The sequence below is a fragment of the Pseudomonas sp. FW300-N2A2 genome (genome assembly GCF_017351735.1).
Lineage (GTDB): Bacteria > Pseudomonadota > Gammaproteobacteria > Pseudomonadales > Pseudomonadaceae > Aquipseudomonas > Aquipseudomonas migulae.
This window is the reverse complement of record NZ_JACNDU010000023.1, coordinates 1-55681: the sequence shown is the minus strand read 5'-3', so window position 1 is coordinate 55681 and position 55681 is coordinate 1. Positions and strand designations below refer to the sequence as shown.

53 protein-coding genes and 2 pseudogenes are annotated in these 55681 nt (G+C 59.7%); 29 read left to right on the top strand and 26 right to left on the bottom strand.

Annotation, left to right across the window (positions count from 1 at the left end):
* Positions 1-126: 126 nt before the first annotated feature.
* A complete protein-coding gene (locus tag J4E42_RS22665) occupies positions 127-951 on the bottom strand; it encodes an alpha/beta fold hydrolase (protein WP_008038316.1) in 825 nt (274 codons plus the stop codon).
* Positions 952-1103: 152 nt separating this feature from the next.
* On the opposite strand from J4E42_RS22665, the gene J4E42_RS22660 reads away from it, so the two are divergent.
* Positions 1104-3881: an RHS repeat-associated core domain-containing protein gene (locus tag J4E42_RS22660; RefSeq protein WP_207286217.1), complete on the top strand. Its 2778-nt coding sequence runs from the start codon at positions 1104-1106 to the stop codon at positions 3879-3881.
* A gap of 73 nt (positions 3882-3954) precedes the next feature.
* On the opposite strand, the gene queD is transcribed toward J4E42_RS22660, so the two are convergent.
* Together queD and J4E42_RS22650 are read right to left on the bottom strand one after the other, a co-directional pair.
* The gene (gene queD, locus J4E42_RS22655; protein ID WP_008025299.1) at positions 3955-4311 is read right to left on the bottom strand and encodes a 6-carboxytetrahydropterin synthase QueD; all 357 of its coding nucleotides are present in this window, start codon (positions 4309-4311) and stop codon (positions 3955-3957) included.
* A gap of 74 nt (positions 4312-4385) precedes the next feature.
* Entirely contained in the window at positions 4386-5465 is a 1080-nt protein-coding gene (locus J4E42_RS22650; protein WP_207286216.1) for a patatin-like phospholipase family protein, read from the bottom strand.
* 274 nt (positions 5466-5739) lie between these two features.
* Here J4E42_RS22650 and J4E42_RS22645 point away from each other — a divergent pair, with 274 nt between their 5' ends.
* Genes J4E42_RS22645 through J4E42_RS22630 form a run of 4 tightly spaced genes read left to right on the top strand, consistent with a single transcriptional unit; the run spans position 5740 to position 8335 of the window.
* On the top strand, positions 5740-6048 hold the full coding sequence (locus tag J4E42_RS22645) for a PepSY domain-containing protein (RefSeq protein ID WP_008025303.1): 309 nt from the start codon (positions 5740-5742) through the stop codon (positions 6046-6048).
* Positions 6048-6353, top strand: coding sequence for a PepSY domain-containing protein (locus J4E42_RS22640; RefSeq protein WP_008025305.1), 306 nt, complete (start codon positions 6048-6050; stop codon positions 6351-6353). The genes J4E42_RS22645 and J4E42_RS22640 overlap by 1 nt, the downstream gene beginning before the upstream one ends.
* 3 nt (positions 6354-6356) lie before the next feature.
* Positions 6357-7025: a response regulator transcription factor gene (locus J4E42_RS22635; RefSeq protein WP_008025306.1), complete on the top strand. Its 669-nt coding sequence runs from the start codon at positions 6357-6359 to the stop codon at positions 7023-7025.
* Positions 7022-8335 (top strand): sensor histidine kinase, encoded by a 1314-nt coding sequence (locus tag J4E42_RS22630; protein WP_207286215.1) that lies wholly within the window; start codon positions 7022-7024, stop codon positions 8333-8335. The genes J4E42_RS22635 and J4E42_RS22630 overlap by 4 nt, the downstream gene beginning before the upstream one ends.
* 126 nt (positions 8336-8461) lie before the next feature.
* Here J4E42_RS22630 and J4E42_RS29790 read toward each other — a convergent pair whose 3' ends face one another.
* On the bottom strand, positions 8462-9217 hold the full coding sequence (locus tag J4E42_RS29790; protein WP_404943259.1) for a methyl-accepting chemotaxis protein: 756 nt from the start codon (positions 9215-9217) through the stop codon (positions 8462-8464).
* 102 nt (positions 9218-9319) lie between these two features.
* A pseudogene (locus J4E42_RS29785) lies at positions 9320-9466 on the bottom strand (HAMP domain-containing protein); the annotation flags it as partial.
* Positions 9467-10979: 1513 nt separating this feature from the next.
* Between J4E42_RS29785 and J4E42_RS22620 the strand changes: the two are divergent.
* The 3 genes and pseudogenes from J4E42_RS22620 to J4E42_RS29775 all read left to right on the top strand — a co-directional run bounded on the left by J4E42_RS22620 (position 10980) and on the right by J4E42_RS29775 (position 14166).
* Positions 10980-12296, top strand: a complete 1317-nt coding sequence (locus tag J4E42_RS22620; RefSeq protein ID WP_162130708.1) for a Na+/H+ antiporter family protein — start codon at positions 10980-10982, stop codon at positions 12294-12296.
* 187 nt (positions 12297-12483) lie between these two features.
* Positions 12484-13260: pseudogene (locus J4E42_RS29780) on the top strand (cache domain-containing protein); the annotation flags it as partial.
* Positions 13261-13344: 84 nt separating this feature from the next.
* Complete coding sequence (locus tag J4E42_RS29775) at positions 13345-14166, top strand: methyl-accepting chemotaxis protein (RefSeq protein ID WP_404943258.1); 822 nt, start codon at positions 13345-13347, stop codon at positions 14164-14166.
* 257 nt (positions 14167-14423) lie between these two features.
* On the opposite strand, the gene J4E42_RS22610 is transcribed toward J4E42_RS29775, so the two are convergent.
* Complete coding sequence (locus J4E42_RS22610; protein ID WP_207286213.1) at positions 14424-15359, bottom strand: LysR family transcriptional regulator; 936 nt, start codon at positions 15357-15359, stop codon at positions 14424-14426.
* A 213-nt stretch (positions 15360-15572) separates the two neighbouring features.
* Between J4E42_RS22610 and J4E42_RS22605 the strand changes: the two genes are divergently transcribed.
* The 3 genes from J4E42_RS22605 to J4E42_RS22595 all read left to right on the top strand — a co-directional run bounded on the left by J4E42_RS22605 (position 15573) and on the right by J4E42_RS22595 (position 16869).
* Positions 15573-16058: a DMT family transporter gene (locus J4E42_RS22605; protein ID WP_008035174.1), complete on the top strand. Its 486-nt coding sequence runs from the start codon at positions 15573-15575 to the stop codon at positions 16056-16058.
* 2 nt (positions 16059-16060) lie between these two features.
* Positions 16061-16513: a DMT family transporter gene (locus J4E42_RS22600; protein WP_192419822.1), complete on the top strand. Its 453-nt coding sequence runs from the start codon at positions 16061-16063 to the stop codon at positions 16511-16513.
* A gap of 191 nt (positions 16514-16704) precedes the next feature.
* Positions 16705-16869: a metallothionein gene (locus J4E42_RS22595; RefSeq protein ID WP_207286212.1), complete on the top strand. Its 165-nt coding sequence runs from the start codon at positions 16705-16707 to the stop codon at positions 16867-16869.
* 105 nt (positions 16870-16974) lie between these two features.
* On the opposite strand, the gene J4E42_RS22590 is transcribed toward J4E42_RS22595, so the two are convergent.
* Entirely contained in the window at positions 16975-17202 is a 228-nt protein-coding gene (locus J4E42_RS22590) for a DUF6555 family protein (RefSeq protein WP_008035177.1), read from the bottom strand.
* A 146-nt stretch (positions 17203-17348) separates the two neighbouring features.
* Between J4E42_RS22590 and J4E42_RS22585 the strand changes: the two genes are divergently transcribed.
* The 3 genes from J4E42_RS22585 (at position 17349) to J4E42_RS22575 (ending at position 19464) form a co-directional block, all read left to right on the top strand.
* Positions 17349-18119, top strand: coding sequence for a helix-turn-helix domain-containing protein (locus J4E42_RS22585; RefSeq protein ID WP_032832904.1), 771 nt, complete (start codon positions 17349-17351; stop codon positions 18117-18119).
* Positions 18120-18302: 183 nt separating this feature from the next.
* A complete protein-coding gene (locus J4E42_RS22580) occupies positions 18303-18476 on the top strand; it encodes a DUF1427 family protein (RefSeq protein WP_008035179.1) in 174 nt (57 codons plus the stop codon).
* Positions 18477-18507: 31 nt separating this feature from the next.
* A complete protein-coding gene (locus J4E42_RS22575; RefSeq protein WP_207286211.1) occupies positions 18508-19464 on the top strand; it encodes a zinc-binding alcohol dehydrogenase family protein in 957 nt (318 codons plus the stop codon).
* Between the two features lie 106 nt (positions 19465-19570).
* Here J4E42_RS22575 and J4E42_RS22570 read toward each other — a convergent pair whose 3' ends face one another.
* Complete coding sequence (locus tag J4E42_RS22570) at positions 19571-20245, bottom strand: hypothetical protein (protein ID WP_008045195.1); 675 nt, start codon at positions 20243-20245, stop codon at positions 19571-19573.
* A gap of 367 nt (positions 20246-20612) precedes the next feature.
* Here J4E42_RS22570 and J4E42_RS22565 point away from each other — a divergent pair, with 367 nt between their 5' ends.
* From J4E42_RS22565 to hemB, 3 genes are all read left to right on the top strand, one after another.
* Positions 20613-21311, top strand: coding sequence for a glutathione binding-like protein (locus J4E42_RS22565; RefSeq protein WP_207286210.1), 699 nt, complete (start codon positions 20613-20615; stop codon positions 21309-21311).
* Positions 21312-21344: 33 nt separating this feature from the next.
* Positions 21345-22187 (top strand): PhzF family phenazine biosynthesis protein, encoded by an 843-nt coding sequence (locus J4E42_RS22560; protein WP_207286209.1) that lies wholly within the window; start codon positions 21345-21347, stop codon positions 22185-22187.
* A gap of 233 nt (positions 22188-22420) precedes the next feature.
* Positions 22421-23395, top strand: coding sequence for a porphobilinogen synthase (hemB, locus tag J4E42_RS22555; protein ID WP_008035185.1), 975 nt, complete (start codon positions 22421-22423; stop codon positions 23393-23395).
* Positions 23396-23515: 120 nt separating this feature from the next.
* Here hemB and J4E42_RS22550 read toward each other — a convergent pair whose 3' ends face one another.
* A complete protein-coding gene (locus J4E42_RS22550) occupies positions 23516-25048 on the bottom strand; it encodes an FAD-dependent oxidoreductase (RefSeq protein ID WP_207286208.1) in 1533 nt (510 codons plus the stop codon).
* 279 nt (positions 25049-25327) lie between these two features.
* On the opposite strand from J4E42_RS22550, the gene J4E42_RS22545 reads away from it, so the two are divergent.
* On the top strand, positions 25328-26422 hold the full coding sequence (locus J4E42_RS22545; RefSeq protein ID WP_207286207.1) for a DUF1615 domain-containing protein: 1095 nt from the start codon (positions 25328-25330) through the stop codon (positions 26420-26422).
* Positions 26423-26500: 78 nt separating this feature from the next.
* Here J4E42_RS22545 and J4E42_RS22540 read toward each other — a convergent pair whose 3' ends face one another.
* A complete protein-coding gene (locus tag J4E42_RS22540; protein WP_145316151.1) occupies positions 26501-26941 on the bottom strand; it encodes a phage infection protein in 441 nt (146 codons plus the stop codon).
* A gap of 177 nt (positions 26942-27118) precedes the next feature.
* Complete coding sequence (locus J4E42_RS22535; protein WP_207286206.1) at positions 27119-27913, bottom strand: DUF4349 domain-containing protein; 795 nt, start codon at positions 27911-27913, stop codon at positions 27119-27121.
* Between the two features lie 146 nt (positions 27914-28059).
* Here J4E42_RS22535 and J4E42_RS22530 point away from each other — a divergent pair, with 146 nt between their 5' ends.
* Positions 28060-28683, top strand: coding sequence for a glutathione S-transferase (locus tag J4E42_RS22530; RefSeq protein WP_207286205.1), 624 nt, complete (start codon positions 28060-28062; stop codon positions 28681-28683).
* A gap of 113 nt (positions 28684-28796) precedes the next feature.
* Here the strand turns inward: J4E42_RS22530 and J4E42_RS22525 are convergent, their stop codons facing one another.
* A complete protein-coding gene (locus J4E42_RS22525; protein ID WP_207286204.1) occupies positions 28797-29237 on the bottom strand; it encodes a CBS domain-containing protein in 441 nt (146 codons plus the stop codon).
* Positions 29238-29561: 324 nt separating this feature from the next.
* On the opposite strand from J4E42_RS22525, the gene J4E42_RS22520 reads away from it, so the two are divergent.
* Positions 29562-31922, top strand: coding sequence for a DNA polymerase II (locus J4E42_RS22520; RefSeq protein WP_207286229.1), 2361 nt, complete (start codon positions 29562-29564; stop codon positions 31920-31922).
* Here J4E42_RS22520 and J4E42_RS22515 read toward each other — a convergent pair.
* From J4E42_RS22515 to J4E42_RS22505, 3 genes are all read right to left on the bottom strand, one after another.
* Positions 31887-32357: a DUF1810 domain-containing protein gene (locus J4E42_RS22515; protein ID WP_207286203.1), complete on the bottom strand. Its 471-nt coding sequence runs from the start codon at positions 32355-32357 to the stop codon at positions 31887-31889. The genes J4E42_RS22520 and J4E42_RS22515 overlap by 36 nt on opposite strands.
* Before the next feature lie 29 nt (positions 32358-32386).
* Complete coding sequence (locus tag J4E42_RS22510; RefSeq protein ID WP_207286202.1) at positions 32387-33208, bottom strand: aldo/keto reductase; 822 nt, start codon at positions 33206-33208, stop codon at positions 32387-32389.
* Between the two features lie 499 nt (positions 33209-33707).
* Positions 33708-34856, bottom strand: coding sequence for an aldose epimerase family protein (locus J4E42_RS22505; protein ID WP_207286201.1), 1149 nt, complete (start codon positions 34854-34856; stop codon positions 33708-33710).
* Positions 34857-35104: 248 nt separating this feature from the next.
* Here J4E42_RS22505 and J4E42_RS22500 point away from each other — a divergent pair, with 248 nt between their 5' ends.
* Positions 35105-35854, top strand: a complete 750-nt coding sequence (locus tag J4E42_RS22500; protein WP_008044104.1) for a hypothetical protein — start codon at positions 35105-35107, stop codon at positions 35852-35854.
* A 203-nt stretch (positions 35855-36057) separates the two neighbouring features.
* Positions 36058-36843: a sulfite exporter TauE/SafE family protein gene (locus tag J4E42_RS22495; protein WP_008033636.1), complete on the top strand. Its 786-nt coding sequence runs from the start codon at positions 36058-36060 to the stop codon at positions 36841-36843.
* A 25-nt stretch (positions 36844-36868) separates the two neighbouring features.
* On the opposite strand, the gene J4E42_RS22490 is transcribed toward J4E42_RS22495, so the two are convergent.
* The 3 genes from J4E42_RS22490 to J4E42_RS22480 all read right to left on the bottom strand — a co-directional run bounded on the left by J4E42_RS22490 (position 36869) and on the right by J4E42_RS22480 (position 41753).
* Entirely contained in the window at positions 36869-39706 is a 2838-nt protein-coding gene (locus tag J4E42_RS22490; protein WP_259331707.1) for an EAL domain-containing protein, read from the bottom strand.
* Between the two features lie 628 nt (positions 39707-40334).
* Positions 40335-40685 (bottom strand): hypothetical protein, encoded by a 351-nt coding sequence (locus tag J4E42_RS22485; RefSeq protein ID WP_008033645.1) that lies wholly within the window; start codon positions 40683-40685, stop codon positions 40335-40337.
* 180 nt (positions 40686-40865) lie between these two features.
* On the bottom strand, positions 40866-41753 hold the full coding sequence (locus J4E42_RS22480) for an AraC family transcriptional regulator (protein ID WP_207286199.1): 888 nt from the start codon (positions 41751-41753) through the stop codon (positions 40866-40868).
* A 152-nt stretch (positions 41754-41905) separates the two neighbouring features.
* Here J4E42_RS22480 and J4E42_RS22475 point away from each other — a divergent pair, with 152 nt between their 5' ends.
* Positions 41906-42625, top strand: coding sequence for a cysteine hydrolase (locus J4E42_RS22475; protein WP_207286198.1), 720 nt, complete (start codon positions 41906-41908; stop codon positions 42623-42625).
* A 57-nt stretch (positions 42626-42682) separates the two neighbouring features.
* Complete coding sequence (locus J4E42_RS29770; RefSeq protein ID WP_207286197.1) at positions 42683-42916, top strand: DUF2798 domain-containing protein; 234 nt, start codon at positions 42683-42685, stop codon at positions 42914-42916.
* 49 nt (positions 42917-42965) lie between these two features.
* On the opposite strand, the gene J4E42_RS22465 is transcribed toward J4E42_RS29770, so the two are convergent.
* Positions 42966-43334 carry a VOC family protein gene (locus J4E42_RS22465; RefSeq protein ID WP_207286196.1) on the bottom strand — a complete coding sequence of 123 codons (369 nt, stop codon included), beginning with the start codon at positions 43332-43334 and terminating at the stop codon, positions 42966-42968.
* Between the two features lie 177 nt (positions 43335-43511).
* On the opposite strand from J4E42_RS22465, the gene J4E42_RS22460 reads away from it, so the two are divergent.
* Complete coding sequence (locus J4E42_RS22460; protein ID WP_207286195.1) at positions 43512-44060, top strand: DUF4174 domain-containing protein; 549 nt, start codon at positions 43512-43514, stop codon at positions 44058-44060.
* 182 nt (positions 44061-44242) lie between these two features.
* On the opposite strand, the gene ampC is transcribed toward J4E42_RS22460, so the two are convergent.
* Complete coding sequence (gene ampC / locus J4E42_RS22455; RefSeq protein WP_259331706.1) at positions 44243-45409, bottom strand: class C beta-lactamase; 1167 nt, start codon at positions 45407-45409, stop codon at positions 44243-44245.
* Positions 45410-45568: 159 nt separating this feature from the next.
* On the opposite strand from ampC, the gene J4E42_RS22450 reads away from it, so the two are divergent.
* A complete protein-coding gene (locus tag J4E42_RS22450) occupies positions 45569-46456 on the top strand; it encodes a LysR family transcriptional regulator (protein WP_207286193.1) in 888 nt (295 codons plus the stop codon).
* A 103-nt stretch (positions 46457-46559) separates the two neighbouring features.
* On the opposite strand, the gene gudD is transcribed toward J4E42_RS22450, so the two are convergent.
* Entirely contained in the window at positions 46560-47903 is a 1344-nt protein-coding gene (gene gudD, locus J4E42_RS22445) for a glucarate dehydratase (RefSeq protein ID WP_207286192.1), read from the bottom strand.
* Positions 47904-47927: 24 nt separating this feature from the next.
* Positions 47928-49274, bottom strand: coding sequence for an MFS transporter (locus J4E42_RS22440; protein ID WP_207286191.1), 1347 nt, complete (start codon positions 49272-49274; stop codon positions 47928-47930).
* 281 nt (positions 49275-49555) lie between these two features.
* Between J4E42_RS22440 and J4E42_RS22435 the strand changes: the two genes are divergently transcribed.
* On the top strand, positions 49556-50272 hold the full coding sequence (locus J4E42_RS22435) for a FadR/GntR family transcriptional regulator (protein ID WP_008033665.1): 717 nt from the start codon (positions 49556-49558) through the stop codon (positions 50270-50272).
* A 100-nt stretch (positions 50273-50372) separates the two neighbouring features.
* On the opposite strand, the gene J4E42_RS22430 is transcribed toward J4E42_RS22435, so the two are convergent.
* Positions 50373-51281, bottom strand: coding sequence for a DMT family transporter (locus J4E42_RS22430; protein ID WP_207286190.1), 909 nt, complete (start codon positions 51279-51281; stop codon positions 50373-50375).
* Positions 51282-51377: 96 nt separating this feature from the next.
* Here J4E42_RS22430 and J4E42_RS22425 point away from each other — a divergent pair, with 96 nt between their 5' ends.
* A complete protein-coding gene (locus J4E42_RS22425) occupies positions 51378-52241 on the top strand; it encodes a LysR substrate-binding domain-containing protein (RefSeq protein WP_008033671.1) in 864 nt (287 codons plus the stop codon).
* Positions 52242-52449: 208 nt separating this feature from the next.
* On the opposite strand, the gene yegQ is transcribed toward J4E42_RS22425, so the two are convergent.
* Complete coding sequence (gene yegQ / locus J4E42_RS22420; RefSeq protein WP_207286189.1) at positions 52450-53775, bottom strand: tRNA 5-hydroxyuridine modification protein YegQ; 1326 nt, start codon at positions 53773-53775, stop codon at positions 52450-52452.
* A 174-nt stretch (positions 53776-53949) separates the two neighbouring features.
* Here yegQ and J4E42_RS22415 point away from each other — a divergent pair, with 174 nt between their 5' ends.
* Positions 53950-55011 (top strand): AI-2E family transporter, encoded by a 1062-nt coding sequence (locus J4E42_RS22415; protein WP_192229169.1) that lies wholly within the window; start codon positions 53950-53952, stop codon positions 55009-55011.
* Here the strand turns inward: J4E42_RS22415 and J4E42_RS22410 are convergent.
* Together J4E42_RS22410 and J4E42_RS22405 are read right to left on the bottom strand one after the other, a co-directional pair.
* Positions 55008-55190, bottom strand: coding sequence for a hypothetical protein (locus J4E42_RS22410; RefSeq protein ID WP_207286188.1), 183 nt, complete (start codon positions 55188-55190; stop codon positions 55008-55010). The genes J4E42_RS22415 and J4E42_RS22410 overlap by 4 nt on opposite strands.
* 112 nt (positions 55191-55302) lie before the next feature.
* Entirely contained in the window at positions 55303-55497 is a 195-nt protein-coding gene (locus J4E42_RS22405; RefSeq protein WP_008033677.1) for a hypothetical protein, read from the bottom strand.
* Positions 55498-55681 lie beyond the last annotated feature (184 nt).

The following is a 55681-nucleotide window of genomic DNA, read 5'->3' as shown; positions in this document are numbered from 1 at the left end:
GATCGGGACCACACCGCTTCCCTGTAGGAGCCGGCTTGCCGGCGATGGCGGTATAACAGGCAACATATGTGCCGACTGACACACCGCTATCGCCAGCAAGCCGGCTCCTACAAGAGTCCGTGTGTTTCAGGGGGCTTTTGGGAGAAAACGCAGCAGCGCGGCAACGATCGCCTCCGGCGCATCTTCCTGAACCAGATGCCCGGCATTGGGGATTGGGTGAAACTGCGCCCCCGCAATCATCTGCTGCAGCGCGCGGCCACGCTCGATGGGGATCCACTGATCATCCTCGCCCCACAGAATCTGCACCGGGCAACGAACCGTCGGGTACAACCCCTCGACCTCACGGGTATAGCGCTGATCCATCTGCGCGATCTGCCGGTAAAACGCCGCTTGCCCCGGATCGCCCAGCCACGGTTGCACGTAGGGCGCGAGTTCATCGTCGGGTATGTCGCGCTTGATCGCCCCGCGAACATAGGCCGACACAATCGCCCGCTGAATGTAATCGGGCACGCCGCTGAACACCGCTTCATGCTGACGCACCTGCTGCACGAACGGCGAGCCCCACGGCGTCAACGCCACCGGGTCGATCAGCGTCAGGCTGCGGTAGTCCTTGCCATTCAGCAGATGCGCGCGCAGCACCGTCGCGCCGCCGAAATCGTGGGCCACCACATCCGGGCAATCCAGCCCCCAATGCTCCAGCAGCTGCGTCAACAACTCGTTCTGCACGCCCAGCGACACATCGCCCTCGACCTTCTCGGACAGCCCATAACCCAGCAGGTCGAAATAATGCACCCGGTGCGACGTGATGAAGTGCGGCGCAATCCGGTGCCACACATACGAAGAGAACGGCGTGCCATGCACGAACACCAACGGCGGGCCGTCGCCACGCACGGCGTAACGGACGGAGTGCCCGTTGAAGCGATAGGTTTGAGCCAGCGGCCAGTCAGTCATGGGGACGTCCTCTTGGCGGGTGCGAGCGAAAAAGCATAGGCATAAAAAAACCGCTCGTCCCGGCAGTTTTTTTGATCTGTCGGATCAGCGGGATGAATACCTGTGATTTGTGACAGTAGACGGCTGTTGATGGCGGATGATATCCACAGCCCATGGACAACCTCAGCCTGCATCACGGAACGCCCACTCTGGCGGTCATTGACCCGCGCGGCCTGGCTGTGCGCAGCGTGGCGTACTGGCGTGGGGAGAGTGGTCAAACATCGCAGGCGCGGGTGACGCGGCAGGTGTTCGATGCGGCGGGAAGGGGGATTGAGCAACGGGATGCGCGGTTGTCCGCGTCTGCGCTGAATCATCGTTTCACCCTGACCGGCAAGGTGTTGGCGACTGACAGTGTCGATGCCGGGTGGCGGGTGTTGTTGCCCGGGCAAGCGGATGAGGTCTTGAGTGGATGGGACAGTCGGGGGGCTCGGCAGGATACGCAGTACGATTCGTCGCTGCGTCCTGTTGCCGTAAGAGAGCTGGAACGGGTTGTGGAGCGCTTTGAATACGGCAGCGCCGGGGCCGGTTTTGATGCTGCCAATCAATGCGGTCGAGTGATTCGCCACGACGATCCGGCGGGCACGCGGCACATGCCGGCGTACGATCTGCGGGGGTTCGCGTTAAGTGAAATCAGCCACTTTCTGGCCTCCCTCGATCCGCCGGATTGGCCGCTGGACTGCGCCGCACGCGATCGCTTGCTGGAAGCTGATCCCGGGCTTGCAAGCCATTGGGCCTATAACCCGTTGGGCGATTTGCTAAGCCTCACCGACGCCAAAAAACACCGTCGTCACTTCACCTACACCGTGGCCGGGCAGCTCAAGGACGGCTGGTTGCAACCGGCGAACACTGTCGCACCCGGACAATGCCTGGTGCACGACATCCACTACAACCCCGGCGGAAAAGTCGAACGGGAAACCGCTGGCAACGGTGTGGTCACCGAGGCGCAGTACGCACTGGATGATGGGCGCCTGTTGCGCTTGTGCGCCGGGTTGCCGAACACCGCGCCGCTGCAAGACCTGCGATACAACGTCGACCCGATGGGCAACATCCTCCAGATCGACAATCACGCAGTGCCGATTCGTTACCACAACAACCAGCGCATCGACGGCCAATGTACCTACGGCTACGACACCTTTGGTCAATTAACCCACGCCACCGGCTGGGAAGCCGAGCGCTCATCCAGTTATCCCGGCACTCCCTACCGCGCCTCGGCCAACCCCAACGCCGTGGTCAACTACCGCGAAGAATACGACTACGACGCGGGCGGCAACCTGACCGAACTGCGCCACCTCGGCGTCCAGCCGTTCACCCGGCGCTGGGACATCGACCCGGACAGCAATCGCAGCCTGCTCAAGGGCGAACAACCACCGGATTTCGCCCGCCATTTCGACGCCAACGGCAACCTGCAATATTTGCAGCCTGGCCAAACCATGACCTGGGATGCGCGTAACCAGTTGTCCAGCGTGTCACCGGTGGTGCGCGAAGACGAAGACGAAGACGACGACACCGAACGCTACCTCTACGGCGGCGGTGGCAAACGCCTGCGCAAAGTCCGCACTGCACTGGCCGCCGCCCGCACCGTGATCGCCGAAGTGCGCTACCTGCCGGGGCTGGAGATCCATCATCGTCCGGGCGGCAAGCAGCATGAAGTGCTCGACCTGGAGGCCGGACGCAATCGGGTGAGGTGGCTGCACGGCGCCGATGCGCCCGACCATTCGTTGCGTTACCACCTGACCGACCATCTCGGGTCCGGGACGCTGGAATTGGATGAACACGCCAGGGTGCAGAGCCGCGAAGTGTATTACCCGTTTGGCGGCACGGCTTGGGAGGATCATCGCGATCAGAGCGGTGCGTACAAAACCATTCGCTATTCGGGCAAGGAACGGGATGCGACCGGGTTGTATTACTACGGATATCGCTACTTTGCGCCGTGGCTGTGCCGATGGATCAACCCTGACCCGGCGGGGGCGGTGGATGGGTTGAATTTGTATTGTTTTGTGGGGAATTCGCCGGTGGGGCATGTGGATGTGGATGGGCGGATGATGGAGGACGATCTGGATGTTCCGGGTAACATCGATGATTTTCTCCAAGATACCGGTCCACTTCCGCCTCAAGCGATTGCAATAATCGAGGGTGATTTGCGCTCGCAAGATACGCAGTATTCGAACATTTCTTCATTTCATGGAGACACAGATCCTTCGGCAGTGTTGAATTTTAACTCACTCACTGAACAGGCATTTACATCCGAAGTTGGGCCTACTGTGCCTCCCCCATCGGCCAAACGTTATGCTTGTCCTGGTTGTGATAAAAGTTTTAATAAGAAGGGGCGCCTTTCCGAGCATTCGAGAATGCATACCGGAGAAAAGCCATACTTGTGTTCTTGGGGGGACTGTGGTGGAAAATTTTCCAGTAAAGGTATTCTGCGCGAACATATGCGGATACATACTAATGAAAGACGATATGCCTGCAAAAAAGTGGGGTGCACCGAAAAATTTACGCAATATTCCAGCCTTACGAAACATAAGAAAACGCATACTGGTGAAAGACCATTTGTCTGCAAAGTAGAGGGATGTGGGGAAGCGTTTACGCAGAGCAGTAATCTTACTCGTCATAAAAAAAAGCATAACAGGCCAAATGTCTGCACAGCAGATGGGTGTGGCGCAGCGTTTGCGCAGGAAAGCAAACTTGCGAAACACTTACTAACTCATACTCTGCAATATGTGTGCTCGAAAGAAGGGTGCGGTAAGGCGTTTGCGGATAGTAGCAAGCGTAATGAACATGCTTGGGTTCATAGGGTAAGGGATACTTGCCCGGTTGAGGGATGTTACAGTCGGTTGAGTTCTCCACAAGCGTTAAGAAAACATATGAAACTGAATCATCCTGGGTTGTAGGCTTGCTGACGATATTTTCACCAAGTTAACAACCTAAAAACCACCGATTTCGGTGGTTTTTTGATCTATCGACTTATTCGCCGCGATAGATGCAACCGCTGGTGCACGTCTCGTGAATACGGATCGCGCTGAGTTCTGGCAGCAATGGCTTGAGTTCAACCCAGATCCACTTCGCCAACACTTCACTGGTCGGATTCTCCAACCCCGGAATGTCATTCAAGTAGTTGTGATCCAGGCGCTCATACAACGGCTTGAAGATCGCCTTGATCTCGGAGAAGTCGCGAATCCAGCCGGTATGCGGGTCCAGATCGCCACTCAAATGAATCGCCACTTTGAACGAGTGACCGTGCAGGCGGCCGCACTTGTGGCCTTCCGGGACGTGGGGCAGGCGGTGGGCGGATTCGAAGGTAAATTCTTTGAAGATTTCCACAGTGGTTTCAGCTCTGTCAGGTGGCGATCGCCGTAGCGATGTGGGCAGGCGGCGAGTTTAACAGTTTGTCCTGACTAAAGGGTCAGCAAGCGTTCGCCAAGGCGACCGTTGGCGGCCAGTTCGAGAAACTCATCGCCCAGCCTGCGACTTTCATCCATGGTCGTACGCCAGTATTTCTGCCGGCTCGGCGCATCGCCCATGAAGCGCTTGAAGTCGTTACGGTCCGGCAGTTTGCCGTAGGGCAGGCGGGCCAGGTATTCCTTGGACGGCGCCAGCAACAGGACATCCTGCAAGCGCGTTGGGCAGGCACGGCGCCACGGCAGGGTTTTGTCGAACCAGCCGGGAATCACCCGGTCGGTGAAATGTGGGTACAGCACGATGTCGTTGCCGCTGTAGGGCAGGTCGAGGTGATAGTCGAGCAGGCCGCCGTCGCGGAACGTCCCGGCGCCAGCGCCCGGCAGGTCGCGCACGCCTTCCATGACCATCGGGATCGAGCCCGAGGCGAGCAGGGCCTGGCGCAGGTTGCCGGCATTCAGCGCGACGAAGCGCGAGGGGAAATCGTTCAGCGCGTTGACCGGCGGTGCCAAGCGCGGGTCGTGGATGATCAGCCGCTCGAAATGCCGCGACAGCCGCGCGCGACCGCGCAGGTTGTCGGCGATCACCGACGACAGGCCCAGCCCGAGACGACCGCGATGATCGTCCGCAAGCAGGCCGTGGCTTTTGACCACCATGATGTTCAGCCGGTAATTCGCGTTGCTCAGAATCGCCGCATCGCGACCGTCGAGCAGGTCATTGAGCATGCGTTGCGAGCTCTGGCTGATCTGCGCCATGGTCACGCCCTTGGCGAAGTTCTGCTCGGTGTACAGGTGACCAAGGCGGCGGATGCCTTCGGCGGCGTCCGGCAGGCAGGCACTGGCGAAGCGCCAGGAGCCGACCGAGGCGCCGATCAGCGACCGCTCACGCGGCGCGGCGGGCAGCCATTCGCCAAACAGCGCCAGGTCCAGACCTTGAATCCCCAACGCCTTCGGCCCGCCGGCAGCACCCGGCAACGTACCGACATCGGCGGCGTTCAAGCCGTGCTCACGGATGCGCGCCAAGGCACGCGGGCCGGCCTTGAGGGTCAGGGAAGGGAACTTGATGTGGATGGCGGTCATACCGGTCTCGATGTCTGGCAAGCGGGCGGATTATAAACAGGTCAGGCAACGTCACAAATCTACTGTGGGAGCGAGCCTGCTCGCGATGGCGTACTGACATTCAACATTGATGTCGACTGACACGACGCCATCGCGAGCAGGCTCGCTCCCACAGGTTTTGTGTCGGTCGGTGATGGCGCGTTGTCATGGCCAATGATGGCAATTCAGTTTCAATTAAGTTCGAATCGCTAAGGTGCCTTCCGTACGCAACACATAAAAAATACGGAGACACCCCATGAAAACCCTGACTGCCCTGTTCACTGCCTCCATCGTCGCCATGACCGTCAGCATCGCCCACGCTCGCGACCTGGGCCCCGACGAAGCCCTGCGGCTGCGCGACGCTGGTACCATTGTGTCTTTCGAGAAGCTCAACGCCACGGCACTGGCCAAACACCCAGGCTCGACGGTCACCGAAACCGAGCTGGAAGAAGAGTACGGCAAGTACATCTATCAGGTGGAGCTGCGCGACCCGCAAGGCCTTGAGTGGGACCTGGAATTAGACGCGGTCAGCGGGCAACTTCTCAAGGATCATCAGGATACGTAATGAAGGTGTGTTCATTGTCACGCATGGCGCTGGTGCTTCTGGCGTTTTGCTCGATCGTCATGGCCCGCGACCTTGATCAGGACGAAGCCCTGCGCCTGCGCCAGCAGGGTGTGATCCTGCCGCTCGAACAAGTGGTGAAGCAGGCGCTGGAGCGTTATCCAGGCTCAAAACTGCTGGAAGCCGAGCTCGAAGAGAAACACGACGTCTACATTTATGAAGTCGAACTGCTGACCACCGAAGGCGTGGTCCGTGAACTGGACCTCGACGCCGCCACTGGCGAGTTACTGAAAGACAAGGAAGATTGACCGATGCGATTGCTGCTGGTGGAAGACCATGTGCCCCTGGCCGACGAACTGATGGCCGGCCTCAACCGCCAGGGCTACGCCGTGGACTGGCTGGCCGACGGTCGCGACGCGGTGTATCAGGGCAGCAGCGAACCGTATGACCTGATCATCCTCGACCTCGGTCTGCCCGGTTTGCCGGGGCTCGACGTGTTGGCGCAATGGCGCGCCGGTGGGCTGGCCACGCCGGTGTTGATCCTCACCGCGCGCGGTTCCTGGGCCGAACGGATCGAAGGCCTCAAGGCCGGCGCCGACGATTACCTGAGCAAACCTTTCCACCCTGAAGAGCTGCATTTGCGCATTCAGGCGTTGTTGCGCCGCTCACATGGCCAGGTCAATCAACCGACGTTGCAGTCGGCCGGATTGCACCTGGACGAAGGCCGGCAATGCGTGACCCGCGACGGTGCCGACATCCAGCTCACCGCCGCGGAATTTCGCCTGCTGCGCTATTTCATGCTGCACCCCGAGCAGATCCTCTCCAAAAGCCACCTCGCCGAACACCTCTACGACGGTGAAACCGAGCGCGATTCCAACGTGCTGGAAGTTCACGTCAACCACCTGCGGCGCAAGCTCGGGCGCAGCGTGATCGAAACCCGTCGCGGCCAGGGTTACCTGTTCGGCGGGCAAGCGCAGTGAGGTCGATCCAGCGCCGCTTGAGTCTGGGGCTGATCAGCGTGATGGTGATCGTCGGCCTGGTGCTGGCGCAAACCAGCCTGTGGTTGTTCGAAGTGGGCTTGCAGCGCTACCTCGAAGCGGGGCTGCGCAACGACAGCGAAAGTTTGCTGGTGGCGCTGGTGCGCGGGCCGCAGGGCTTGCAGCTGGATGAACGCCATCTGTCACCGGCCTATCAACGGCCGTTTTCCGGGCATTACTTCCGCATCGATTTTGCTGACAGCCATTGGCGCTCCCGTTCGTTGTGGGATCAGGAGTTGCCGCGCCTCGACCATCCCGGCCTGCACAGCAACCTGCAACTGGGGCCGGAAGGCCAGCAATTGCTGGTCTTGCGTTCGGACTATCGCCGTTTGGGACAATCGATCTCCATCAGCGTCGCTCAGGATTACACGCCGGTGCGCGAGAGTTTCAAGCGCATGCAGCAAGTGGGGCTGGGGCTGGGGCTGGCGGGGTTGCTGCTGATTTTGCTGTTGCAACGGATCACCGTGCGCCGCGCCTTGCGTCCACTGGAAAAGGCCCGTGAGCAGATTGCTCAGTTGCAGCAGGGCCAGCGTTCGCAACTGGATGATCAGGTGCCGGTGGAACTTGAGCCGTTGGTGGCGCAGATCAACCATTTGCTCGCTCACACCGAAGACAGCCTCAAGCGCTCGCGCAATGCGCTGGGCAACCTTGGGCATGCCTTGAAAACCCCGCTGGCGGTGTTGTTGAGCCTGGCCTCCAGCGAGAAACTCGACGCCCATCCCGAGCTGCGCAAGATCCTCAAAGACCAATTGGCACAGGTTCAGCAACGACTCAACCGCGAGCTTAACCGCGCACGGTTGTCCGGCGATGCGCTGCCGGGGGCGTTGTTTGATTGCGATGCGGAACTGCCGGGATTGCTCGCCACGTTGAACATGATTCACGGCGAACACCTTGAACTGAGCTATATCGCGCCGGCCGGGTTGCAGTTGCCTTGGGATCGCGAAGACTTGCTGGAGCTACTGGGCAACCTGCTGGACAACGCCTGCAAATGGGCGGATGCCGAGGTACGGTTGAGCGTGGTCGAGACGGCCGCAGGGTTTGAGCTAAGCGTGGAAGATGATGGGCCGGGCATTCCCGAGGACCAGCGTGCTCAGGTGTTCAGCCGGGGTACGCGGCTGGATGAGCAGGCGCAAGGGCATGGGTTGGGGCTGGGGATTGTGCGCGACATCGTCGACACGTGGGGCGGGGTGTTGCGGCTGGAGGAGAGCGAGTGGGGCGGGTTGAAGGTCGTCATCGAACTGCCCAAACGCTGACATTGAAAACCCCGATAACCTGTAGGAGCCGGCTTGCTGGCGATGGCGTTCTGTCAGGCAACACATGTGTTGAATGTATCGCCGCCATCGCCAGCAAGCCGGCTCCTACAGGAGGTGTGTTGTCAGTCAGACGCGGAATTGATCCATCAGGCTCTGCTGCTGATTCGCCAGGCTATTCAGCGACTGGCTCACCCGCGCCGACTCATTCGCCTGCCCCGACAGCGATTCGGTCACGTCCCGGATCGTCGCCACGTTGTTGTTGATCTCTTCTGCCACCGCACTTTGCTCTTCCGCCGCTGAGGCAATCTGCAGGTTCATGTCGCTGATCACCGTTACTGCGTCGCCGATCTGGCGCAACGCCGTGACGGCCTGGCTGACCTGCTCGACACTGCCCTGAGCCTGGCGATGGCTGTTGTTCATCGACCCCACCACATCCTGCGTGCCGTTCTGCAACTGCTCGATCACCAGACGGGTTTCTTCAACCGACTCCTGCGTACGCCGCGCCAGGTTGCGCACTTCGTCGGCGACCACGGCAAAACCGCGTCCGGCCTCACCGGCACGGGCCGCTTCGATGGCGGCGTTGAGGGCCAGCAGGTTGGTCTGCTCGGCGATGGCGCGGATCACTTCCAGTACCGAGCCGATTTTCTCGCTGTTGGCCGCCAAACCTTCGACCTGCACCATCGCTGCGCTCATGTCGGCGGCGAGGTTGTCGATGCTGGTGGTGGTCTGGTCGATCACGGTCAAGCCACGGCGGGTGGCGTGATCGGCATCGCGCGCTGCTTGTGCCGCTTGTGCCGCGCTGCGGGCAACGTCCTGGGCGGTGGCGCTCATTTCGTGGGAAGCGGTCGCCACCTGATCGACCTGACGGTATTGCTGTTCCATGCCGGCGCTGGTCTGCGTGGCGATGGCAGAAGACTGGTCCGCCGTGCTGCGTGCGTCCTGAACCGAGCGTTTCACCTCGGCGATGATCGGCTGCAACTTGTCGAGGAAACGGTTGAACCAGCCCGCCAACTGGCCTAGTTCATCCTTTTTGTCGTAGGCCAGACGCCGGGTCAGGTCGCCTTCGCCGCTGGCGATGTCTTCGAGCATGTGCGCCACGCCGAGGATCGGTTTGGTCACGCTGCGCGCCATCAGCCACACCAGCAACAGGCCGATCAACGCGGCCAGCACGCCGAGGCCGAGTTCGACCAGTGTGCCGGCGGTGTTGCTTTCATCGAGTTGTTTTTTCAGGGTTTCGGCGGGGCCGACCAGGACTTTTTCCGGCACATCGAGCAACACGCCCCACGATTTGCCGTCGGGGATCGGCTGGAACGGCGACAGCACTTTCAACTGCTGGTTGCTGTGCAGGCTGGCGGTTTTGCTGCTGGCGGCGAGCAGGCGGATCAGTTCGGTGCCGTTGGTTTTATCCACAGCGTCCAGGCGCTGGGCGAGTTTGCTGGCGTCCGGGCTGTAGCCGGCGAGCAAACCGGCCGGGCTGATGATGCTGACGTTGGTCTGGCCGTCATAAAGCTTCTTGCTCGCGCCCTGGCTGACCGCTTGCAGGCTGTTGAGGTTGATGTCCACCGACAGCGAGGCGATGACTTTGCCATTGACCATCAGCGGGAACACGATGCTGGTCATCAGCACGTTCTGGCCGTCGATCACATAGAAGTAGGGTTCGATCACGCAGGGCTTGAGCGAGGTGCGCGGGCAGGTGAACCAGGCGTTGGCGGGTTCGCCGCTGGGGCCGGTGCTGGTGTCGGCCATGTCAGTTTCGGGCAGCGCCATCGACGTCACCTTGCCGGGGGTCGGTTGCGACCAGTACAGCGCGAAACGGCCCTTGTCGTTGCTGCCCAGCTCAGCCTGGCCGGCAAACAGTTCATCCTTGCCGTCCAGCGCATTGGCTTCGAACACCAGCGACAGGCCGAGCAATTCCGGGTTGGCTTGCAACGCAGACTTGACCTGGCGGGTCAGGTCTTCACGCAGGTCGAAGGCATCGAGAAAGCGCTTTTCGGCCTGATCGCGCAGGAACAACACCTGACGCGAGAAGCCGTGGCCATATTGATAGGCATCCATGAACTGCTGGCGAATGTTCAGCGCCTGGTTTTCGCCCTGGGACTCGATCCGGGCCTGGGCGGCTTCAGTGAGCATCTCCATGCTCGAGGCTTTCACCAGCTCGGAACTGTGCTCCATGCGATACAGCGAAAGACCTACCAGCAAGGTCACGATACCGGCGAGGCAAAGCCCGGCCAGCAGGGTGATTTTCCATTGAATGGAAAGTTGTCTGAGCGACATGGAGACGTCCTTATTCGATAAATATCTGAGACTTTGCACTGTAACGGCCGAAAATCCGCATTCTTTACGCCGTCCGACGAAATGGAATCATTATCACGAATCCTGTAGGAGCCAGCTTGCTGGCGATGGCGTCCGCCCAGTCAATAACGGGGGGACTGAACCACCGCCATCGCCGGCAAGCCGGCTCCTACAGGGGGCGATGTCGTTTTGGAAAGGGAGGGCCTAGCTTGCGTTCGGGTCTCGCGGCTTTGACAAGGCGGTGATGGTCCGGCACAGTGCGCGCCCTCTAATAAAACCCATTCCTTATCCCGCTGGCGGCTCTTCGCAGACTGCCGGCCGGGCTCATTTCGCTTGCCTTGAGGTAACGATGATTAATGCTGTAATTGCCGCGGTCGGCATCATGCTGATTCTCAGCCTGTCCCGTGTGCACGTGGTGATCGCGCTGATTATCGGCGCGCTGGTGGGTGGTTTGACCGGTGGCCTTGGCATCGACGCCACCTTGAAAGCCTTCAACAGCGGCCTCGGCGGCGGGGCGACGGTGGCCTTGTCTTATGCCTTGCTCGGCGCCTTCGCGGTGGCGATCGCCAAGTCCGGCCTGGCCCATGCGCTGGCCGACAAAGCCCTGGCCATGGTTGACCGCCAGCACGCCAACGGTGGCGGTTCTGTTAAGTGGCTGCTGATCGGCCTGCTGTGGGTGGTGGCCATCGCTTCACAGAATATTCTGCCGATACATATCGCTTTTATTCCGTTGCTGGTGCCGCCGCTGCTGTATGTGCTGACCAAGCTGCAACTGGATCGGCGGTTGATCGCCTGCGTCATGACCTTCGGCCTGATCACCCCGTACATGTTCCTGCCAGTGGGCTTCGGCAACATCTTCCTCAATGAAATCCTGCTGGCCAACGTGGCCCGCAGCGGCGTCGATATCAGTGGCATCAACGTCACCCATGCCATGGGCATTCCGGCGCTGGGCATGGTGGTGGGGCTTGCGGCAGCCTTTATCAGCTATCGCAAGAAGCGCGTCTACGACCTGGAAAAGATCGAACAGGTCGAGCAGGTCGCGGTGCAGTACAACCCGCTGAGCCTGATGGTTGCGGGTGTGGCGATTGCGGCGGCGTTCATTATTCAGTTGTTGCTGGACTCGATGATTATCGGTGCACTGGCAGGCTTTTTGATCTTCTCGGTGTCGGGCATCGTGAAGTGGCGCGACACCGATGACCTGTTCACCGAAGGCATGAAGATGATGGCGATGATCGGTTTCATCATGATCGCCGCCTCGGGGTTTGCCGAAGTGATGAAAGCCACCGGTCAGGTACAGACGCTGGTTGAAGCGTCGGCGTCGTGGATCGGCCATAGCAAAGGCATCGGTGCGCTGCTGATGTTGCTGGTCGGTCTGCTGGTGACCATGGGCATCGGTTCGTCGTTTTCCACCGTGCCGATTCTGGCGGCGATTTTCGTGCCGCTGTGCGTGCAACTGGGGTTCAGCCCGATCGCCATCGTCTGCATCGTCGGCACCGCCGGCGCGCTGGGTGACGCCGGTTCGCCTGCTTCCGACTCGACGCTCGGCCCGACCTCCGGCCTGAACATCGACGGTCAGCACCACCACATCTGGGACACCGTGGTCCCGACCTTCCTGCATTACAACCTGCCGCTGCTGGCGTTCGGCTGGGTGGCCGCGATGGTTCTCTGAACGAAGATCCCCTGTGGGAGCGAGCCTGCTCGCGATGATCTGTCAGCCAGATTGATGGCGACTGACACTCCATCGCGAGCAGGCTCGCTCCCACAGAGGGGATTGCATTGGCCACTGATTCAACTTTTGGTTGCGCGTGCCGTTAAAGCCTTTAACCACGCCAATAAAACCAAAAGAGTGAACCGTCATGCGCATGAGCCTGAAGGCTAAAGTCCTGTCCCTTGCCGTCCTCCCGGTGTTGCTCTTTGCGCTGGTTATCAGCCTGACCACGTTGTTCGTTCTGCAGGAACAGGCCCGCAAGGAAGTCGAGGAGACGCGCCAGCGCCTGCTCAGCGACGCCAAGGCTACCCTGCAAAGTTACGTCGCCGTGGCCATGACCGCGATCAAACCGCTCTACGAGGCCGCCGCCCCTGGCGATGACGCGGCGCGGGCCCAGGTGATCAAATTGCTGTCGAGCATCAGCTACGGCAAGGACGGCTACTTCTTCGGCTACGACTCCAACACCGTGCGCCTGTTCAAGGCCAACAGCCCCGAAGGCGTGGGCCAGAGCTTCAAGGACAACCGCGACCCGAACGGCGTCTACGTCAACCGCGATCTGGTGAAAGTCGCCAAAGACGGCACTCACTACCTGCAATACAGCTCGCCATTGCCTGGCAACACTCAGGTGCTGGTACCAAAACTCGGCTACACCGAATACCTGCCGAAGTGGGACATGGCGGTCGGCACCTCGGTCAACCTCGACGGTATCGAAGCGCAGGTGGCCGTGGTCGAAGCCAAGGTTCAAGACCGGATGGAAGGCGTGTTGCTGAGCATCATCGGCATCGCCGCCGTCGTGCTGCTGCTGATTGCCGCCGCCGGCATGCTGCTGGCCAACACCATTCTGCGTCCGCTGAACCTGATGAAAGCCAACCTCGACGACATCGCGGCGGGCGAGGGCGACCTGACCCGGCGCCTGACCATCACCAGCCAGGATGAACTCGGCCAACTCGCCGGCTCGTTCAACCGGTTCGTCGACAAGATCCACGGCCTGGTGCGCCAGATCACCGAAATGACCTCGCAATTGACCGGGCTGGTGAACCAGGTCTCCGATCAGGCCCAGCGTTCGGATCAGGCGATGGAGCGTCAACGTCACGAGACCGATCAGGTGGCCACGGCGATCAACGAAATGTCGGCCGCCGCGCAAGAAGTGGCGAAAAGTGCACAAAACGCCGCAGTGGCGGCGCAGCAGACCGACGAAGAAGGTCAGACGGCCAAGCGTGTGGTGGCCGGCAGCATCGTCAAGATCCATGCGTTGGTCGACGATATTCGCAGCAGCGGCGTGTCCCTCGACAGCCTGCAGAAGGATGTGTCATCGATTGTCAGCGTGCTCGGGGTGATCCGTTCGATTGCCGAGCAGACCAACCTGTTGGCGCTCAACGCCGCCATTGAAGCGGCCCGTGCCGGTGAGGCCGGTCGCGGTTTTGCGGTGGTGGCCGACGAAGTCCGTGCGCTGGCCAGCCGCACGCAAATCAGCACCCAGGAAATCCAGGGCATGATCGACCGCTTGCAGGCCGGCACTCAGTCGGCGGTGGAAGCGATGCGCCGCTCCAGCGAGGCCGGCGACGGCACGTCCATGCAGGCCAACGAAGCGGGTGCTTCGCTGGACACCATGGCTCAACTGATCGGCACCATCAACTCGATGAACGCGCAGATCGCCAGCGCCGCCGAGGAGCAGACCGCCGTGGCCGAAGAGATCAACCGCAGTGTGCATCAGATCGCGGTGGCCGTGGACAACGTGGCCGGCGAAACCCAACTCGGCGCCCAGACGTCCCGCAGCCTGGCTGATCTTGGCCAGCGCCTCGGCACTCTGGTCGGCCAGTTCCGCATCTGACCCCCACACCTTGTAGGAGCCGGCTTGCCGGCGATGGCGGCATGTCAGCCAACATCGATGTCGACTGACACAACACCCCTTTGTAGGAGCCGGCTTGCCGGCGATGGCGACATGTCAGCCAACATTGAAGTCGACTGACACAACACCCCTTTGTAGGAGCCGGCTTGCCGGCGATAGCGGTGTGTCAGGCGCCATCAATGTTGACTGACGCGCCGCCATCGCCGGCAAGCCGGCTCCTACAGGTTGTGCTGTCAATGTTACGGCCTGTCCCAATACGGCACAGCCCCAAAGCATTCGACATAGAAATCAATCACCGTCCTTACCTTCACCGACAACCGTCGGCTCCCGGGCCAGAGCACGGCGATCTGTTGCGGCTCAAGGCTGTTGGACACCTGATACTCCCCCAGCACCGGCACCAGCGTGCCGTTGCGCACCGCTTCACCAATCAGCCACGACGGAAACATCACCAGGCCCAGGCCTTGTTCGGCGGCCTGTGTGAGGGTGTCGGCGTGGTTGCCGGTGATCGGTCCCTTCACCGAGTAGGGCTTCCAGTCCTGCTGACCCTGGCGGAAAAACCAGCGTTGCTGGCCGGCCACGCCTTTGTAGGCCAGGCATTGATGCGCCGCGAGGTCTTCGGGATGCAACGGTGTGCCATGGCGTTTCAAGTACGCCGGGCTCGCCGCCACCTGAAAGCGTTGAGGCGCCAAAATCCGCGCCTGCATGCTCGAATCGTGCAGCGGGCCGATGCGAAACAGCAGGTCGGCACCTTCCTGTAACGGTGCGACGTAGCTGTCGGTCTGCTGGATATCCAGCTGCAATTTCGGGTAACGCTCGCACAGTTGCCCCAGCCAGGGCGTCAGGTGCCGTTGGCCAAACACTACCGGCGCGTTGATCCGCACCAGCCCGCTCGGCTCGCTTTGTTGTTCTTGCAACGCCTGTTCGGCTTCCTCCAACTGCACCAGCACCAATCGCGCATGGTCGCCGAGCAAGCGTCCGGCTTCCGTCGGCGTGACTGCGCGGGTGTGGCGGTAAAGCAATTGCTGGCTCAGCGCCTGTTCCATCAACTGGATCTGCCGGGAAATCGACGACGGCGCCAGGCCCTCGCGGCGGGCGACTTCAGAGAAGCTGCCGTGGTCGAGTACGGCGACAAACAGCCGAAGTGCCTTGAAACCCAATTCGTGGAGGCCGTGCATGAAGAATCCTGCTGTGCGAGTTACGCAAAAGTGTTGTCAGGATGCTCCCATTTATCGCACAGCAGCGCCAGCCGATAATGCGCGCCAATCACACCGACAACACAAATCCCGTGTAGGAGCCGGCTTGCCGGCGATAGCAATCTCGAGGACGCCATCGCCGGCAAGCCGGCTCCTACAGGGATCGCGTGTTGATCGATAACACAGGAGTTCCCAATGCAATCTTCTTCAATCGATATCGCTGTCACACCAGCAACCAAACCCGGGTTGCGGCTTTTGCTGCTGCCTTTGGTGATCCTGGCCGGTATGGGCCTGTCCGTGGAGGCCGGTCTGCTCGGGCCGCTGGGGGTTCAGGTCGGTCACTTGTGGGCGACGTTGAGCATCTTCGGCGTCGGCTCGGCGATCCTGTTTTTCCTGCTGTTGCTCAGCGGCCCGCAAAAGGGACCGGCCTTCAGCGACCTGCCGCGCTGGCAGTTGATCGGCGGTTTTCTCGGGCCGATCTACGTGGTGGTGCTGACCCTGGCCACGCCGTACATCGGCATTGCGATGACGATGATCGCGATCCTGTCCGGGCAGGTCGGTAAAAGCGTGCTGATCGACCACTTCGGCTGGTTCGGCGCCACTCGTAAAAAGGTCAACGGTGAACGTTGGCTGGCCTTGCTGCTGATTGTGGCGGCACTTGTTCTGATTGCGCGGGGTTAATGATGAATCTGATTATTTTGTTGGCGGTGGTCGTGGCTGCCGGTGCGGTGTTGAGTGTTCAGGCCGCCATCAATGGGCGTCTGGGCGAAACGGTCGGTGTGCTGCGCAGCAGTTTGTTGACGTTCGTGGTGGGTGCGGTGAGCACCGGGTTGCTGATCCTGTTTTTCGAGCCGGCCCATGCCGTGAGCCTGCTGGACGTGCCGAAATGGCAGCTCAGCGGCGCGCTGTTCGGCGTGGTGTACATGATGGTGATGGTGGGGGCGGTGCCACGGGTGGGTACGGCGGTGGCGACGGTCGCGGTGATCGTCGGGCAGTTGGGCATGGGGATGCTGATCGATAACTTCGGCTGGCTGGGCAACCCGCAGATCGAACTGTCCGGCAGCCGGATACTGGCGATGGTGTTGCTCGGGTTGGCGCTGGTGTTCATGTATCGCAGCAATACCCGCCAGGCCTGACCGCTTTCGCTTTCCTGTAGGAGCGAGGCTTGCCCGCGAAGCAGATGCCGCGATCTAAACAGTTACATCGCGTTATCGTTCTTCGCGGGCAAGCCTCGCTCCTACAGGTTTGGGCTGCGTCGTCTGTGGCAACTTCTACACTGGTGAGACGGGTTGTAGCCCCGACGACCACCACCTCAGGAGTCAGACTCATGATCGATAGCGAAAGCAAATGCGACTGCAAGAATTGCAACTGCAAACTGGGCCAGCATCCGATCGCACGTCACGGCAAGCACTACTGCTGCGAAGCCTGCGCCAAACACCATGAACACGGTGAAGAATGCGTGCACAAAGACTGCAAGTGCGCCCAACACTGACTGTAGGAGCGAGCCTGCTCGCGATGGACTCACGAGCGACGCGTTTGAGCAGAAGATGCGCGTCATCGTTAACGTCCATCGCGAGCAGGCTCGCTCCTACAGTGGTTAGCTTGCTGGCCGCCAAGTGACATTTTCCACGCCGAATTTTTCCGCCATCGGCTTGCTGGTCTTTTGCACTTTCTCCCTTCCAAAGCGCGGGATCCGGCCCACGCCGGCGTCGCAACTCGCCCAATGCCAAGCCTGCGCATTGTCCATTTTGTCCAGGCGAATGATGAAAGACTTTGGGACGCCATGAAGGGTGTATTCAATGACGAAAAGTTTTGCGTTATTCATAAAGCCCGTATTCCTCCCTGTAGTAATAGAAGGATCGTCGGCGGTACGGAAAATTCATTCGGATTGTCAGACGGCTGCAGCCAGTGGCGACAAGGCCTGCGGCTGGTTACCATGGATTTTCTGAAAATCCCCGATGAATGCTGACCATGGCCCTTGCCGCGCCCCCCGACCTGAGTGACACCGATGTGCCCGTGCAACCGCTGGCGCGCACCTATCCGCGCGGGCTGTTCATCGAGCCCCACGAGCATGTCTGGGGCCAGTTGTTGTATGCGATGAGCGGGGTGATGTGGGTCGAAACGCCGCATGAGGCGCTGGTGGTGCCGCCGCAACGGGCGGTGTGGTTGCCGCCGGGCGTGCCTCACGGCATTCGCGTGGTCTCGGACCTGCAGATGCGCAACATCTACCTGCGTCCGGCATTGGCGGCGACGCTGGACGACACGGTCCAGGTGATCGAAGTGGGCGGGTTGCTGCGTGAACTCATCGTCGGGCTGGTGGAGCAGGGCGACGACGGCGCGCCGGAGTATTACGAAGCGCTGGTCGGGCTGGCACTGCTGGAACTGCGGCGAGCCAGGCGTTCGCTGCTGAAAATCCCGTTGCCGGATGATTCCGACCGGCGCCTGATGAACCTGTGTCAGGCCGTCATGGCCGCGCCATCGCTGGACGTTTCCTTCGAACAACACGCGCAAAACGCCGGGGCCAGCGTGCGCACCCTGGCGCGGCTGTTCAAGGACGGTCTGGGCATGGGCTTCGCCGAGTGGCGGCGACAAGTGCAACTGGCGACTGCAGTCGCGGAGCTGATCCAGGGGGCGCCGGTCAGTGCGATTGCCCGGGAGCTGGGCTACTCGCCGAGCAGCTTCAGCGACATGTTCCGTCGGGAACTGGGTGTCGCGCCCTCGCAGTTCTGCACGAACCTGTAGGAGCCAGCTTGCTGGCGATAGCATCCTCAAATTTTGCATCGCCCTCACGTCAGCTATCGCCAGCAAGCTAGCTCCTACAAGTTACTGCGGGTGGTTTGGCCGGAATTCAGAAGCACTTGGCCGATGCTCGCGGATGCCGGCCTTTAGACTTTGGGCATCCCTCAATTGCCCACGGAGTCTGCCATGAGCTACCTCATCTCGTTGGTCATCGGTCTGGGCGTCGGTTTGCTTTACGGCGCGCTGGATTTTCGTTCCCCCGCACCACCGGCCATCGCGCTGGTGGGCCTGCTGGGCATGCTCGCCGGTGAAAAATTGTGGCCCATGGGGCGGCAACTGGTCACTGGCTGGATCTCCTGAATTCCCTTTCCCCTGTTGGATGGACACTCCCATGAAAGCATTGCAGTTCGACAAAACCGGCGACCTTTCGGCCCTGCGCTATGTCGAGGTTCCGACCCCCGTGCCCGGCGCCGATGAAGTGCTGGTGCAAATCAAGGCCGCCGGCCTCAATCCCAGCGATGTGAAGAATGTGCTGGGGCGTTTTCCCTACACCACGTTGCCGCGCATTCCCGGGCGTGATTTTGCGGGTGTAGTCGTCGAAGGCCCGCACGCGCTGATCGGTCAGGAAGTGTGGGGCACCGGCCGTGAGCTGGGCTTTTTCGCCGACGGTTCCCATGCGCAATTCGTCAAGCTGCCGGCCAACGGCGTGGCGCGCAAACCGACGCACCTGAGTTTTGCCCAGGCCGCCAGCCTCGGCGTGCCTTACACCACGGCGTGGGATGCGCTGGAGCGCAGCCTGGTGAACGCACAAACGCGGTTATTGGTGATCGGTGGCGGGGCGGTCGGCAGTGCTGCGCTGGCGCTGGCCAAGGTGCGTGGCGCCCAGGTGCTGGCGGCGGCGCGTCGGCCGGAGCAGGTCAAGGACTTGCAGGCCCAGGGGTATCAGACGTTGCAGCTGGATAAACCCGAGGACTTGGGCGCGCAGGTGAATGCGGTCTACACCGGCGGCGCCGACGTGATTTTTGACACCACCGGGTTCTGGCTACCGGCCTCCGTCCCCGCGCTGGCCGCGTTCGGTCGCATAGCGATCATCGCCGCGCCGGTGGATGGCCAGGTGCAATTGCCGGCCCTGGCGCTGTATCGCAAGGGCGGTTCGGTGGTGGGGATCAACTCGTTGCTGTACGGCGTGCAAGCGTGCGCGGCGATGCTCGATCAGTTCGGCCGGTTCTTCGACCAGGACCTGTTGCCGTTGCCGCAAGGGTTGTTCGAATCGCCACTGGCCGAAGGGCTGGAACGTTATGCCGAAGTGAATCAGGGTAGTGGCGACAAAGTCATCCTGCTGCCATAACCCCCAACCTTGTAGGAGCCAGCTTGCTGGCGATGAACGATAACGCGGTGCTCCCGAAACACCGCGGCGTCTGCATCGCCAGCAAGCTGGCTCCTACAGGTCGCCCTTATGTCGGGCAGGTTTCCCGGCCGTTATCCAGGCCTTGCTTGTAGCTGTGGCTCTGCAGACTGGCCTTGCCGTTGTGCCAGGTCAGGGTGAGTACATACAGCGAGTCGTAGTCGCTGGACTCCCAGTCATCGGTGATGTTCTGTTTCTTGCCGACCGCTTCGCCGGCGACCTTGTTGATCAGCTCGGGCAGATAGCCGTGGGACCACGCGGTGTAGATCACCGAGTTGTGGTACTTGTCGTGCAGCAGTTCGTCGGCCAGGTCACTGGTGTCATTGGCCGAGAAGTTGATGTTCACCGGCAAGCCGAGCTTGATGGCGCTGGGGCTGATGGTCATCAGGGGGCGAATGTAGCTGTAGGAATTATCCAGCTCGCCTTCCTCGACATTGCGCGTCGGGTTGGCTGCAAACACGTAGTTGGCCTTGCCGAATTTTTCCGGGAGCAGGGTGGCCAGGTCGATGGCGCGGTTCAGGCCCTGGCAATTGAGCTGGCCGAGGCCGCCGGCGGGTTTTTCCGCGTGGCGCAGGAAGACCAGCGTCTGGGTGCCGTCAGCCGGCTGGGCGCGGCTTTCACGGACTTCCAGCGACAGGAACAGCGCACTGATTGCCAGCAGGGAGGGCAGCACAATATAAGCGCGATGTTTGAAGCGTTGGACCAATTTCATAAGGTTCATCATGGAATAAGGGTTCTTCAGCGCATTCGGTTAAGGCTGACAAACCTTTACACCACGCGCTCCCAGCGTCGGGTGTTTTCCATGTCGATGATCCGGTCCGTTTCCGAAAGGGCAACACTCAGAGTCCACTGAGGCCCGTTTGGTTCGATTCCGGCGGCATGCGCAGCAATGTACCGATAACCATGAACGGGTTGGAGCAGAGGTTATCGACAGGATGTTGCGGATTTATGGACACAGTACACGGGGCGGTCGCAGGAGAAGACTGCAATCCATTGATCTTGGTAATCATCAATATCGATACGCCGTACGTCGCAGCCTGCGGCCACTCACACTATGATCGTGCCTCTCAATCTCTTCGTGGATCCATGCGATGACCGATCTGTCTGCTTTCCCTATCACTCAAAAATGGCCAGCCCAATACCCTGAGTGGATTCAGCTGTACTCGTTGCCGACCCCCAACGGCGTCAAGGTGTCGATCATGCTCGAAGAGATCGGCCTGCCCTACGAGCCGCATCGCGTGGGCTTCGACACCAGCGACCAGCTGTCGCCCGAGTTTCTGTCGCTGAACCCCAACAACAAGATCCCGGCGATCCTCGACCCCCACGGGCCGGACGACCTGCCGCTGCCGTTGTTCGAGTCCGGGGCGATTCTGATTTACCTCGCCGACAAGAGCGGGCAGTTGCTGGCCCAGGAATCGGCTGCGCGTTACGAGACGATCCAGTGGTTGATGTTTCAGATGGGTGGTATCGGGCCGATGTTCGGCCAGCTCGGTTTTTTTAACAAATTCGCCGGCAAGGACTACGAAGACAAACGCCCTCGGGATCGTTATGTCGAGGAAAGTAAACGTTTGTTAAAAGTCCTTGATGGACGTTTGCAGGGGCGTGACTGGATCATGGGCGAGCGCTACACCATCGCCGACATCGCGACATTCCCGTGGGTGCGCAACCTGATCGGCTTCTATGAGGCGGGCGATCTGGTGGGCATCAAGGATTTCCCGAACGTGACGCGGGTGCTGGAGCGCTTCCTGGCGCGGCCGGCGGTGATGCGCGGGCTGGAAATTCCCAAGTAAGACCTTTCGAATCCACCAAGACCAAGGCAGGCCATGCACGCATTCGATTTCAAGCAAGTAGATGTCTTCAGCCGCGTTGCGCTCAAGGGCAATCCGTTGGCCGTGGTGTTCGGCGCCGATGAGCTCAGCGATGAGCGCATGGCGGCGTTCGCCACCTGGACCAATCTCAGTGAAACCACGTTCATCCTCGCGCCGCAGGACCCTCGGGCCGATTACCGGGTGCGGATTTTCACTACCCTGAACGAATTGCCATTCGCCGGTCACCCGACCCTCGGCACCTGCCATGCCTGGCTCGAAGCCGGTGGCGTGCCCAAGGGCGAGGAGATCATTCAGGAATGCGGCGTGGGCCTGGTGCGGGTGCGCCGGCAAGGCGCGGAACTGGCCTTTCTCGCACCGCCACTGCTCAAGACCGGGCCGGTGCAGGCGGAGCTGGTGGAGCGGGTACGACGCGGGCTCCGATTGGAACCGGGCGCCATCGTGCGGGCGCAGTGGGTCGATAACGGCGCGGGTTGGCTGGCGGTGATGGTCGAGGATCGCCAGCAGGTGCTGGATCTTCAGCCGGACCATTCGCAGATGCTTGGCCTCGCGGTCGGCGTGATTGCGCCGTGGCATCCAGAGCGTGACGGCGATGACGCACAGTTCGAAGTGCGGGCGTTCATTTCCGGCGACGGCATGCCGGAAGATCCCGCCACCGGCAGCCTGAATGCCGGCATCGCCCAATGGCTGCTCAGCGAAGGGCTGGCGCCGGCGTCTTATGTGGTGAGTCAGGGCTTGACCATGGGACGGGCCGGGCGCATTCAGGTCGATCAGGTGGGCGATGAGATCTGGATTGGTGGTTCCGTGGTGACCTGTATCTCCGGAACCCTGACGCTGTAAACCTGTGGGAGCGAGCCTGCTCGCGATGGAGTGTCAGTCACCATCAATGTAGCTGATACACCATCGCCGGCAAGCCGGTCTCGCTCCCACAGGGTTTTATGGTGGATGTGGTGATTGTTGCTGCAGCGGTAACGGTTTTTACTCCGCTGAGGTTTGTGCCCGGCGGCGAACTGGGCATAAGCTTTCGCCCCCTTACGACTTTCGTCTCGTCCCCCGATTTTTCAGGAAAACCCATGTCCAGCCAGTTCCCCGAAGCACGTCCACGCCGTCTGCGCCGCAATGCGAGCCTGCGCAGCCTGTTCCAGGAAACCGAATTCAGCTTGAACGATCTGGTACTGCCGATTTTCGTCGAGGAAGAAATCGACGACTTCGTGCCGATCAAAAGCATGCCCGGTGTGATGCGGATTCCGGAATCGAAACTGGCCGGCGAGATCGAGCGCTATGCCCGTGCGGGGATCAAGTCGGTGATGACCTTCGGCGTGTCCCATCATCTGGACAGCAGCGGCAGCGACACCTGGAGCGACAATGGCCTGGTCTCGCGCATGGCGCGCATCGCCAAGGACGCGGTGCCGGAGATGATCGTGATGTCCGACACCTGCTTCTGCGAATACACCGACCACGGTCACTGCGGCGTGTTGCACAACCACGAGGTCGATAACGACCAGACCCTGATCAACCTCGGCAAACAAGCCGTCGCGGCAGCCCGTGCCGGTGCCGATGTGATCGCGCCGTCGGCGGCCATGGACGGGCAGGTCCAGGCGATTCGCCGGGCGCTGGATGACGCCGGTTTCACCCAGACCGCGATCATGGCCTATTCGACAAAATTCGCCTCGGCGCTCTACGGCCCGTTCCGCGAAGCCGGCGGCAGCGCACTCAAGGGCGACCGCAAAAGCTATCAAATGAACCCGATGAACCGCCGCGAAGCGGTGCGTGAATCGCTGATGGACGAGCAGGAAGGTGCCGACGCGCTGATGGTCAAGCCGGCCGGCGCGTACCTGGACATCATCCGCGACATTCGCGAGGTTTCGCGCCTGCCGCTGTCGGCGTATCAGGTGAGCGGCGAGTACGCGATGATCAAGTTCGGCGCACAGGCCGGGGCCATCGATGAGGACCGTGTGGTGCGCGAGAGTCTCGGCGCGATCAAACGGGCGGGGGCGGATTTGATCTTCACCTACTTCGCGATGGACCTGGCCCTGGCCGGAATTTAAAAAAACACACAAAATCTGTAGGAGCCAGCTTGCTGGCGAAGCGGTGGGCCAGTCACCCGAGACGCTGGAGGGGCCGGCCTCATCGCGAACAAGCTTGCTCCTACAGGATTTGCGGCGCGCTCAGGCCCCAAAATACGGCCGTATCCCGCGATCCCGGAAGTACCGTTCGATCACCTTCGGATCCGAGCACGACTCGGCCACCGCCACGTAGGTATCCGGCCGCAACAAATAAAACCCGTTGCGCCCAAGACCTGATGTTTCAAATGCCGGTCGCCAGTCAAACACATGCAACGGCAAGTGATGTTCATTGCACCAGGCAATCATTTCGTCGCTGGTGTCGCCGTACACATGCACCTGCCAGTTCGGGCACTTCAGCGGCCCGAAGTTATCCCCTTCACCATCATGTGCCCACGGCAAGCGGTCACCTCCGTGAACGTGCCCGGCGACGCCGGTGCTCAATGGCATTCCACGATAATTGAGGGTGATCTGCGACACCGTACGAAACAGGAATTCCCGGGAGGCCTCGAACGAAGCCATTTTCGGCAGCAGGAACGGCGCCAGACGGGTACGCAACAAATCCGCCATGCGTCCTTCGGCGGTGACAAAACTGAAAACCCGGTCGGTGGTGGCGACCAGTTTGCGGGCAAAGGCGATGCGCTCGGTTTCATACGTGTCGAGCAGATGCGGGGCAGCACCGCCGCTCAACACGGCCGCGAGTTTCCAGGCGAGGTTGATGGCATCGCCGATGCCGGTGTTCATGCCCTGGCCGCCCGCCGGGCTGTGGACATGGGCCGCGTCGCCCAATAGAAAGGCGCGACCGCTGCGAAAGTGATCGGCCACCCGATGATGCACACGGTAGGTCGAGAACCAGTTCACCTGCTCGATCAGTACTTTCAAGTGTTCGATGGCGCGGGTGCTGACGTCTTCGAATCGCAGGGTTTCCACGTGCTCGGCGCGTTCGTCGCGAACGGTGCCGATCAATCGCGCGCGACCTTCGCCGGCGAGGGGAAACACCGCGAGAAAGTCCGCTTCATCGAGGTCCAGGTGCAGCTCGCCATTGAGCGCCGGCCCGCTGGCCTGCACGTCGGCCACGTAGAAAATCTGCTGGTAGGTGCCGCCGGGAAATCCGGTATCGAGGGTTTTGCGCACGCGCGAGCGGGCACCGTCGCAACCGGCGAGGTAACAGGCTTGACAGGTTTCCTCTTGACCATCGGGCAGGCGCAGCCGCGCGGTGATGCCATCGCCGGTTTCTTCGAAACTCTCCAGCTCGGTGTTGCGCTCGACCCGTATGCCAAAGGTTTCCAGGCGTTCAATCAGCAATTGTTCATGCTCGTCCTGGGGGAAAATTTCCAGGAACGCGTAGGGCGTCAGGCCCTCGCCAATCCGGCCCAACGGCAAGCGCGCCACGGGTTCGCCCTTGACCCAGAAGTTGGCCGCCGCCACGCGATGCCCTTTGTGTATCACGGCTTCGTTGAGGTCGAGCTGGCGATACAGTTCCAGTGTGCGCGCCTGTACGGCCAACGCCCGTGAAGTGGTGCCGGGGGCCGAGGTCTTGTCGATAATCCGCACGCGGATCCCCAGCTTGCTCAGCCACAGCGCGAGCACCAGACCGGTGGGACCGGCGCCGATGATCAATACGTCGCTACGGTTCATGCGCCTGTTCTCCCCTGGCGTCTTGGCTCAAGTATGGTCCAGCCGAAGAGGGCCGTCAGACAGCCCGCCCAACGGAAGAAGACCCTGTAGGAGCCAGCTTGCTGGCGATGAACGATAACGCGGTCGTCCTGATGCACCTCTGTGCTCCCATCGCCAGCAAGCCGGCTCCCACCGTTCAGTGTGTCTGTGCAGGGAACAGTGTGTCGCCGGCACAGTCATAGCCTGCGCCATGCGATTGATCGTATGGTTAACCCGGTTCAACGGATCTGATGGAGCGCCATGCAAGCCAATCGATTGATCACGAGCGTCGCGGCGCTGTTGGTGCTGGCCGGTTGCGGGACTCAGCGCACCCAGGAAGCCCCGGCCCGCATACCCAAGGAGGTCAAGGCCGAGATCGTGCGCCTGCTGCCGGCGAAAACCGTTGATCGCCAAGGCTGGGCCACGGACATCTACGCGGCGTTTGCTGCGCAGAACATTTATCCCTCGACACAAAATCTGTGTTCCGTGCTGGCAGTCACCGAGCAGGAGTCGACCTTTCAGTCGGACCCGCCGGTGCCGGGCCTGGGCAAGATCGCCCGAGAGGAAATCGACCGCCGTGCCGCCAAAGCCCACATCCCCGGCCTGCTGGTGAGTGGTGCGCTGCAAATACGTTCCAGCACCGGCAAAAGCTACAGCGACCGATTGAATGCTGCGCGAAGTGAAAAGGAATTGAGCGCGATCTTCGATGATTTCATCGGCAGGGTGCCCATGGGCCGCACGCTGTTCGGTGGTTTCAATCCGGTGCACACCGGTGGGCCGATGCAGGTCAGCATCGACTTCGCCGAGCAACAGGCGCGGGGTTATCCGTACCCGGTGGACGGCTCGATTCGGCATGAAGTGTTCAGCCGTCGCGGCGGTATGTATTTCGGCATCGCCCACTTGCTCGGTTATCCGGTGAGCTACAAGCAGCCGCTGTACCGCTTCGCCGATTTCAACGCCGGTTGGTACGCCAGTCGAAACGCCGCGTTTCAGAACGCGGTGAGCCGTGCTTCGGGGATTCCTCTGGCGCTGGACGGTGATCTGGTGCGCTACGACTCGATCATGCCCGGCACTACGGAACTGGCCGTGCGCACCCTCGGCAAGCAACTGGGCATGCGCAATCCGACGATTCGGGATCAACTGGAGAAGGGCAAAAGCCTCGAGTTCGAGGACAGCACGTTGTATCAGCGGGTTTTCGAATTGGCCGAGAAGGCCGAAGGCCGTTCATTGCCGCGAGCGGTATTGCCGGGGATTGCGTTGCAGAGCCCGAAAATCACCCGAAAACTCACCACGGCTTGGTTTGCCAAGCGGGTCGACGAGCGTTATCAGCGCTGCATGGCGCTGGCGGGGAAGTGACCGGTCTCAAAAAATGCATAAAAAAACCCGGCGGGTAAGGCCGGGTTTTTTGTCGAGTGTTGCTGCAAAACCATTCATTCATACAGCGCGGCTTTCGATCAGACGGTCGGAACCACCTTCGGCAACGCGGTTTTCGATCAGACGGTCAGAGCCACCTTCGGCGACGCGGTTTTCGATCAGACGGTCGGAACCACCTTCGGCGACGCGGTTTTCGATCAGACGGTCGGAACCACCTTCGGCGACGCGGTTTTCGATCAGGCGATCGGAGCCACCTTCGGCGACGCGGTTTTCGATCAGACGATCCGAACCACCTTCGGCAACGCGGTTTTCGATCAGACGATCCGAACCACCTTCGGCCACACGATTTTCAATCAAACGATCCGAACCACCCTCAGCCACACGGCTTTCAATCAACCGATCCGAGCCGCCTTCAGCGACAACCGGGTGAGCGGACGAAGCGGCAAAAGCGTTAACTGCAAAAACCGAGAAAGCGATGCTGAGGAAGAGTTGGCGTTTCATGGTGGTGTGCTCCGGGGTGTAGTTGTTTGGTATGGAGCTGATGGTACGCCGCACAATTTTTATGAGAACTTCATTGACGTGATGGTGAACATCGACGGCAGTGATGGAACAGCTGAATCCCCGTGCGTAGGCGTGATGGTTCAGTTGTCGGCAGGCGGAGCGCGGTTGACGCCCGGCTCAGGTCCGACGCCGAACGAACTTGCGCCACAACCAGACCCACAGCATGAACAGCGGGAACGCGAGGATCAGGAAGGGCAGGGCGTAACTGGTTTTTTCCAGTGCATCGGCGGCGCCTTCGGCCAGGTTGTCGAGCAAGTTGCTGAACGCCTGGCTCAAGTGCGACGAGCGACTGCTGGCGCCGGTCGGCAGGAACGATAAGGTGACCCGATTGGTGTCCAGACGCCGCTGGTGCCCGGCGGCAATCTGCGCCAGGGCTTGCAGATCGTTTTCGATCCCGGCCTGCTCTTTGCTCAGGGTGATCAGATCGGTGACGCTGATGTCTTTGCGGGTCGCCAGTTCATCCAGGCGTTGCTGCTGAGCCTTGAGTCGTTCCTGGCGTCGGCGGGTGTCGTCCACGGCATCGGCGAGGTCTTCGGCGCTGGTGATCCGCTGACCCAGTTCGCCACCCTCGGCGGCCATCGCCACCAACGGCTCGACGCCGGCAGGGGCAATGCGCAGGGTGATGTCGGCGCGGCCGGCGCCTTGCTCGATGCGCAAGACGTTGCAGGCGCCGAAGCGTGCGGTTTCGCACGCCTCACGTGTGGCCTGCAAGCGCGGGGCGATTTCCGCCTGGGGTAGCAACAGCTGCAATTCGTGTTCATAGGCGAGCATGGCCCCGCCACGCCCTTGTTCACCGGCTAGACTGGCCGATGACGAGTGGTCGCTTGGCGAGCAGGCACTTAGCGCCAGGCAGGCCAGAATGAAACCGACGGTACGAAAAAGTGCGGCGCGTTGGCCATCCTGTTGGCGCATGTTCTTTCCTTGAAGTGTGCTGCGGGGGTATTGGAAGAGTGCCCCGGGGTCGCGCATCTTACCTGCATCGATCCGCCAGATGGCAGGGAACGTGACCTTTGCCCGCTCGTCTACCGACTACCTGTTCGTCTCGCCAGGAGCGCGATATGTATCAGCTATACGGACACCAGAACTCCGGCGCCGCCGCCATCGAAGCTGCGTTGGAGCTGTGCGAGATTCCTTACCGCTTCATCGACGTCGAGTTATCCACCGAGGCGGCCCACGCGTTGGAGAAGATCAACCCGCTGAAGCAGATTCCGACCCTGCAACTGCCTGACGGCAGCGTTCTCACCGAAAGTGCGGCGATCTTGATTCATCTCGGGTTGACGTTTCCCAAGTCGAAACTGCTGCCGAAAGATGCCGCCGAGCGCGATCAGGCGATCCGGGGGCTGGTGTACATCGTCACCAATTGTTATGCGGCGATCGGCATCATCGATTACCCCGAGCGCTGGTTGCTCGTGGCGGACAAACCCTCGCGTGACAACCTCATGGCCGGCGCTCGCGAGCGGTTGCACTGGAGTTGGGAGGTGTTTGCCGATCAGTTCTCGGGCGAGTTGTACCTGGGCGATGAGACGCCCGGTGCGCTGGATGTATTGGCGGCGGTGATCTCGCGGTGGGCGGGCACCCGGGAGCATTTGCGCAGTGCCCGGCCCGGTTTTTCCGCCTGGCTTGAGCGAATCGACCGGCATCCGACGTTGGCACCGGTCTTTGCGCGGCATTGGCCCGTTTGAATATCACTGATCCCTGTAGGAGCCGGCTTGCCGGCGATGGCGGTGGGTCAGGCGACACATTTATCGTCTGATAGGACGCTATCGCCGGCAAGCCGGCTCCTACAGGGCTCGCATTACTCGCCGCGAATGTACTGCTCCAGCTGGTGGATCAGTTCTGCCTGCTCCGCAATCGCTTCCTTGACCAGGTCGCCGATCGACAGCAAGCCGATCAACTTGCCGTTCTCCACCACCGGCAGGTGGCGCAGGCGCCTGTCGGACATGATGCCCAGGCACGTATCGACGGTTTGATGGGTGTCTACGGTGATGACTGGCGACACCATGATGTCGCGCACCGGCGTGCCCACGGAAGAGCGGCCATGCAGCACCAGTTTGCGTGCGTAATCACGTTCACTGATGATGCCCAGCACTTCGTCATTCTCTACCACCAGCAAGGCACCGACGTTCTTCTCGGCCATCTTCATCAGTGCTTCGAGCACCATGTGATCGGGTTTGATCTGGTGCACTTCCTGATTTTTCTGATCTTTCAACTTGAGCAGTTGGGCGACGGTTTTCATGGTGGCTTCTCGGGTGTTGTCGTTGTTCTTGAAGAATCGTAGACCCGAGCGCCGAGGGCAAGGCAGAAAACGGCAGATAACGCGCAAAAAACGCCATTCAGCCGTTTTTCTTCGATAAACCTCACATTTTCGAACACACCACCGACCTTGTAGGAGCCGGCTTGCCGGCGATAGCGGTGGGTCAGGCGACCTATTTATCGTTTGAACGGGCGCTATCGCCGGCAAGCCAGCTCCTACAAGGCTTCATTACAATCCAGGCGTTCGCTGTTATCCCCCGCAATGCCGCGTAGAATTGCGCTCTGAATCAGAGGTGAGGTTGCAGTGGTGGATTTACAGCGGGGCTTCGTCCTGACCCGGCATTGGCGCGATACCCCGGCCGGTACGGAAGTCGAGTTCTGGCTGGCGACCGACACCGGTCCCCAGCGTATTCGCCTGCCGCATCAACCGTCGGTGGCGTTCATCCCCGCCGAGCAGCGCGAACAAGCTGAACAGGTGCTGCACGGCGAAAAAAACGTCGAGCTCAAACCCCTGGCCCTGCTGGATTTCGAGCATCGCCCGGTGCTCGGCCTGTATTGCCAGCAACACGGTCAACTGATGCGCCTGGAAACCGCGCTGCGCAAGGCTGGCGTCGAGATGTTCGAGGCCGACGTACGCCCCCCGGAACGCTACATGATGGAGCGCTTCATCACCGCGCCGGTGATCTTCGGTGGCACACCCGATGCCGAAGGCCTGCTGCTCGACGCGCAGATGAAACCCGATCCCGACTATCGACCGACGCTCAGGCTGGTGTCTCTGGACATCGAAACCACCGCTCAGGGCGATCTGTATTCCATCGCGCTGGAAGGCTGCGGCGAGCGTCAGGTGTACATGCTCGGCCCGCCCAACGGCGACGACAGCAAGGTCGACTTCCAACTCGAGTATTGCGAGTCGCGAACCCTGCTGCTGAAAAAGCTCAACGAATGGTTCGCCCGGCACGACCCTGACGCGATCATTGGCTGGAACGTCGTGCAGTTCGATTTGCGCGTGCTTCACGAACACGCCCGGCGCCTGGCGGTGCCGCTGAAACTGGGGCGCGGCGGCGAGGAAATGCAGTGGCGCGAGCACGGCAGCCGCAACCATTACTTCGCCTCGGCCGCCGGGCGATTGATCATCGACGGCATCGAATCCCTGCGTTCGGCGACCTGGAGTTTTCCATCGTTCAGCCTGGAAAACGTCGCGCAAACCCTGCTCGGCGAAGGCAAGGCGATCAGCACGCCGTACCAGCGCATGGACGAAATCAACCGCATGTTCGCCGAGGACAAACCGGCCCTCGCCACTTACAACCTCAAGGACTGCGAACTGGTCACGCGGATTTTCGCCAAGACCCAATTGCTCACTTTCCTGCTGGAGCGGGCAAGCGTGACCGGTTTGCCGGCGGATCGCAGTGGCGGTTCGGTGGCGGCCTTCACGCACCTGTACATGCCGCTGATGCACCGCCAGGGTTTCGTTGCGCCCAACCTCGGCAGCAAACCTGCACAGGCCAGCCCCGGCGGATTTGTCATGGACTCGCAGCCGGGCCTGTACGAATCGGTGCTGGTGCTCGACTACAAAAGCCTCTATCCATCGATCATCCGCACCTTCCTCATCGACCCGGTGGGCCTGATCGAAGGGCTCAAGCATCCCGAGGACCGCGAGTCCGTGCCCGGTTTTCGCGGGGCGCGTTTTTCCAGAACCCGGCATTGCCTGCCGGCCATTGTCGCCCGGGTCGCCGAGGGCCGCGAAACCGCCAAGCGCGAACACAACGCGCCGTTGTCCCAGGCGCTGAAGATCATCATGAACGCCTTCTACGGCGTGCTCGGTTCCAGCGGTTGCCGTTTCTTCGATACGCGTCTGGCCTCGTCGATCACGTTGCGCGGGCACGAAATCATGCTGCGTACCCGCCAGTTGATCGAAGCCCAGGGGCACACAGTGATCTATGGCGATACCGACTCGACGTTTGTCTGGCTGCGCCGCGCCCACGGTCAGCAGGAAGCGGCGCAGATCGGCCACGCGCTGGTGGATCACGTCAACCAGTGGTGGCGCGTGCATGTGCAAGAGGAGTACGGGCTGCAGAGCGCATTGGAGTTACAGTTCGAAACCCACTACAAGCGCTTTCTGATGCCGACCATTCGCGGTGCGGAGGAGGGCAGCAAGAAGCGTTATGCCGGGCTGGTCACGCGTGACGACGGCACTGACGAGATGGTCTACAAGGGGCTGGAAACCGTGCGCACCGACTGGTCGCTGCTGGCCCGGCAATTCCAGCAAGAGCTGTACACACGGATCTTCCATCGCCAGCCCTATCAGGACTATGTCCGCGAGTACGTGCGCAAGACCCTGGCGGGCGAGTTCGATGATCGCCTGATCTACCGCAAGCGCTTGCGCCGGACCCTGGATGACTATGAGCGCAACGTGCCGCCACATGTCCGCGCGGCGCGGATCGCCGACGACTACAACGATCAGCAGGGCCGTCCGCGGCAATATCAGAACGGCGGCTGGATCAGCTACGTGATCACCGTCGCCGGGCCCGAGCCGCTGGAGATCCGTAGCGCGCCGATCGATTACGACCATTACGTCACCCGGCAGCTGCAACCGGTGGCGGATGCGATTCTGCCGTTCGTGGATGACGATTTCTCAACCCTGATTGGGGGGCAGTTGGGCCTGTTTTGAGTCCAGCAGCGATAACGTCCAGTCATCCGGAATCCCATGGAAGTGCCGCATCAGCGCTTGCTGGAACAGGCTGTCATCCGGGGCGAACTGCGCGAACAGGGTCATCGACGAGCGGAACTTCAGATTGTCCGGATGGCCGAAAATTTCGATGATGGAGCGTTCCGGAATATCCAGCACCAACTGCGTGCAGGTGCGCAGCCGTGGGCCCAGCAGCGCATGCTTGAGGTACGCCGAAGCCTCCTCTCCCGAGTGAATGGCATATCGTTGCGACATTTCGCTGCCGCCCAGGCCGATGAATTGCGGAAAGATGAACCACATCCAGTGACTGCGCTTGCGGCCTGCGCCGAGTTCGTTTTGCACGCGCTCGAACACCGGGTCCTGCGCCTGGATGAAGCGTTGCAGATTAAAGGCGTCGAGCTGATCGGTGCTTCTCATGAGAAGCCCTCTGACAGAACCGCGATGGCTCAGACCATGGCCAATCGCTGTTTGCGTTGTGGCGCGTGAAACGCGTGGTCCAGCGCCTCCAGATCCCCGGCTACAAGCTTCAATTGCGCGGCATGCGCATTCAGTTGCACATGCTCAGGTCGGACCGCCTTGGGGATGGCAATGACTCCATCCTGCCGCAGAATCCATGCCAAGGCTACCTGGGCCGGTGTCGCCGCGTGACGGGTGGCCACCTGCTTGAGTGTCGGGTGAGCGAGCAAGCTCCCGCCCTGGCCGATGGGACAGTACGCCATCAATGGCTGACGATGCTGTTGGCTCCACGGCAGTAAATCAAATTCTATTCCACGCTCCTCAAGGTTGTAGAGCACTTGATTGGTGGCGCAGGCCGGGGAGGCCAGTTCTTGCAGGTCATCCACGTCGAAATTGGACACGCCCCAACGGCCGATCTTGCCGGCCTCGCGCAGGCGTTCGAATGCCTCAACGGTTTCTTCAAGGGGGTACTGGCCGCGCCAGTGCAGCAGGTACAAATCAATGTAATCGGTGTTCAACCGCCGCAGGCTGCGTTCGCAGGCCTCGGGGATGCCCTTGCGGCTGGCGTTGTGCGGATACACCTTGCTGACCAGAAACACCTTGTCGCGCAGGCCGGCAATGGCTTCGCCGACGACTTTCTCGGCGCCCCCTTCACCGTACATTTCTGCGGTGTCGATCAAGGTCATGCCCAACTCGATGCCCAGGCGCAACGCGGCGACTTCCTCGCGGTGTCGAGCGCGATCTTCACCCATGCGCCAGGTGCCCTGGCCGATAACCGGTACGTTGATGCCGGCCAGTTCGAGAGTCCGCATGCAAAGCTCCTTGATGTCATTCGGTCGATACTTCGGTTGGCAGCAGAATAGCCCATGGGTTCCCCGGGCTGTAGGTGTCAACGATAACGCGGGCTGTCTGAATGAACGCGTCGCCCAGACGTTTTTCGCCGGCAAGCCGGCTCCTACAGGGATCGCGTGCGCTTTTGATTTCCACCACTCATCAGGCCGAGCGTTAGCTCGCCTTCCGCTTTTGATCCGAGCGCCCCCTCGAGAGGCCGAGCGCAGGTTCTGCGCAGTGGGCAACCCGGCATGGATGCCGGGTTAGCCGCCCCCGGCCAGGGATGGCCGATGGCGGCGGGCCCACGGAGCAGGACCGGAGCGAGGGTATGCCGAGCCTAGGCGAGGCACCGAACGACAGGGGCAAGAGCCCTTGGTTACTTGGGGCTCTTCCAAGTAACTCGCCGTAAGGGCGAAACCACGATCAGCCATCACCGAAACAATGGATATTCACCCAAGCGCCGATGCCCCCCCCAACGTCTTACCGAGCAGAAAACTTCAACACAGTACTCTGGGTATACGTCTTGCCCGGATCCAGTCGCGTAGACGGGAAGTTCGGCTGATTGGGCGCGTCCGGGTAATGCTGGGTTTCCAGAGTGAACGCGCTCCAGTGTGCGTAAGTCTTGCCGGCCTTGCCCTTGACCGAGCCATCAAGGAAGTTGCTGGTATAGAACTGCACGCCAGGCTCAGTGGTATAGAGCTGCAAACGACGCCCGGACTGCGGGTCGCTGACATCGGCAGCCAGTTTGCCGAGGTCCCCCTTGGCATCCAGCACCCAGTTGAAGTCGAAGCCACCCTGTTTCGGCTCGGCGAATTTCAGCTGCGGATGATCCGCTTTGATGTGTTTGCCAATGGCGGTGGGTTGGGTGAAGTCCATCGGCGTACCGGTCACCGGAGCCAGCTCGCCGGTAGGAATCAACTTACCGTTGACCGGCGTGTAGTGACTGGCGTGCAAGGTTGCGACCTGTTGCAACACGTCGCCGTTACCCGCGCCGGCCAGGTTGAAGTAGCTGTGATTGGTCAGGTTCAGCACCGTCGGTTTGTCGGTGGAGGCCTTGTACTCAATGCGCAGCTCGTTGTTTTCGTTGAGGCTGTAGGTGACCTCGGTTGTCAGGTTGCCAGGAAAACCCATTTCGCCGTCCGCCGACAAGTATGTCAGCGTGACGCCCACTGAATCCTTGTCCTTCGCCGGTTTGGCTTTCCAGACATGTTTGTCAAAACCCTGCGGGCCACCGTGCAGTGAATTCGAGCCGTCATTTTGCGGCACCTGAAAGCGCTTGCCATCGATTTCGAACGCACCGTTGGCCAGGCGATTACCGAAGCGCCCGATGGTCGCGCCGAAGTAGGCCTTGCCGCTCTGATAGCCCTGCACGTTGTCGAAGCCGAGCACCACGTCTTCGAGCTTGCCGTTTTTGTCCGGCACGGCAAGCGACTGCAGCGTCGCTCCGTAGGTGATCACGGTGGCCTGCATGCCGTGGCTGTTACGCAACACGTATTGTTCGACGGCTGTGCCGTCATTGGTTTTGCCGAAGGCTTTATGTTCGCTGGACAGACCATTGGCCTGTGCGGTGAGGGTGGCGATCATCAGGGACAGCCCAAGGGCGTAGTGCGGGTATCTGGAGTGAAGCATGGGTTACCTTCCTTTTTATTGTTTTTTAAAAGTAGTCATACTAAATGTCGATTATTAATTCGACAGGGAAGGATTTATAGCTGAATCGTGCGACGTTGCAATTAAAAAGTATGACTAATGAGTTGTCCCCTTCACTTTGTTGGGAAAGGGCGGACTGCAGGTTCTGCACTTTTTCGCAATCCACGGCTCTACCCTTGGTCAGCCTGCGGCGATCCCCTCCGCCGGCCCATACCCAAGTTCAAGCACCCATGGCCCGAGTTTTACCCCTCACCGCTGTGCACATCCGCCGCCATTGCCTGCTGCTCGCCGTGCTGTCGATGCTCTTCACGACCGGTTGCAGTCAGCAGCAGGGCCGGGACATCGTCAGCCAGTTTCGTGAAGGCAGGCCCCAGGAATTCCTCCAGACCAGCGTCGACCGCATGGCCACCCTGGCGATGCGTGACAACCTCGACAGCCTCTACTTGCTGATGGGCAAGCTCTACCTGCGCAACCCGCAGGAGCTGAAGAAGTCCGGATTCCTCGACGCCCGCACCGCCGGCAAACAGGTGCGCCTGGCCATCGAACAGCAACAACCGCTGCCGACGCTGGGGGGCAAGAAGGATCTGGCGGCGCTGAATTACGCCATGAGCCCGGAGTTCCTCGGCGACCGGGTCGGCGCTTTCATCTACGCCATCGGCAGCATGCTGGTCACCGCTCACGGCAATCGGCTGGAGTTTTACATGACCGATGCGATCAACCCGGTCTTCGTCAGCAACGCTGCGCGCAACATCGAGAAAGCCACCTGGATCCTCAGCCAGCGGCAAAACAAAAACGGCGAGCCCTTGCTGTTTTCCAACGAGATCTCGGAGGAGGGCAGCAACCTGAGTTTTGCCGTGGAGTTCGGCAAGATCGTCGCGCGCCTGGACCTGTTGACCCAGATGCTGGACGAGCGCTACCGGCGGATTGGCCTGAACTACGCACAGAGCCTGTTGTTCCTCAATTTCCTCCCCGTCCAGTAAACCCCGACTTGTAGGAGCCGGCTTGCCGGCGATTGCGGTGTGTCAGTCAAATCAATGTTGCAGAAATTCCGCTATCGCCGGCAAGCCGGCTCCTACAAGGAATGCACGACAGGAATAACGATAGACCGCATCGATATAAGTAGTTATAAGAAAAATCGCTATGCTGCGGGCCAGTTTTTTCATGCGTTTTTGTGGGCGTGTTAATGGATTTCGTTAACTTCGGTTTGGTTGTGGCAGGTTTGGTGGTGGGGTTCATTGTCGGCATGACCGGCGTGGGCGGCGGCTCGCTGATGACGCCGATCCTGCTTTGGTTCGGCATCAATCCGGCGACAGCGGTGGGTACGGACCTGCTGTACGCCGCGATTACCAAATCCAGTGGTGTGCTGGTACATCGCAAGAACAAGAACATTGACTGGGCCATTACCGGTTGGCTGACGCTCGGCAGTGTGCCGGCCGTCGCGCTGACGTTGTGGTTCCTGAGCAGTTTGCAAACGTCCCCCGACGCGATGAACGCCATCATCAAACAGGCGCTGGGCTTTGTCCTGTTTGCCACGGCACTGGCGATTTTCTTCAAGAAACGCCTGCTCGACTTCGCCCACAAACGCGCCGGCGGCACCTACAACCCAAGCGGCAAACGCTTGAATGGGCTGACGGTGATCACCGGCCTGATCCTCGGCACCATGGTCGCCCTGACCTCCATCGGCGCGGGCGCCCTGGGCACCGTGGCGCTGTTTATCCTGTATCCGCTGTTGCCTACCCGCCGCCTCGTCGGCACGGAAATCGCCCACGCCGTACCGCTGACCCTGGTCGCCGGTCTCGGCCATGCGAGCATGGGCAACATGGATTGGCATGTGCTGGGCTACTTGCTGGTCGGTTCGCTGCCGGGGATTTACCTGGGCAGCCACCTGACCGGCCGCATCTCGGATGAGGTGTTGCGCCCGTGCCTGGCGACGATGCTGGTGCTGATCGGCTACAAACTGGCGTTCTAGGTTCTGTACGACTTCCCTTGAAATCTCACGGCAGGCTCTTGGGAGCCGAGATTCGGTAGCGTTCGCTATCATCGCTGGAAAGGAATCTCTCGCGGATCCATTGAGCCAAATCCTGAGGGGCCAAAGGGCGCGAGAAACAATAACCTTGCGCTATCTGGTATCCCTGGCCTCGAAGGATTTCAAGTTGCGCATCGGTTTCAACACCTTCGGCGACAATGTTCAATTGCAAGCTCTTGCAGATCCCGGCAATCGACTGTGCCAGCGTCCGGGCACTTTCGCTTTTTTCGATATCGTCGATAAAACTCTTGTCCAGCTTGATGGTGTCCACGGGCAGTCGCAGCAGGTAGCTCAGGCTGGAGTAACCGGTGCCAAAATCGTCAATGGATAAGCTGACGCCTAATTGACGGACCTCGGTAATGACCGATATGACATTGTCGGTGGCGTCCAGTATGAAGTCTTCCGTGACCTCCAGCGTCAAGCAGGAGGGTAGGAGCCCATGCTTTGTCAGCAGAGACTGGATGAGATCAATAATGGCTCTGTCGCGAAAGGCGACGGGGAAGATGTTTACCGACATGCGAGGCACGGCAAGTCCCGAGTCGCGCCATTGAGCCATCTGCCGGCAGGCTTCGGTGAGTACCCATTGATTGAGCTTGGGCATCAATCCTGCCTCGCGCACCAAAGGGATGAATCGATTTGGAGGGATGTTTCCAAGCTCCGGATGAATCCAGCGGGCAAGTGCCTCGACACCAAAAAGTTGGTTGTCGTCGAGCGCTATCTGGGGCTGGTAATGCAGCGTCAGCTGATTGGACTCCAGGGCATTCTCGAGGGCCAGGCTCAGTGTCAGTTCGTCATTGGTTGAATCGTTGATCACCTGGTCGAACACTTCAATTGCCTGGCGGCCTGCGGACTTGGCTTTGTACATCGCCTGATCGGCATGCAAAAGCAATGAGTGAATGTCGTTACCGTGGTCTGGATAAATACCAATACCAATGCTGGCCGAGGGCGCAATTTTTACATCGGCCAACATCATGGGTTCCGATAGTTTGCTGATTATTCTTTCTGAAAAGGCAATCGCCTGTTCAGCGCTGGAGGGGGACAGAATAATGACGAATTCATCTCCTGAAAGCCGGCTGACAAAGTCATTGCCCCTCACAGAACCCTGAAGCCTCCTGGCTATTTCAGACAGAAGCAAATCCCCGGCGGCATGCCCAAGTGAGTCATTGATTTGCTTGAACTTATTAATGTCGATGAACAACACGGCCATTGATGATTGCGAGCGCTGAGCATTGGCAATCATTGAGTTTGCTTTCATCATCAACAGTCGCCGATTGGGCAACATCGTCAGGCTGTCATAATAGGCCAGTCGTTCAATATCGTTGATAAAGCTGTCCCTCTCGAGGGCGAGTGCGCACAGCTTCAGGCTGGTTTCAAGCAGCCTGTGATGTTGGACCGCAGGGAGGTGATTTTCACGGTAGTAAAGGGTAAATGTGCCTAAGCAACGTCCGTTGTTGGAGCGAATGGTGTTAACCCAGCCGGCCGTGAAACCGAACGATTGCGAGAGTTTGTGATCGATGCAATCGCCCTGGTCCGATGCAGGGTCAGTGAAGTTCAGCATCATGCTTTCTTTCACGTCCATTTTTTTCAGGATGGACCTTTCGGCAAGGCTTTCCAGTGACTGAATCAACCCGGCCGGCAGGTTGAATTCCGCCACCAGTGGAAGGCAGCCCTGCTCATCAAATTGTCTTATTGAAACGCCGATTTCAGGAGCGATACGACCTATCTCCAGACAAATCAACTTCATGATGTCGGGAAGTGGCTCTTCGCGGGCCATGGCACTGAGGACCTTGAACTGCAACTCGTCATTCATCTTGGCCTCGGTGATGTCAGTCACAATAGCCACGACGTCCTGCTGAACACCCTGTGGGTCGAGCACCGGATTGGCGACCACGCGTACCCATAATGGATTCTTTGATTTGTTGTAGACCAGTAATTCAGTGGTATGGCTTTGTCCTTTCTGGATACTGTTTCTGAAAGAAAGGACTGCTTCCTGATCCGTATGGCGGCCATAAAATACCTCGTCCGGTTTTTTCCCCACCAGGTCTGATATTTCATAACCCAGCATGCGCACAAAACCCTCATTTACATAGGTAATTATGCTGTTCGGATTAGTGACGATAATTGCACTGTCAGTTCGATTGACGGCAATTTTCAGAAGTCGACTCTTCTCAACTTTCTTTATGATGTACAGCAGGAAGAATGTTGTTGCTAATACCATTAGAAGTATCATTGCGGCGGCGGCGATGTATATTTTAAATCGATCACCCATGGACTGAAGTGAAGTCTGACTGATGCTGTTTCCGTATTTTATGAAGTTTTTTTGTTCCAGAAGGAGTTGCTCTTGAATGTCCTGTACCGGCTGAGCGAGTGCCCATTGGACGTCGCCAGCGCCCGTGTACTTGACCAATTGATTGAGCACCTCCACATAACGTGAATACACGTCTTTTAAAGCCTGGACTCGGATGTGATTTTCTTCATCAACCTTTGTGTGTGTGAGGAAGCGGTCAAACGATTTATTCGCCAGTGTCAGTTCCGCGCGGGCGTGTTGCACCATTTCATGCGGAATTTTATTAAACAGTACGATGCGGGTGTTGGCTCGCGACAGGGAGAGGCGTGCCTCCATCAAGTGTTGAACAGTTTCTGCCACTGCGTCGACTTGATCGACAGCGACACTTGATAGGGTTCCAATGCTCGATTGGTTGCTGCTCACTAACCATAAGCTGAGGACTAAAGTTGCACACTGGAATACCAGCGCAGTCGTCAGGATCGTCCTCAAACCATAAGGCAGTGCAAGCTTGCGAAGCAAATAATCCTCCTCTGTCTCGGACAGATAGGGAAACGTTAGTAAAGGGAGCATCCAGGCAGAAAGTGCCTGGCTGGCAGTTCATGAGTGTACGAAAGGAATTCAGTGTTCGGAGCTGTACCGGATGATGTCAGGAAAAGTCGCAACAAGGTGTCGCCGGGCTTTTCTTTTCAAGGGAGAGAGAGCCGCTTTTCCGAGGTTGCTGGCCAGGGGCCATTAAGGCGGGGAATTTTATAAGAAAGTAGTGTTGAATTGAAATGCTTAAAACGTGACGACGAGGATAATTTTTGCTGTCTTTGTTGGCCGAATGGTCAGGAAAGTAAATAAAAGTGCTTGTGTGTTAGATGCTTATCCATATTTGTCTGACAGCCGGCTATGAAGTTGCTGTTTTTTTGCATTGCCTTGGATGAAGCGACTTTTGCGGCAGATACCTATCGTTAGATCGATGAATATTCATTGCGATGATTATCATCAAGAGGCTGTTTACGGTGTTCCGCAGCCTTTAAGGATAAAGCGCGGTGTAAGAAAAAAGGGCAGACGAGATGCGGCTCATCCACCCTCGAAAACGAGAAAAAAAAGAGGAACCGACCCATGGCCGGATCCCAAAAAGAAGTTCGTGGTGATGGCTGGATCAACTGTCCTGACGCACCAGGCGCGGGCCTTTGCGCGTCACTTGTTGACCTGGTTCGAAGCGGGCATTGGGCGAGCGAACAGTGCTGATTTCGCCCTGGGCGTCCTTCACTTCATAAGCGGTTTCCGTGAGACCGGCCGCTTCCTGAACAGCGCTGCCGGCAAAGAATCCGACGCCGGCACCGATCAGCGCTCCAATCGGGCCACCCACAGCGCCGACCATCAATCCGGTCACGGCACCGGCGCCCTTGCCAGCGGTGGTATCAGGCACCTCACGGACGACCTGATCGGCCATGCACACAGGTGAGAGCAACAGGCAAAGCGTAAAACTGAGGGGGATGGAACGAGACATGATGATTTCCTGCTTTGGAGGCATTTCCAAAACTATTTCATGAATCGTGCCAGTTTATTTGTTGTTATATATCAACAAGATATGATTGTGTGTTGTCATATATACAACGGCTGGAAAGAGTCAATATGACGCGCAGAGTAGTCATAAAGACTGCGCTTGGGTTCGGCGATCCTTGCTCTGTTACGCCTGTGAAGCCAGAAAATCTTGTGCGGGCTGCACGTGTGCGGTCACCAAGGGTGCTTCTGCACTGGCATCGCGTTTCAGCCACTCGGCTGGAGGACAACCAATGACGTTCAGAAAGCTTTTCGAAAAAGACGCCTGCGAGCTGTAACCGACCGACTCGGCGATCACCTTGATCTGAACACCATCACGAAGCATGTCCTGAGCCACCTTCATCCTCCATGCGGTGACGTACCCCATAGGCGACTGCCCCATTATCTGGGTGAAGCAGGCGGAAAATTTCGACCTGGACATGTTTGCCAGGCTCGCCAGTTTCTCGACGGTCCAAAGCTCATCCGGCACTGAATGGATGCTGTTGAATACCGCGCCGAGGCGCCCATCCTGCAGGGCATAGAGCAATCCACTGGATATCAGTCCGTCTGCAACGGCGCGTCGCACGATCAGGACAAATATGTATTCCAACAGCAGATTCAGCGCTTTGGTCCTTCCAGCCTCCTGATCCCGAAACTCGGCGAGTAACGCGCCAATAACCGGGCCGAGATTCTCCAGTTCTCTGAATGGGAAGATCAGGGTTTCTTTGAGCCCGAGAGGGAAGGGGTGTTGTGTGTTTCGCCCAAATTGAAATGAGGCGCAAATCAGTTCTGCCCCCTCGATCGTATTGGAGCGCAGTTGATACCGGCAACTGCTCGGACAGAACAGCACGCTGGGCTCGGCAATGGAGATCTTTGGTAACCCAGGCTGAACCATGTCGATACCGCCCTGGCTGATGACATGGATGAACGCCATACCTGGCGGCTTATCGAGGACAAGAGTGCCATCGACCCGGCCAGAGAAGAAAAGCCTGCCCTGAAGGTTCGTGCGTTCGAAGAATTCGGACAGGATATCCATGATAGCGACGACCAGATAAAGACTCTGTACGTGCTGACAAAGTCGGATCAGAAGGTGGGGATAGGATGAAGTTCTCGCCGATGGTAAGCAACGGCCCGCAGGGGCGCCATGGCATAGAGCAACTTTATTACCCACGATCGGAGTCTATTGGCATGAGCAACGACACAACACGCCACGCACATTACGCAGATCCAGCCAGCCCTGCGCTGCCAAATCCAGGTATGAAAATTGACCTTTCCCGCACTGCGCTGGTCGTCATCGACCCCCAAATCGACTTCCTCAGCCCTGAGGGTGTGAGTTGGGATGTGTTTGGCAAGAGTATCGTCGAGCACGATGTGGTCAATCACCTCGGTCAGTTGTTCGCTGCCGCCAAAGGTGCGGGCATCACGGTCGCTGTCTCCCCGCACTACTACTATCCGTGCGACCACGAGTGGAAATTCGGCGGGCCGCTGGAAAAGGTCATGCACTCCATCTGCATGTTCGATCGCAAGGGCCCGCTGACCCTCGACGGTTTCGAGAACTCCGGTGCGGACTTCATGCCCGAGTTCAAACCGTACATTCTCGACGGTAAAACCATCATCGCTTCGCCACACAAGGTCTACGGCCCGGAAACCAATGACTTGGCGCTGCAACTGCGCAAGCACGGTGTATCGCAAATTATTCTGGCGGGTATGGCGGCCAACCTTTGCGTCGAGTCGCACCTGCGTGAATTGCTGGAGCAAGGTTTCGAGGTGGCCGTGGTGCGTGACGCTACCGCCGGCCCGACCACCCCGGAAGGGGACGGTTACCTGGCCGCGCTGATCAACTTCCGTTACATCGCCAACGCTCTGTTGACGACTGCGCAGACTGTTGAATTGCTCCAAGCCAAGTAAGGTCCATGCAAGCCGGCTGCTCGCAACTTGCGACGCAGCCGTCTGGGAGTACCGGAAATGCCCAAGCTCCATCGGCGATTTCGCCAGCGAATTTCTGCGGTGATCCAGTCCGCAATCACCTGCGCTATTGCTACGGCCATAGCCAGTCCTTCAAGCCTTTCGGCTAGTCAGTTACTGTCGTATGGGTTAAAAGCCTGGCTGGTTGCCTGGATGACCATTGTGCCATTCGTGTTGCTTGCGACACCGCTGATAAGGCGGCTAACGTCCTTTGTGGTGCAAGAAGATCCTTAAGATGCCCGGCGGCATTGTTTGTGTTGCTGATGTCTGCCGATGGCCGCATTCATTCCCGGGTGAAAATCTCCAGCAGATGCCCGTCCGGGTCATCGAAATACACGCGCCTGCCACCCCCATAATCGTTGATCTGTTGCGGTTGCTGTTTGCAGGGATCAGCCCACCACGCTTGCTGCCTGGCTTGCAGGCGAGCGAACGCCGCATCGAAATCGTCGTCGCTGACCAGAAACGCATAATGCTGAGAGGCAATCGGCGGGTCATTGTCGTAGTAGTCCAGCGACACGCCGTTTTCGAGTTTCACGATCAACATCGGCCCGAAGGGTTCGGGGGTGGGCAAGCCGAGAATTTCGACCAGAAACGACGCGGATATCTGTTTGTTTCGGCACCAGACGATGGTGTGATTCAGCTGAGCGCTCATGGCGGGATCCTCACGGCGGTTCAGGTGTATATCGAGTCTTGAGATTAGCTCAGCCTGTTGCGCAATGACCGCCCTGACCTAAGCTTGGGTCAAGGCGAAACACAATTGCGGTGCGACCCCCGGAACGAACGCCGCGATGCGCAATCATTAGAGCGTGGATATCAAAAGGAGATGCGCATGCTCATCAGGTCATTGACCCTGACAACCCTGCTGGCTTTCGCCGGCCCCTTGCTCGCCGCCGATGGCGACTCACCGCTGGACATGGACAAGGGCAGGTCCCGGCCGCTGATTGTCATTGCGCCGAGCACGGTCGACCCGGCGTGGGTCAGCCTGAAAAAGTCACTGGATGAGCCGGCCAATCGCAAGGAATTCACCGACCGGAACATGGTCCTGTACACCGTGCTCAACCTGATGGGCCAGCGCGAAGGCAAAGACCTCGGGCCGCAAGACACGGCAGCCTTGATCCGTTCGCTCAAGTTGGGGGCAGGGGCCAAGACCAAGGTGATTCTGGTCGGCAAGGACGGCGAAAAGAAACTCGAGCAATCGGACGCGGTTGATCTGAAGGCGATTTTCAGTACGGTCGACCAGTTGCCGTCCACCGAGAAAGAAGCCACGGTGCCAACCCCGCCACCCGTCACAGAGGCCGCACCGCCTAACGGCGCCAAGGGGGCGAAACCGGGCAAACCGGCGAAGCCGACCAAGCCACCGGAAATGCCTGACGATTGAAGGCGTAGATGGCCACGCGCTAACAAAAATGGGCGACCTCAACAGGTCGCCCATTTTTTTGCCTGCGCCAATCCTTGTAGGAGCAAGCTTGCTCGCGATGAGGGCGTAACATTCGAAATCTCTTTCGCCTGTCACACCGCAATCGCGAGCAGGCTCGCTCCTACAGGGGGTTGGTTCGTAGGTTATTGAGTCAATGTGCTCAACACCGCATGGGCGATTTTGACTCGCTCCGGGTTCGGGTAGTTTTTGTTGGCCAGGATCACGATGCCGATGTCTTTCGAGGGCACGTACGCCACATACGCGCCGAAGCCACCGGTGGAGCCGGTCTTGTTGATCAGTACGTTGTCCGGTTGAGCTTGCGGCGGGTTCAGCCACTGGACTTTGTGCGCCTCCATCGCCATTTGCGACGAGTTGCCGGCGAGCAATTTATCGAGGGTGATCGGGTAGTGGTAAAACTCCCAGCCCAGCCCCTGGGTCATGTCGCCGACCGTGTAGTAACCGGCATGCGTCATGGCGATGGCTTGCTGCATCGGCGCTTCAAGGCTGGATGGTTTGATGTTCGCCTCGACATAGCGAAGCAGGTCCGAGGCGCTGGTTTTTACGCCATACGCTTCTGAGTCCAGCGCGCCCGGCTCGACCCGCACCGGTTTGTCTTCCTTGTTGTATCCCTGAGCGTAAAGCGCCATCTGATCCTGCGGCACCTTGAGGTAGGTGTGCTGCAAGCCGAGCTTGGGCAGCACGGTCTTTTCCATCAGCTCATCAAACGGCTGGCCCATGCTGTTGGCCGCCAGATACCCGAACAATCCCAGGCTCGGGTTCGAATACAGCCGATGGCTGCCGGCGGTGTAAGCCGGTTTCCACTGTTTGAAATAGCCGAGCATCTTGTCCGCTGCGTCGGCATTGTCGGGGAATTGCAGCGGCAGGCCGCCGGCGGTGTAGGTGCCCAGTTGCAGCACGCTGACGTGATCGAACGCGCTGCCGCGCAATGCCGGCAGGACATGACTGGCCTTGTCCGACAGGGACAGTTTGCCGCTGGCCTGGGCGTAGGCGGCGAGGGTAGCGGTGAAGGTTTTGCTCACCGAACCGATCTCGAACAGGGTGCTTTCGGTGACAGGCGTGCCGGTTTCCTTCGAGGCCACGCCGTAGTTAAAGTAATGCTGCTTGCCATTCACGGTGATCGCGACGGCCATGCCGGGAATGTTCTGTTGCTGCATGACCGGGGCAACCGCGGCATTCACCGCCGCTTCGATCTGCGCGTCAGTCTGATTCCCGGCAACGCAGTAACCTGCACTGAGGAGCAGTCCGAAAGCGCTGCAGGATAAGACCTTGCCGAATGTTGAGTTGTGCATGATTGAGCTGCTGTCCATGAGATTTGATGATTAAACCCGCTACACTCCGAGCGGTTTATGAATCGGGCCGTCGCTGGGCGTGCCAAATCTATTCAGTTCGCCGTGCTTCGACAAACGACAATATCTCGGCTTAGCCATTAGAAAAATTTGGGAGTTGGCATGATCCGCCCGCAATTACCGCTCAACGCACTGCGCGCCTTCGAGGCCTCTGCGCGTCATCTGAGTTTTACACGGGCGGCGGTGGAGTTGTGCGTCACGCAAGCCGCGGTGAGTCATCAGGTCAAAAGCCTGGAAGCCCAACTCAACGTCACCCTGTTCAAACGCCTGCCCCGCGGGCTGATGCTGACCAGTGAGGGGGAGACCTTGTTGCCGGTGCTGCGCGAGTCCTTCGATCGAATCGCCGAAACCCTGGAGCGTTTCGAAGGCGGGCATTTTCGTGAGGTGTTGACGGTGGGCGCAGTGGGGACGTTTGCGGTCGGTTGGCTGTTGCCGCGACTGGCGGACTTTCAGGCGAAACATCCGTTCATAGATTTGCGTCTGTCGACCCACAACAATCGAGTGGACGTGGCGGCTGAAGGGCTGGATTACGCGATTCGCTTTGGCGCGGGAGCGTGGCACGGGATTGAAGCGGTCAGGTTGATCGAGGCGCCGTTGTCGGTGTTGTGCGTGCCCGAGATTGCCCGGCAACTGCACGCGCCGGACGATCTGTTGCAGCAAACGCTGTTGCGTTCCTATCGCACGGATGAGTGGCCCGAATGGTTTCAGGCCACCGGCCTGCCTGCCCATGCCGCGCCGCCTCGCAGCATCGTCTTTGATTCCTCGCTGGCGATGATGGAGGCGGCGTTGCAAGGTGCGGGTGTGGCCTTGGCGCCGCCGTTGATGTTCGCCCGGCAACTGGCGGCGGGAGTCATCGAGCAACCGTTCGCCATCGGCATCACCACCGGCAGCTACTGGCTGACCCGCTTGCAGTCACGGCCCGAAACGTCGGCGATGGCGGCGTTCAAGGGGTGGCTTTTGCAAGCCGCCCAAACACCGCTCACCCTGTAGGAGCCGGCTTGCCGGCGATGGCGTCCGTTCGGGCGATAAATGTGTCGATTGACCCACCGCAATCGCCGGCAAGCCGGCTCCTACAGGGTCGCGGTGCGCCTGATTAGCGCACCAGGCTCGGCCGCTTGTTATCGAATTTCCACCCCGGAATCAGAAACTGCATCGCCACGCTGTCATCTCGCGCACCCAGCCCCATGCCTTTGTACAGCTCATGGGCCTTGGCCAGTTGATCCATGTCCAGCTCAACCCCGAGCCCCGGTTTCTTCGGCACTTGCACGCAACCGTCGACGATCTGCAGCGGCGCTTTGGTCAGGCGCTGGCCGTCCTGCCAGATCCAGTGGGTGTCGATGGCGGTGATTTCGCCCGGTGCAGCGGCTGCGACGTGGGTGAACATCGCCAGGGAAATGTCGAAGTGGTTGTTGGAGTGCGAGCCCCAGGTCAGGCCCCATTCGTGGCACATCTGCGCCACGCGAACCGAACCCTGCATCGTCCAGAAATGCGGGTCGGCCAGCGGGATGTCCACCGATTGCAACTGGATCGCGTGACCCATTTCCCGCCAGTCGGTGGCGATCATGTTGGTCGCGGTTTTCAGGCCGGTGGCGCGGCGGAATTCGGCCATGACTTCCCGGCCTGAATAACCGTTTTCCGCACCGCACGGGTCTTCGGCGTAAGCGAGGACGTGATGCTGATCGCGGCACAAGCGGATCGCTTCTTTCAGCGACCAGGCGCCATTTGGATCAAGGGTGATGCGCGCGTCGGGAAAACGTTCGGCCAGCGCGGTGACCGCTTCGATTTCTTCGTCGCCACTGAGCACGCCGCCCTTGAGCTTGAAGTCTTTGAACCCGTAACGGGCGTGGGCGGCTTCCGCCAGGCGCACCACGGAATCGGCGGTCATGGCTTTCTCGTGGCGTAGGCGGAACCAGTCGTTGTCGGCGTCCGGTTCGCTGCGATAAGCCAGATCGGTAGCGTTGCGATCACCGACATAAAACAGATAACCGAGCATCTTCACTTCGTCGCGTTGCTGGCCTTCGCCGAGCAGTGCTGCGACGGGCACGTCCAGATGCTGGCCGAGCAAATCGAGCAGCGCCGCTTCCAGGCCAGTCACCGCGTGAATGGTGATGCGCAGGTCGAACGTCTGCAAGCCGCGACCACCGGCATCGCGGTCGGCGTAGGTCTGGCGCACCTGGTTGAGAATCCTCTGATAGGTGCCAATCGGGCTGCCGACCACCAGGCTGCGCGCATCTTCCAGGGTCTGGCGAATGCGCTCGCCGCCCGGCACTTCACCGACGCCGGTGTGCCCGGCGTTGTCCTTGAGGATCACGATGTTGCGGGTGAAAAACGGGCCATGGGCGCCGCTCAGGTTGAGCAGCATGCCATCGTGACCGGCCACCGGAACCACTTGCATGCTGGTGATGATCGGGGCTTTTGCGGTGTCTTGTTGGTTCATGTTCTTGTCCTTAAATAGCAGCGATCAGGCGTGGTTGGGCGTTGGTTTGCCCAGCGCAACGGCCGGTGCGGTTTTCGGTATGTTGCGTGCAGCGAAGACGATGATCGCGGCGATGATCGAGGTCGCGGCGAGGCCGTACAGCCCGCCTTGAATCGAGCCGGTGTGTTGTTCCAGAAGGCCGAAGGTGGTCGGCGCGACGAAGCCGCCGAGGTTGCCCACCGAGTTGATCAGCGCGATCACGCCAGCGGCGATCCGTGCATCCAGGTACGCCTGAGGGATTGGCCAGAACAGCGAAGAGGCCGATTTGAAACCCAGCGCCGCGAAGCAGATCGCCACGAAAGCGAAGACCGGCCCGCCGGTGGTGGACATGAACATCCCCGCCGCAGCGATCAGCAGGGCAGCGGCGACCCAGGCTTGCTGGTGTTTCCATTTCGTCGAGAGCGACGCGAAGGCGTACATGCCGACAATCGACAGCAACCACGGGATCGAGTTGAACAGCCCGACCTGAACGTCGCTGAGGTCGCCCATCTTCTTGATGATGCTCGGCAGCCAGAAGGTCGCGGCGTAAATGGTCAGCTGGATGAAGAAGTAGATCAGGCAGAACAGGATGATCTGGCGATCCTTGAGCAGCGTGCCCAGCGACGGTTTGATCGGCGTCGCGGCTTCGCGGGCCAGTTGTTCGTCATCGATGGCTTTGACCAGCGCGTCTTGCTCATCGCGGCTCAGCCATTTGGCGTCGTGGGGTTTGGAGTCGAGCCAGAACCAGACGAATACGCACAGCCCGACGGAGAACATGCCTTCAATGAAATACATCCATTGCCAGCCGTGCATGCCGAACCCGCTGATTTGCAGGAGCAGGCCGGACAACGGGCCGGAGATCAGCGAGGCAATGGCCGAGCCGCTGAGGAAGATCGCGATGGCCTTGCCGCGTTCTACTCCGGGTAACCAGCGCGTGAAGTAATAAATCACCCCGGGGAAGAAGCCGGCCTCAGCCACGCCCAACAGGAATCGCAGGATGTAGAAGTGGGTTTCGTTCTGGATGAACGCCATGCAGGCGGCCACCAGACCCCAGGTCAGCATGATGCGGGTCAGCCAGATTCGTGCGCCGACTTTTTGCAGGAGGATGTTGGAGGGGACTTCGAACAGCGCGTAGCCGATGAAGAACAGGCCGGCACCGAGGCCGTAGGCGGCAGCACCAATGCCCAGGTCATGTTCCATGTGGGCGCGGACGAAGCCGATGTTCACGCGGTCGATGTAGTTGACGATGAACATGATGACGAACAGCGGCAGAACGTGGCGTTTCACTTTCGAGATGGCGGACTTCAGGACCGAATCGGCACCGTCGTGCATCCCGGATACGGATGTATTCACTTGGTTTTCTCCCACTGATTATTTTTATGCGGGGTGTTGCAGGTGTGGCGTTGTTGCTAGACATCATACAACTACATTTTTTTATCCTGCAAGAGGTAATGATCAACAAAATAGTATGGTTAAGGTCATTTGTTATTCAGTTTAGGGGCGTTTGTACGCTTTGTTTTTGTCTTTGATGTCTGTTTTGTTGAGTGTTGTCATACAAGCTGGGCGCGGTTTTCTTGAGAAACCGTTCGACCGCAGTGCTACGATCCGCTTAGCCCTGCTTTCGGATGATTGCCATGCAAGATGACCTCGACGCGCCTGCCCGCAAGCGCACTCACAACCTGGCCCATGACCTGGTCGCGAAACTGACCCAGAGCATCCTGCTCGGCCAGATGCTGCCGGGGGACAAGCTGCCGTCGGAGAACAGCATCGTTCAGGAGCACGGGGTCAGTCGCACCGTGGTGCGCGAGGCAATCTCGAAGTTGCAGGCGTCGGGGCTGGTGGAAACCCGGCACGGCATCGGCACGTTTGTCATCGAGCGCGCACCGGAGCAGGGGCTACGACTGAATGTCGATACCGCGCTGGGCGTGCGCAGCATTCTGGAGTTGCGCCTGGGCCTCGAAACCCAGGCCGCTGCGTTGGCGGCGATTCGGCGCACGGACCCGCAATTGGCACAGATGCGCGAAGCGCTGGACGATTACCAAAGCCTGCTCGCCAACAACGACAGCTGCGTCGAAGCCGACAGGCGTTTCCATCTGCTGATCGCCGAGGCCACCGGCAATGTCTGCTTCACGGAAATCATGCAGCACCTGGGCAGCGCGATGATCCCCCGCACCCGCGTCAATGCGGCTGAACGTGGCGCGGCGGATTTGAGCAAGCTGGGGCAGTTGGCCAATCTGGAACACGAGGCGATTCTCAACGCGATCAAGCGTCAGGATGCGGACGCGGCGCGGGCGGCAATGTGGCTGCACCTGACCAACAGCCGGGACCGGTTTCTGGCGGATCGCGATTAACCGCCTTCGCGGAATCCGGCTGGCGCAGAACCGAACCGCGATCCCCTGTAGGAGCCGGCTTGCCGGCGAAGGCGCCAGCCCCATCACCACAAAACTCCAATCAAACACCCGCCACCCGAATCGCCACAAACCGCCGCTCCAGATTCAACGCCAACACACTGACCAACACCACCGTCCCCCCGACAACGATCATCACCGTCGGCCGTTCCCCCAAGCCAAACGAGGCATTCGCCATGGCCGTCGGCGGCACCAGATACAGCGTCATCGTCGCCCGGCTCAAATCAACGTGAGTCAACACAAATGCCCAGGCCAGGTAGGCGAGCGCGCTCGGAAAAATGCCCAGCGCCAGCACTGCCAGTTGCACCTGCATCGGCGCGTTGACCGCTTGCGCCGCCAACCCCGGCAGATAAACCAGTAACAACGCGGTCCCCGACCACACCGTGTAGCAGACCAGTGTCAGCCCGTCGTAACGCCCGGAGTGATGTTTCTGCAACGCGAAGTAGAAACTCCAGGACACCGCCGCCAGCAGAATCAACAGGCCATGGGCGTCGATGCTGCCCAGTCCGCGATCGCCCGCCACCACAATCACCACGCCGATCAATCCCAGAAAAACACAGCCCCAACGCCACGCGCTCACCTGGTCTTTGAACACGAAGCGCGCCAGCAGCGTGCTGAACAAGGGCGTCGATTGCGCGAGCACGCTGGACGCACCGGCGCTGACCCCTTGCTGACCAAAATTGATCGCCACGTGATGCAGGCTCACCGCAAAAAAGCCGAGGCCGAACAGCATTGGCAAATCGCGAAGGGTCGGCAGGCTGATGCCTTTGAACACCGCGACCAGCGCCATGAACACTGACGCCAGCAGAAACCGCAGCAATGCCAGATGCCCGGGATCATAGGCTTGCAAGCCGATGTGAATTCCGGTCGGGGAATAGCCCCAGCACGCGACGACGAAGGCCATGGCCAGGATGATTTTGAGGGGAGGGGTGGCGGTTGAGAGCGCTTGCATGGTCGGGCACCTGTGGGCAGATGCTTCGAGTATCAGAACGCGGACCGTTCGCCACAACTGACTTATACTGCGCGAACCGTTCACTTTGGGTGATGTATGGAGCTGGCACAGATTCGCATGTTCAAGACCGTGGCCGACGTCGGCAGCATCGCCCGGGCGGCCGAGCTGTTGCATTGCGTGCCGTCGAACATCACGGCACGGATCAAGTCGCTGGAAGCGGAGCTGGGCGTCGCGTTGTTTATCCGCGAAGGCAGAGGGTTGCGCATCAGTCCGTCGGGGCAGACTTTTCTGGCCTACGCCTCGAAGATTCTTGCCATGACGGCTGAGGCCAAGCGGGCGGTCGACCCCGCCGCCGAACCGTCCGGCCCGTTGCGCATCGGCGCCATCGAATCGTCGGCCACCGGTCGCTTGCCGCGTTTGCTCGCCAAGTTCCACAAGCGCTATCCGGCGGTCGCGCTGGAGCTGACCACCGGCACGTGGGGCCAATTGCTCGATGACACCGCCAACCACCGGCTCGACGGCGCAATCGTCGCGGTGGATGTCGAGCGCTCACAACTCAAGCGCACGCCGATGTACCGCGAGGAGCTGCTGCTGATTGCCTCGACGTCGCTGGGGCCGGTGCGCGAGATCGCCGATTTGCAGGACAAGACCGTGTTCATGTGGCCCCAGGGGTGTCCTTACCGTGCGGCGCTGGAACATTGGTTGTTGCGCCAGGGGCAGGCGCTGCCGATTGTCAGCCTGGCGAGTTACGGCGCGATTGTCGGGTGCGTCAGTGCGGGGGCGGGGGTCGCGCTGGTGCCCAAAGGGGTGTTCGATCAGTACGCCAAAGGCGCGGGGTGCGCGGGGTATGAGTTCCCTGAACTGACCGCCATCGACAACCTGTTTTACTGGCATGAAAACGCCGGGGTTCACCCGGCGCGAGAAGCGTTTGTGGCGATGTTGCGCGAGGAGTTCACCTGAGACACCACCGCTATCCGAAACACCGCGTCCCCCTGTAGGAGCTGGCTTGCCAGCGATGGCGGCCTTAGCTGCGGTGAAAATTTGAAGGGCCTCATCGCTGGCAAGCCAGCTCCTACAGGGGGCGCGGTGTTCAAAAGAAAGCGGTGTATCAGCAATAGCGGTGTGACAGGGGATGCGGTGTTTTGGGGATCGCGGTGTTGATCGAAGATCACATCTCGCGCACATCCCGCATCAACAACCCGAAGCGCAAATCCACCGCATCCGGAATCGGCAGGTACACGGTGTGCCCATCCCCCGGCGCCACATCGATGGGCTGGCCTTTGACGTTCTGCAACTGATGCAAATCGAAGTGGAAGTTGCCCTTGGGCGTCATCAGTTCCATGTGATCGCCCAGGCCAAAGCGGTTCTTCACTTTGACTTCCGCCAGCCGGTCACGCCGCTCGCCGGTCAATTCGCCGACAAATTGCTGTCGCTCCGACACTGAGCTGCCGTTCTGATAATTCTGGTATTCGTCATGCACGTGACGACGCAGAAAACCTTCGGTGTAACCGCGCTGGGCGAGGGATTCCAGATCGGTCATCAGGCCCCGGTCGAAGTCGCGACCGGCCACCGCATCGTCGATCGCCCGACGGTAAACCTGAGTGGTGCGCGCGCAGTAAAAGTGAGATTTGGTCCGCCCTTCGATTTTCAGCGAATGCACGCCCATTTGCGTCAGGCGCTCGACGTGCTGCACGGCGCGCAGGTCCTTGGCGTTCATGATGTAGGTGCCGTGTTCGTCTTCGAAGGCCGGCATCAGTTCGTCGGGACGGTTGGCTTCCTGCAACAGGAACACTTGATCGGTGGGCGCGCCAATTCCCAGCGTCGGTTCGGGCTGGAAGGTCTGCACGATGTCGCCGAGCAGATTTTCCGTGGCTTCTTGCGCCGAGTACTTCCAGCGACAGGCATTGGTGCAACTGCCCTGATTGGCATCGCGTTTGTTCATGTAGCCCGACAGCAGGCAGCGGCCGGAATAGGCCATGCACAACGCGCCGTGGACGAACACTTCCAGCTCCATGGCGGGCACTTGCTGGCGGATTTCGGCGATTTCTTCCAGGGACAGTTCCCGTGACAGGATGATCCGGCTCAAGCCTTGTTGTTGCCAGAACTCGACACTCGCCCAGTTGACCGTGTTGGCTTGTACCGACAGGTGGATCGGCATCTGCGGAAAGTGCCGACGCACCAGCATGATCAGGCCCGGATCGGACATGATCAGCGCGTCCGGTGCCATGGCAATCACCGGCTCCAGGTCCTTGAGGAAGGTTTTGAGTTTGGCGTTGTGCGGGGCGATGTTTACCACCACGTAAAAGCGCTTGCCCTGTGCCTGGGCCTCGCGAATGCCGAGCGCCAGGTTGGCGTGATCGAACTCGTTGTTGCGCACCCGCAGGCTGTAGCGAGGCTGACCGGCGTACACCGCGTCGGCGCCATAGGCGAAGGCATAACGCATGTTTTTCATGGTGCCGGCGGGGGCGAGCAGCTCAGGTGTGAAAAGGGTCATGGGCGGGTCGATCGCAAAAGCCGGCGAGGATAATCGGCATGCCCGTGGCATTCATTGATCTGGATCTATGCTTGATGAACAAACGGATGGCACTCGCGCGAACCGTGGCGGACTAAGCATCAGGACGGCTCTTGCTACAAGGGCCTGTGCCCTGCGGACTGACATGGATCGGACATGAACGAAGAGAAGGTACAAGACAAATCACTGGTGATTTTGCTGGGGGTGGTGACCGCCGCGTTTATCTGGATTTTGCTGCCGTTCTACGGCGCGGTGTTCTGGGCGGTGATCCTCGGCATTCTCTTCGCGCCGTTGCAGCGGCGACTGCAACTGAAGTTCGGCTGGGAGCGCAACCTGACGTCAATGCTGACGTTGAGCATCTGCATGGTCATTGCGATCCTGCCGGTGATCATCCTCAGTATTCTGCTGGTCCAGGAAGGGGCGGCGCTTTACAAGAGCATCGAAAGCGGCGAGCTGGACATCGCGGGGTACATCACGCATTTCAAACACAGCCTGCCTCCGTACTTCCAGCACTTGCTCGATCGCGCCGGGATCGGTGAGCTGGAGGGGCTGCGGGAGAAAATCATCAAGAGTGCGGTGACGGGCAATGAGTTCATCGCCAACAAAGCCTTCAGTTTCGGTCAGGGTACGTTTGATTTCGTGGTGGGTTTTTTCATCATGCTGTACCTGTTGTTCTTCTTTTTGCGCGACGGAGCAGAACTGGCGCGCAAAGTGCGCGCCGCCGTGCCGCTGGAAGAACACCAGAAACGCCGTTTGCAGCTCAAGTTCAACCGCGTGGTGCGCGCCACGGTGAAGGGCAACCTTTTTGTGGCGATCACTCAAGGCGCATTGGGCGGTTTTATTTTCTGGTTTCTGGACATCCCGAGCTCGTTGCTCTGGGCGGTGTTGATGGCGTTTCTGTCGCTGTTGCCGGCAGTTGGCGCAGGGATTGTCTGGGCGCCGGTGGCCGCATTTTTCCTGTTCAGCGGGGCGATCTGGCAGGGCGTGGTGCTGGGGCTTTTCGGGGTGTTCGTGATTGGCCTGGTGGACAACGTGCTGCGCCCGATCCTGGTGGGCAAGGACACGAAGATGCCGGACTATCTGATCCTCATCTCGACCCTCGGCGGCCTGGCGATTTTCGGGCTCAATGGCTTTGTCATCGGACCGTTGATCGCCGCGCTGTTTATGTCGAGCTGGGCGATTTTCATGGAAACCAAACCGCGGGTGCAGTTGCCTTAAGCGCTGAGTCGGCCGGTGTCGAAGCTCTGTGACAGTGCCTTGGCGGCGGTCAGCGATGGCAGCGGACCGCTGATTTGTTCACCGTCCTGGACCAGATACCAACAGGCGAGCAATCCTAGCTCTCTGAGCGAGGCGGGAACGGCGCTGCCAATAACGGACATGATTTGAACCTGGGACATAAGTACCTCCATCAATCTATGGAGCTACCTTACGGGGCCGCCGCGCGAACGAACAATCATCGCTTTCGATAGTCGACATTGACGGCAGCGGGTGCAAACGACCGTCTGTCGGTCAGTCGACCACCAAGTCCAGCATGTGGACCACTTCCTGTTCGTTGAGCAGGCCTTTTCGCACAAGGTTTTCGGCCAGTAGCGAAAGAAATTTGGCGCTGCGATGACCTTCCAGGTGCTTGAGTTCGGTCAGGGCGTTGTAGACCTTGCTGGAGGTGCACAAACCGAGGTTACGGTGCGGGTTTTGTGTGGGCATGTGGTCGTCCTTGTTGTTATCAACCTGTTGTTGGCGGACAGGTCCGAGCTTGCGGACCTGACATGACATAAATATGACCGTGTTCCCCCAAGGTGGGGGTGAGGGTGGGTGAGTCAATCTTGCCAACTTAAACCGTCAGCACTGTCCCGATAGCGACCTTGATGCGATTTATCCAGACTTTTGC

Coding starts and splice junctions, on each gene's coding strand:
- hemB (WP_008035185.1), top strand. CDS start 22,421: ATGTCCAGCCAGTTCCCCGAAGCACGTCCACGCCGTCTGCGCCGCAAT.
- J4E42_RS22560 (WP_207286209.1), top strand. CDS start 21,345: ATGCACGCATTCGATTTCAAGCAAGTAGATGTCTTCAGCCGCGTTGCG.
- J4E42_RS22595 (WP_207286212.1), top strand. CDS start 16,705: ATGATCGATAGCGAAAGCAAATGCGACTGCAAGAATTGCAACTGCAAA.
- J4E42_RS22585 (WP_032832904.1), top strand. CDS start 17,349: ATGGCCCTTGCCGCGCCCCCCGACCTGAGTGACACCGATGTGCCCGTG.
- J4E42_RS29770 (WP_207286197.1), top strand. CDS start 42,683: ATGCCCAAGCTCCATCGGCGATTTCGCCAGCGAATTTCTGCGGTGATC.
- J4E42_RS22650 (WP_207286216.1), bottom strand. CDS start 5,465: ATGACCGCCATCCACATCAAGTTCCCTTCCCTGACCCTCAAGGCCGGC.
- J4E42_RS22610 (WP_207286213.1), bottom strand. CDS start 15,359: ATGCACGGCCTCCACGAATTGGGTTTCAAGGCACTTCGGCTGTTTGTC.
- J4E42_RS22525 (WP_207286204.1), bottom strand. CDS start 29,237: ATGAAAACCGTCGCCCAACTGCTCAAGTTGAAAGATCAGAAAAATCAG.
- J4E42_RS22545 (WP_207286207.1), top strand. CDS start 25,328: ATGCAAGCCAATCGATTGATCACGAGCGTCGCGGCGCTGTTGGTGCTG.
- J4E42_RS22460 (WP_207286195.1), top strand. CDS start 43,512: ATGCTCATCAGGTCATTGACCCTGACAACCCTGCTGGCTTTCGCCGGC.
- ampC (WP_259331706.1), bottom strand. CDS start 45,409: ATGCACAACTCAACATTCGGCAAGGTCTTATCCTGCAGCGCTTTCGGA.
- J4E42_RS22565 (WP_207286210.1), top strand. CDS start 20,613: ATGACCGATCTGTCTGCTTTCCCTATCACTCAAAAATGGCCAGCCCAA.
- yegQ (WP_207286189.1), bottom strand. CDS start 53,775: ATGACCCTTTTCACACCTGAGCTGCTCGCCCCCGCCGGCACCATGAAA.
- J4E42_RS22450 (WP_207286193.1), top strand. CDS start 45,569: ATGATCCGCCCGCAATTACCGCTCAACGCACTGCGCGCCTTCGAGGCC.
- J4E42_RS22510 (WP_207286202.1), bottom strand. CDS start 33,208: ATGCGGACTCTCGAACTGGCCGGCATCAACGTACCGGTTATCGGCCAG.
- J4E42_RS22575 (WP_207286211.1), top strand. CDS start 18,508: ATGAAAGCATTGCAGTTCGACAAAACCGGCGACCTTTCGGCCCTGCGC.
- J4E42_RS22660 (WP_207286217.1), top strand. CDS start 1,104: ATGGACAACCTCAGCCTGCATCACGGAACGCCCACTCTGGCGGTCATT.
- J4E42_RS22465 (WP_207286196.1), bottom strand. CDS start 43,334: ATGAGCGCTCAGCTGAATCACACCATCGTCTGGTGCCGAAACAAACAG.
- J4E42_RS22410 (WP_207286188.1), bottom strand. CDS start 55,190: ATGTCCCAGGTTCAAATCATGTCCGTTATTGGCAGCGCCGTTCCCGCC.
- J4E42_RS22665 (WP_008038316.1), bottom strand. CDS start 951: ATGACTGACTGGCCGCTGGCTCAAACCTATCGCTTCAACGGGCACTCC.
- J4E42_RS22600 (WP_192419822.1), top strand. CDS start 16,061: ATGAATCTGATTATTTTGTTGGCGGTGGTCGTGGCTGCCGGTGCGGTG.
- J4E42_RS22475 (WP_207286198.1), top strand. CDS start 41,906: ATGAGCAACGACACAACACGCCACGCACATTACGCAGATCCAGCCAGC.
- J4E42_RS22405 (WP_008033677.1), bottom strand. CDS start 55,497: ATGCCCACACAAAACCCGCACCGTAACCTCGGTTTGTGCACCTCCAGC.
- J4E42_RS22605 (WP_008035174.1), top strand. CDS start 15,573: ATGCAATCTTCTTCAATCGATATCGCTGTCACACCAGCAACCAAACCC.
- J4E42_RS22480 (WP_207286199.1), bottom strand. CDS start 41,753: ATGGATATCCTGTCCGAATTCTTCGAACGCACGAACCTTCAGGGCAGG.
- J4E42_RS29775 (WP_404943258.1), top strand. CDS start 13,345: ATGACCTCGCAATTGACCGGGCTGGTGAACCAGGTCTCCGATCAGGCC.
- J4E42_RS22485 (WP_008033645.1), bottom strand. CDS start 40,685: ATGTCTCGTTCCATCCCCCTCAGTTTTACGCTTTGCCTGTTGCTCTCA.
- J4E42_RS22540 (WP_145316151.1), bottom strand. CDS start 26,941: ATGAAACGCCAACTCTTCCTCAGCATCGCTTTCTCGGTTTTTGCAGTT.
- J4E42_RS22425 (WP_008033671.1), top strand. CDS start 51,378: ATGGAGCTGGCACAGATTCGCATGTTCAAGACCGTGGCCGACGTCGGC.
- J4E42_RS22590 (WP_008035177.1), bottom strand. CDS start 17,202: ATGAATAACGCAAAACTTTTCGTCATTGAATACACCCTTCATGGCGTC.
- J4E42_RS22435 (WP_008033665.1), top strand. CDS start 49,556: ATGCAAGATGACCTCGACGCGCCTGCCCGCAAGCGCACTCACAACCTG.
- J4E42_RS22535 (WP_207286206.1), bottom strand. CDS start 27,913: ATGCGCCAACAGGATGGCCAACGCGCCGCACTTTTTCGTACCGTCGGT.
- J4E42_RS22635 (WP_008025306.1), top strand. CDS start 6,357: ATGCGATTGCTGCTGGTGGAAGACCATGTGCCCCTGGCCGACGAACTG.
- gudD (WP_207286192.1), bottom strand. CDS start 47,903: ATGAACCAACAAGACACCGCAAAAGCCCCGATCATCACCAGCATGCAA.
- J4E42_RS22570 (WP_008045195.1), bottom strand. CDS start 20,245: ATGATGAACCTTATGAAATTGGTCCAACGCTTCAAACATCGCGCTTAT.
- J4E42_RS22500 (WP_008044104.1), top strand. CDS start 35,105: ATGGCCCGAGTTTTACCCCTCACCGCTGTGCACATCCGCCGCCATTGC.
- J4E42_RS22495 (WP_008033636.1), top strand. CDS start 36,058: ATGGATTTCGTTAACTTCGGTTTGGTTGTGGCAGGTTTGGTGGTGGGG.
- J4E42_RS22515 (WP_207286203.1), bottom strand. CDS start 32,357: ATGAGAAGCACCGATCAGCTCGACGCCTTTAATCTGCAACGCTTCATC.
- J4E42_RS22430 (WP_207286190.1), bottom strand. CDS start 51,281: ATGCAAGCGCTCTCAACCGCCACCCCTCCCCTCAAAATCATCCTGGCC.
- J4E42_RS22580 (WP_008035179.1), top strand. CDS start 18,303: ATGAGCTACCTCATCTCGTTGGTCATCGGTCTGGGCGTCGGTTTGCTT.
- J4E42_RS22530 (WP_207286205.1), top strand. CDS start 28,060: ATGTATCAGCTATACGGACACCAGAACTCCGGCGCCGCCGCCATCGAA.
- J4E42_RS29790 (WP_404943259.1), bottom strand. CDS start 9,217: ATGGAACAGCAATACCGTCAGGTCGATCAGGTGGCGACCGCTTCCCAC.
- J4E42_RS22645 (WP_008025303.1), top strand. CDS start 5,740: ATGAAAACCCTGACTGCCCTGTTCACTGCCTCCATCGTCGCCATGACC.
- J4E42_RS22640 (WP_008025305.1), top strand. CDS start 6,048: ATGAAGGTGTGTTCATTGTCACGCATGGCGCTGGTGCTTCTGGCGTTT.
- J4E42_RS22415 (WP_192229169.1), top strand. CDS start 53,950: ATGAACGAAGAGAAGGTACAAGACAAATCACTGGTGATTTTGCTGGGG.
- J4E42_RS22505 (WP_207286201.1), bottom strand. CDS start 34,856: ATGCTTCACTCCAGATACCCGCACTACGCCCTTGGGCTGTCCCTGATG.
- J4E42_RS22550 (WP_207286208.1), bottom strand. CDS start 25,048: ATGAACCGTAGCGACGTATTGATCATCGGCGCCGGTCCCACCGGTCTG.